The following is a 57671-nucleotide window of genomic DNA, read 5'->3' as shown; positions in this document are numbered from 1 at the left end:
CCACAGACGCAAAGTGTTGGTCGCGTCAGTATCATAACCTGGGATGATTTGGTCGTAAGCCACGGCCAGAATCTCTTCGGTTTCAATCCAGCGCGTTTTCTTACCTTCTTGCTGAATACGGCCGCCAAAACGCACTTTGTAGCGCGTATTGTGGCGTTTAAATTCCCACGGATTGCCGTACTCCAGCCAGTAGTCCGGAGACTCTTTCTGACTGCCGTTAACGATGTTCTGTTTGAACATACCATAGTCATAACGGATGCCGTAACCGCGCCCCGGCAACCCTAACGTCGCCAGCGAATCCAGGAAGCAGGCGGCCAGACGCCCCAGGCCACCGTTACCGAGACCCGGGTCATTTTCTTCATCAATCAACTCTTCGAGATTTAATCCCATCGACTCCAGCGCACCCTGGACATCGTCATAAATACCTAACGACAGCATGGCGTTGGAGAGAGTACGGCCAATCAAAAACTCCATCGACAGGTAGTAAACCTGGCGAGTTTCTTGCGACAGCTGGGCACGATTCGAACGTAACCAGCGTTCCACGAGACGATCGCGCACAGCAAATAACGTTGCGTTCAGCCATTCATGTTTATTGGCGACGACCGGATCCTTTCCAATCGTAAACATCAGCTTGTAAGCGATAGAGTGCTTAAGAGCTTCTACGCTTAGCGTGGGCGATGAATATGTAAACGGAGCATTCATATAGGCGTTTCCTGAAAACTATTTCAAGCGATAGTAAAGCTCACGGTACGACTTCGCCGCGACCTGCCAGCTAAAATCCATTGCCATAGCCTGACGTTGCACAAACCGCCACAGTGAAGGACGAGACCACAGAACAAAAGCGCGTCGAATAGCCCGTAACAGCGACCAGGCATTACTATCTTCAAAGACAAACCCACTGGCGACGCCATCTGCAAGGTTCTCAAGAGAACAGTCAGAAACCGTATCAGCAAGCCCACCGGTACGCCGCACCAGTGGCAGCGTGCCGTACTTCAATCCATAAAGTTGCGTTAAGCCGCACGGTTCAAAACGACTGGGAACCAGAATGACGTCCGCGCCGCCCATAATGCGATGCGAAAATGCTTCGTGATAACCAATCTGTACACCAACCTTGCCGGGATGCTCCGCCGCTGCAGCAAGAAAACCTTCCTGCAATACCGGATCGCCCGCGCCGAGCAGTGCCAGTTGTCCGCCCTGTTCCAGAAGACCCGGTAAGGCTTCCAGCACCAAATCCAGTCCTTTCTGGCTGGTCAGACGGCTCACCACTGCAAAAAGCGGCACTTTATCGTCAACCTTAAGCCCCATTGCGATTTGCAACTGGCGCTTATTCTCCGCTTTATCCTCCAATGAATCGCGGGTGTAACGCGAGGCTAAAAGTAAGTCCGTCTCTGGACTCCATATTTTCTCGTCCACGCCGTTCAGTACGCCGGAAAGTCGTCCTTCACGATGACGCTGCTGGAGTAAACCTTCCATACCGTAGGCAAACTGTGGTTCAGTGATCTCACGAGCGTAGGTCGGACTAACCGCTGTAATGTGGTCGGCGTAATACAATCCGGCCTTCAGGAAAGAGATTTGCCCGTTGAATTCCAGCCCGTGAACATTAAAGAATGACCATGGCAATTGGATGTCATTCATGTGATGTGCATAAAACATGCCTTGATAGGCCAGGTTGTGCACAGTAAACACCGACTTCGCCGGACGCCCGTGTGCCGCCAGATACGCAGGCGCAAGACCCGCATGCCAGTCGTGCGCGTGCACAACATCGGGGCGCCAGAATGGGTCAAGCCCGCTTGCCATCTCCGCTCCAACCCATCCGAGCAGTGCAAAACGCAATACGTTGTCGGTGTAAGCAAATAAGTTGGTATCGTGATACGGGCTTCCGGGACGATCGTAGAGATGCGGTGCATCAATCAGGTAAATGCCAACCCCGTTGTAATGCCCAAACAGCAGCGTGAAATGTCCGGCAAAGGTATCACGGCGAGATACCACCTTTGCATCGGTCACGCCACGGCGAATATCGGGAAATGCAGGCAACAGTACGCGAGCGTCAACGCCGTCTGCGATTTGTGCTGCGGGTAATGCCCCAATAACATCAGCCAGACCGCCGGTTTTAAGCAGCGGGAACATCTCTGAACATACATGTAAAACCTGCATTATCGCTCCTGTTTGTACCCTAACTTCCGTAGCATTTCGCGCGTAACCAGCACAATGCCTTCTTCTGAACGATAGAAACGACGTGCATCCTCTTCTGCATCCTCACCAATCACCATTCCTTCCGGAATGACACAAGCGCGGTCAATGACGCAGCGACGCAGACGGCACGAGCGACCTACCCATACTTCCGGCAGCAATACGGCGGAATCAATGTTGCAGAATGAATTCACGCGAACGCGTGAGAACAGAACGGACTGCACCACCACCGAACCAGAGATCACACAACCGCCGGAAACCAGTGAGTTAAGGGTCATCCCATGGCTACCGGAGCGATCCTGAACGAATTTCGCTGGCGGCAATGATTCATTGTAGGTGCGAATCGGCCAGTTGCGATCGTACATATCCAGTTCCGGCACGACAGAAGCCAGATCCAGGTTCGCTTTCCAGTAAGCCTCCAGTGTCCCAACATCACGCCAGTACGGCTCGGCGTCCGGGTCGGACTGTACACAAGAGAGCGGGAATGGATGCGCATAGGCGAGGCCTGCTTCGGTAATTTTTGGAATCAAATCCTTACCAAAGTCGTGGCTGGAGTTTTCATCACGATCGTCTTCTTCCAGCAATTCATACAGGTACTCTGCATCAAAGACGTAGATCCCCATACTCGCTAAAGATTTGCTCGGATCGTTTGGCATTGACGGCGGGTTAGCCGGTTTTTCAACAAATTCGATAATTTTATCGTTTCCATCAACCGCCATAACGCCAAATGCAGAGGCTTCTTCAATCGGTACAGGCATACAAGCAACGGTGCAACGTGCGCCTTTTTCGACGTGGTCGATAAGCATACGCGAGTAGTCTTGCTTGTAGATATGGTCACCCGCCAGGATCACTACGTACTCCGCTTTATAACGGCGGATAATGTCGAGGTTTTGGGTAACGGCATCTGCCGTACCGCGATACCAGTTCTCCCCTTTCATTCTCTGCTGCGCTGGCAGCAGATCGACAAACTCGTTCATTTCTTCATTGAAGAACGACCAGCCGCGCTGAATATGCTGTACCAGAGTGTGAGACTGGTATTGGGTGATCACGCCCATACGACGGATACCGGAGTTGATACAGTTGGACAGTGCAAAATCGATAATACGGAACTTGCCGCCGAAGTGTACGGCAGGCTTTGCTCGTTTATTGGTTAAATCCTTCAGGCGAGTACCACGTCCCCCCGCCAGAATCAGGGCAACAGACTTCAATGGCAGCTGGCGCGCCAACATTAAGTGATCGTTCTTCTCTAAACTAATCATGACTAACTCCTTTTTTATCATCTCTGGAACACACACAGTCCGTGTGCAGGTCCCGGCCAGACAGCCGTAATCACTGGGTTATCCTCTCCAGCGAATGGGGGAATGGCACGCCACTCCCCAGCAGGTAAAACAATCTCTGTTACCTCAAGCGTGGCGTTTATTGCGATCAAGAAACGATCCGAAAGCAAAATTTGCAGCTGCTTTGGCCCGTTCTGCCACTCATCCGAGCTTAAAGATTGAGCATATCGATTCAGCCAACGGACATTGCCGTCGCCTTCTTCCCACCAGCGATCCTCTGCCAAAGCAGGAATGCGCTTGCGCAGATGGATTAACGCGGCGGTAAACGCGGTTAAGCCACTGCTTGCTTGCGACCAGTCCAACCACGTTAGTTGGTTATCCTGACAGTAAGCATTGTTATTGCCATGCTGGCTGTGACCGTGTTCGTCACCGGCCAGTAACATCGGCGTACCCTGGGAGAGCAACAACGTTGTTAACAGGGCGTGAATGCTGTCGCGCCGCCGTTCAACCAGATCAAGAGTACCGCCTAACCCTTCTTTACCATGATTGTTACTGTAATTGTTGTTGGTTCCGTCGCGATTTTCTTCTCCGTTTGCTTCATTGTGTTTATGGTTAAAACAAACGCAGTCGCGAAGCGTAAAACCGTCATGCGCTGTGACCAGATTAATCGCAGCACTCGGCAGACGGCCATTACGTTTAAAAACATCGCTGGAAGCAGCAAAACGTCCGGCAAACTCCCCCAGCGACAGGTTATAGTGCAGCCAGAAGCGCCGGGCGGCATCGCGGAAATGATCGTTCCACTCGGCAAACAACGGCGGGAAATTCCCCACCTGATAGCCGTCAGGCGCGATATCCCACGGTTCGGCAATCAGCTTCACTTGCGAAAGTACCGGGCAATTCTGAATAGCCGTAAACAGAGGCGCATCCTGACGAAACTCCGGCGTTCGCCCCATGACTGTAGCGAGATCGAAGCGGAAGCCATCAACATGACAAGTTTCCACCCAATAGCGTAGACAGGCGCTGGCGTACTCCACCACAGCTGGATGGCTCAAATTGAGCGTATTGCCGCAACCAGTCCAGTTGTGATAATCGCCGTCTTCTCTTATCCAATAATAGCTACGGTTATCGATCCCGCGCAGGGAGAATAACGGGCCGTCGAGATCCAGTTCCGCACTGTGGTTGAGAACGATGTCGAGAATGACCTCAATGCCCGCTTTGTGCAGGGCTTTGACTGCATCGCGGAACTCATCCAACGCCGTGTCGGGCGAGCATGCATACGCCGGATGCAGTGCAAACAGCGCCACCGGGTTGTAACCCCAGTAGTTACTCAACCCCATTCGTTGCAAGCGCGGCTCACTGGCAAATTGCGCTATCGGCAGCAGTTCCAGTGCGGTAATGCCCAACTGTTTTAAATAGTTGATCATCACCGGATGCCCCAGGGCTTTATAGGTTCCACGGATCTCGACCGGGATCTCCGGGTGCAAGTAGGTTAAGCCTTTGACATGGGCTTCATAAATGATGGTACTGCCCCACGACGTGCGCGGCGGGGCATCATCTTCCCAGTCATAGTGATCCACGACCACTACGCATTTCGGCGCAATAGCAGCGTTGTCGCGATAGTCAGGATCACTATGCCCGGCGTGCAGCAGCGGGTTATCTTTAAATTCCCCGACAATTTGCCGCGCGCAAGGATCAATCAACAACTTCGCCGGGTTAAAGCGATGCCCCATGGTGGGTTGCCATGGGCCATGAACGCGGTAACCATAACGCAAACCCGGGCGCGCATCCGGCAGATAACCGTGCCAGATGTCACCACTTCGTCCTGGCAAATCATACCGATGTTCGATGCCCTGAGCGTCAAACACACACAGCTCTACCCGTTCGGCATGAGCGGAGAAGAGCGTGAAGTTAACGCCCTGGCCGTCGTAATGCGCGCCAAGAGGAGCGGGATTGCCAATGGCAAGTTGTGTCATTATCCCTCCCGAACCAGCCAGATAGTGGCCAGCGGCGGTAGCGTAAGGCTTAATGAATGCTGGCGACCGTGGCTGGCGATCTCATCACTGTGTACTGCGCCGCCATTACCGGTATTGCTACCGTGATAGTGCATGGAATCCGTATTGAGGATTTCACGCCATTTACCCGGCTGATTAATGCCAAAGCGATAATCATGGCGCGGCACCGGCGTAAAGTTACTGGCAACGATAATTTCATTACCCTCTTTATCACGGCGAACAAAAATCAGCACCGAACGTTCATGGTCATCCACCACCAGCCATTCAAAGCCATACGCGTCAAAATCCAGCTCGTGCAATGCTTTGTGATGGCGATAAGTGTGGTTCAGATCGCGCACCAGACGCTGGACACCGTGGTGCCAGTTGTCGCCGCCTTCCAGCAGGTGCCAGTCAAGGCTGGCGTCGTGGTTCCACTCACGCCCTTGAGCAAATTCATTGCCCATGAACAGCAGTTTTTTGCCTGGGAACGCCCACATCCAGGCATAGTAGGCACGCAGATTGGCAAACTTCTGCCACGCATCACCCGGCATTCTGTCGAGAATCGATTTTTTGCCGTGTACCACTTCGTCGTGCGACAACGGCAGGACGAAGTTTTCAGTGTAGTTGTAGAGCATCCCGAAGGTGAGTTTATCGTGATGGTATTGACGATAAACCGGGTCGAGCTTCATGTAGTCCAGGGTGTCGTGCATCCAGCCGAGGTTCCACTTGTACCAGAAGCCGAGGCCGCCGATATCCTGCGGACGAGAAACGCCAGGGAAGTCAGTAGACTCCTCCGCCATCGTTACCGCGCCAGGAACTTGCTCACCGATAATACGGTTGGTATTGCGTAAAAATTCAATCGCTTCCAGATTCTCGCGTCCACCAAACTCGTTGGGGATCCACTCGCCCTCTTTACGGCTGTAGTCGCGATAAATCATCGACGCCACCGCATCGACACGCAGCGCATCAATACCAAAACGTTCAATCCAGTACAGCGCGTTACTGACAAGGAAGTTACTGACTTCACGGCGACCATAGTTGTAGATCAGCGTGTTCCAGTCCTGATGATAGCCTTCGCGCGGATCGCTGTGTTCATACAGATTTGTTCCGTCAAATTCGGCAAGTGCAAAGTCATCAGTCGGGAAGTGCCCCGGCACCCAGTCAAGAATAACGTTCAAACCGGCTGCGTGTGCGGCATCAATGAAATAGCGGAAGTCATCGCGAGTACCAAAACGGCGAGTTGGCGCGTACAGACCCGTCGGTTGATAGCCCCAGCTACCATCGAATGGATGTTCGTTAATTGGCAGCAGTTCGAGATGGGTAAAGCCCATCCATTTAGCGTAAGGCACCAGTTGATCGGCCAGCTCGCGATAACTTAACCAGAAGTTGTTGTCGGTGTGACGACGCCAGGAACCCAGATGAACTTCATAGATAGAGATTGGCGCATCAAACTGATTCGCTTTTTTGCGCTCTTCGGTCTGCACGACCTTTTCAGGCAGTCCGCAAATAAGGGAAGCGGTTTCCGGACGCATCTGTGCTTCAAAGGCATAAGGATCAGACTTCAAACGCAGATTGCCATTGGCATCAATCATTTCGTATTTATAGAGCTGACCGTTGTGCGCGCCAGGGATAAACAGTTCCCAGATGCCGCTCTCTTTACGCAGGCGCATCGGATGACGACGACCATCCCAGTAGTTGAATTGCCCAACAACCGAGACTCGGCGGGCATTGGGTGCCCAGACAGAAAAACGCGTGCCGGTAACGCCATCCATGGTATCTGCGTGTGCGCCTAAGGTTTCATACGGGCGCAGGTGAGTACCTTCAGATAACAGCCAGGCATCCATTTCCTGAATTAAAGGGCCAAAACGGTAAGGGTCATCAATAAGATTCTGCTGACCATGCCAGACAACAGCCAACTGATAGCGGAAAAAATTCTTACGTCGTGGAATGACGCCGCTGAAGAATCCACGAGAGTCGAGACACTCCAGTTTAGCGACTTTGCGTCCGGTTTTTGGTTCAATCACCCACACATCGGTGGCGTCAGGTAAAAGGGCACGGACTTCCAGTCCTGCTGTAGTTTTATGCATTCCCAGTACGGAAAATGGGTCTGCAAAATGGCCTGCAATTAGCGCGTTTATCACGTCTCTATCGATACGAACGGACATGCTTGTCTTCCTGTTTTATTGTGTCACCCCATCCAACTGATTTTTGACATCTGGTTGTGACATTTTTTTGACCTGAACGGCGCAGCACTCTGTGCATCCTCTCTGCGTCGTCCTCCCTTCAGGTAAGGCAGTGAATACTCATGTATTCTGCCACCCTTAAAGAATAGCCAATGCTCTATCTAACTCCCGGTAAATCATGAAACATCTGCGCTTACTCCTGTATTACGCACTAAAAGGGGCGGCATTGCGCCCCAGATTTAATGAATAAAGATTACGCCAGTTGACGAAGCATCCGGCGCAGCGGCTCCGCTGCACCCCACAGCAACTGGTCACCCACGGTAAAGGCTGACAGAAATTCTGGTCCCATATTCAGTTTACGCAGGCGGCCTACAGGCGTGGTCAGCGTGCCAGTAACGGCTGCTGGGGTTAGCTCACGCATAGTGATTTCCCGATCGTTTGGTACGACTTTCGCCCACGGATTGTGAGCCGCCAGCAGTTCTTCCACGGTCGGAATCGATACATCTTTTTTCAATTTGATGGTGAATGCCTGACTATGGCAGCGCAATGCTCCGACACGCACGCATAAACCATCTACCGGAATCACAGAAGATGTGTTGAGGATCTTGTTAGTTTCCGCCTGCCCTTTCCATTCTTCGCGGCTCTGACCGTTATCAAGCTGTTTGTCGATCCACGGAATCAGGCTACCCGCCAGCGGAACACCAAAGTTATCCACCGGCAACTCGCCGCTGCGGGTTAAGGTCGTGACTTTGCGTTCAATATTGAGAATAGCAGAGGACGGGGTTGCGAGTTCATCCGCCACATGACCATACAGTTGGCCCATCTGGGTTAACAACTCCCGCATATGTCGCGCACCACCGCCGGAAGCCGCCTGGTAGGTTGCAACGGAAACCCAATCAACAAGATCATTGGCGAATAAACCGCCTAACGACATCAACATCAGGCTTACGGTACAGTTACCGCCCACAAAAGTCCTGATGCCTTTATTTAATCCGTCAGTAATGACGTCCTGATTGACTGGGTCAAGGATGATGATGGCGTCGTCTTTCATGCGCAGAGACGATGCTGCGTCAATCCAGTAACCTTGCCACCCGTTCTCACGGAGCTTTGGATAGATTTCGTTGGTATAATCGCCGCCCTGACAGGTTACGATGATATCGAGGGCCTGCAGCGCCTCCAGATCAAAGGCATCCTGGAGTGTGCCGGTAGTACCGCCAAAGGACGGTGCAGCCTGACCAGGCTGGGAAGTCGAAAAGAAGACAGGGCGAATGGCGTCGAAGTCGCGCTCTTCAACCATGCGTTGCATGAGAACGGAGCCGACCATACCGCGCCAGCCGATAAAACCAACATTTTTCATAAGCGTTTTTTTCCTGCAAAGATGTGTGCTGTATATATGTGCCGGTGTCCTCGTGGCACATCTTTCACCATACAAAAAGCAGCCAAAGTCGCAAGTGAAATTAATCAATGATAGCGAAGCAATCAGTAATGCGACTTATCCTGCTTTCATAGCACGCAGAAAGTCCAACGCAATTATCAGGGAACTTGAGTTATGAATGAAATCATTTCTGCAGCAGTTTTATTGATCTTGATTATGGATCCGCTCGGAAACCTACCTATTTTTATGTCCGTACTGAAACATACTGAACCGAAAAGACGTCGGGCAATCATGGTGCGAGAGTTGCTTATTGCTCTTCTGGTGATGCTGGTGTTCCTGTTTGCGGGTGAGAAAATTCTGGCATTTCTTAGTCTGCGGGCGGAAACCGTCTCTATTTCTGGCGGCATCATTCTGTTTCTGATTGCCATTAAGATGATTTTCCCCAGCGCATCGGGAAACAGCAGTGGGCTTCCGGCCGGTGAAGAGCCATTTATCGTGCCATTAGCCATTCCGCTGGTCGCCGGGCCGACGATTCTCGCCACGCTGATGTTGCTGTCTCATCAGTACCCCAATCAGATGGGGCATCTGGTGATTGCCCTGCTGCTGGCCTGGGGCGGCACATTTGTCATCCTGCTGCAGTCATCGCTATTTTTACGTCTGCTGGGCGAGAAAGGGGTGAATGCACTGGAACGCCTGATGGGATTGATTCTGGTGATGATGGCAACCCAGATGTTCCTCGACGGCGTTCGGATGTGGATGAAGGGGTGACGGGGATAATTTCTCGAAATGAGCCCGGTAGCGTCAGAACTACCGGGCGAACAAACTTAACTCAACAGCTGGAACGCAATCATCCCGACGATAGCACCGACAGTGCCAAGGATGGTTTCCATCATGGTCCAGGTTTTCAGCGTTTCGGCTTCGGTCGCGCCGGTAAATTTACCGAACAACCAGAAACCAGCGTCGTTAACGTGGCTGACAACAATCGAACCACCGGCGATACAAATCGACAACGCCGCCATTTGCGCACCGGAGTAGTTCAGTTGTTCAATAACCGGCATCACCAGTCCCACCGCCGTTAAGCAGGCAACGGTGGCAGAACCCTGAATGATGCGCACTGCAGCGGCCAGCACGAAGCAAGTGATCGCAATCGGCAGCCCCATCCCGGTTAACGCTTCGCCCAGTGCCGGACCTACGCCAGAATCAACCAGTACCTGTTTGAACACGCCACCTGCACCAATCACCAGCAGAATGATTCCCGCCGGTTGCAGCGCGTGACCGCAAATCTCCATCACTTTGTCTTTCGGCATACCCTGACGCATCGCCAGACCATAAATCGCCACCAGACAAGCAACCAGAATCGCGGTAAACGGATGACCGATAAACTCGAACCATTCATAAGCGGTAGAGCCTTCCGGCACAAAACGCGCGGCAATGGTTTTAAGACCTACCAGCACCAGCGGCAGCAGGATCAGCGACAGGCTGAATCCGAAAGATGGCATTTTTCCTTCGCCGAGATGCGGTTCGCTGATGTCGTCAGGAATATGCAGTTCCACGTAGCGGCTGATGAAATTACCCCACAGCGGCCCGGCAATAATCATTCCCGGAATTGCCGCACACAGGCCAATCAAGATCATCCAGCCAAAGTCGGCGTTCATCTGCGATGCCAGCAGCATTGGCGCTGGCCCCGGCAGTAAGAACGCCGCCGCTGCCGCCACACCGGCGAATAACGGGATAACCAGTTTCACCAGGTTCGTGCCGGTATGGCGCGCCATTGAGAAAGCAACGCTAATCAGCAGAACAATCGCCACTTCAAAGAACAGCGGTAGCGCACAAACCAGCCCAGCAAGGCCAATGGCATAATGAGCGCGGCTGTGGCCGAAGGATTTGAGCATTTTGACGGCAATCTGATCGACTGCGCCGGTTTCATGTAAGATCTTGCCAAACATGGCTCCCAGAGCGACAACCACCGCCAGGAAGCCGAGGGTGCCTCCCATCCCTTTTTCCATCGTCGCTGCGATTTTATCGAGCGGCATACCGGAAAAAAGGCCAGCCCCCATAGACACCACCATCAAAGCCAGGAAAGCGTGCATACGCGCCTTCATGACTAAAAACAGCAGCAGTAAAACAGACCCTACTGCTGTTAAAACAAGCGTTAATGTACTCACTACTTATTTGCCTTTTTTAATAACCTCAATGGTGCTTGCCACAACACCTTCCAGTGGCTGATCGATATCCACCACCAGTACATCGGTTTCGTCCGCACCCGGTTCCTGCAGCGTTTCAAACTGCGTCACCAGCATTTGGGTTTTAAAGAAATGGCCTTTACGCGCTTTCAGGCGGCTTTCAATCACATCAAAATCGCCTTTCAGGTAGATGAAAGAGAGATTCGGATTACCCGCGCGTAGCAGGTCGCGATAGTGCTTTTTCAGTGCAGAACAGACGATCAGCGACACTTTATTGGTGCGCTGCATGGCAAACGCGGCGTCGTTCAGTGCCTGTAACCACGGTTTGCGATCGTCATCATTCAACGGTTCACCGGACGCCATTTTTTCGATATTGCGACGCGGATGGAGGAAATCGCCATCAAGAAACGCGGCATGAAGTTGATGCGCCACTTCACTGGCGACCGCAGATTTGCCGCTGCCCGATACGCCCATCAAGACGTAAATGTGGTGATCATGGTTAGTCGTGCTCAAAGTGGTGCCCCCACAATACAAGAATTAAAAATGTTACGGGTAACTGTTATCGGTAACATTGTCCAGCCGGACAAAATCAGAAGCAATATCCATCCGTGCCTTAAGTGTATAAGTGTGAGCTACTTCAAATTTGTGAGCTTAAATAGATCCGCCCGGTGACAAGGTGAAACCTAAATCTAACATTTTCGGTGTCACTGCTTCGCCACGAATACGCGCCAGCAGGCGTTCAGCGCCAATGCTGCCCATCCGCTCACGCGGTGTCAGCACACTCGCCAGCCGTGGCTCCATCACCTGACCAATATCGTGACCGTGGAAACCGGCAATCGCCATATCGTCAGGAATTTTCAGCCCCAAACGCTGACATTCAAACGCCGCGCCGACAGCCAGGTCATCGTTGGTACAGAATACGCCATCCAACTGCGGATATTCCCGCCGCGCCTGGCGAATCAGTTCAATACCTGAAGAGTAAGAAGAAGATTGTTCAACCATCACGCTATATGGCACCAGGCCTGCATCCAGCATCGCCTGTTCGTATCCCTTCTGTTTGATGATAGTACGTTCGTCGAGACGTGCGCCGAGATAGGCAATGTGACGATGCCCGCGAGCAATAATGGCGGTGGTCATCTGGCGTGCCGCTTCAAAGTTATCAAAACCGACGGCGATATCGAGGCACGGTGATTTACTGTCCATCAGTTCCACCACCGGAATACCTGCCACTTCAATCATCTTTAAGGTGCGCGGCGTGTGGGTACGTTCGGTGAGGATCAGCCCGTCGATATTCCAGGAGAGCATCGATTCGAGACGTTCTTGCTCCATTTCCGGTTTATAACCGTAGTGCGCCAGCATAGTCTGATAACCGTGCGCGTCGGTGACGCTTTCGATGCCGCGTAATACTTCCGCGAAAACCTGGTTGGTGAGAGAAGGTAACAGGACGCCAATTGCCCGGCTGGTAGCATTTGAGAGGATATCGGGCGCGCGGTTGGGAATATAACCCAGTTCATCAAGAGCGGCGGCAATCTTGCCGCGTAAGGCGACGGAGACCTGCTCCGGGTTGCGTAAAAAACGGCTGACCGTCATTTTGGTCACGCCTACACGGTCAGCCACATCCTGAAGTACGGGTCTTTTCTTTTTCATCGTCCTGAAGGGTACAAAAGGGATAGATTCCTTTAGTTTACCACGGACGCATCACAACCTTCCTGATTCCTCAGGAAGGTTTGTGAGATAAATTTAGACTGGCGGTAAATCGAACAGCAGGATTTCACTGTCGCTATCGGCGTGGACGGAGATTGCCTGCTCATCCCAGATTGCCAGACCATCGCTGGTAGAGGCTTTGACACCGTTAATGGTGACATTGCCTTTTACTACCTGGATCCAGACGCGGCGTTCAGCGGCAATCTGATGTATCGACTGCTCATCTTTTACCAGCGCCCAGCGGTAAAGTTCCATATCCTGATACACTTTCAGCGAACCATCACGCGCATCCGGCGAAAGAACCAGCTGTTTGCCCTGCACGGCATCAAAGCGACGCTGTTCATAACGCGGCGTAATCCCATTTTCTTCTGGCATGATCCAGATCTGATACAGATGCAGACGCTCGGTGCTGCTGGGGTTGTACTCTGAGTGACGAATACCCGTACCCGCACTCATTATCTGAAACTCGCCCGCCGGAACATGCTCTTTATTGCCCATGCTGTCCTGATGCTCAACAGTACCTTCCAGCACGTAGGTCAAAATTTCCATATCTTTATGTGGGTGAGTGCCGAAGCCCTGCCCTGCTTCAATCACGTCGTCGTTAATCACGCGCAGCGCGGAGAAGCCCATAAAATTCGGATCGTAATAGTTGGCAAAAGAGAAAGTGTGCCAGGAGTCCAGCCAGCCATGATTTGCATGACCACGTTCATTTGCTTTGCGTAAGTAGATCATTTGTATTCACCCCCTGAATGTTTTCGATGGGCTTAGTGTGGACCCGATCCGCCGGGGATGATAGAGGGTGAAAATTGACCCCTCTTTTCAAAAAAATTGAACTATTCGAGGAGCCATCAAACTTACTTCGCGAGAGTCACTGTGGAGGGAGAGACTTGTTCAAAACCGCGTTCAAGGATTTCCAGATTAGTAAGAACTTCAGATTCCTTGACGTAATTTGGTGCACCGGTGGTGATGGTTTGATGCAGCGCATCGTAGACGCGTCCGTAATCTCCCACCTCCGGCGTCATCTCTTCTCTTACCGTCACGCCCTCGTCATTGACATACTCCAGCACACCGACCGAATCATCCGCTGCGAATCCCGGTTCGCCCGGCATAATATTAGCCTTCAGGCTGGTTTCCTGCTGGTCGATACCGTATTTAATAAATGTACCTTTCTTACCGTGAACGATAAATTTCGGATAATCGATTTTCACCAGATGGCTGGTTTTGACGATGGCTTTCAAATCACCATAAAACAACTGCGCTTCAAAGGTGTCGTCCGGATTGGCTTTATTACGCAGGCTGCGAATGTCGTAAGCCACATGATCCGGGCGACCGAACAGCGAGATAATCTGGTCGAGGGTATGCACGCCAAGGCCATAAAATGCACCATCTTGCGGCAGCCCCGGTTTAGTTTCTGCCACCGGGCGGTAGTAGTCAAAATGGCTTTCCACTTCAACAATCTCCCCCAGCTTGCCGCTTTCAATCGCTTTTTTCGCCGTCAGGAAGCAAGAATCAAAGCGGCGATTCTGATACGGCGTGACGGTCAGCCCTTTGCTTTTTGCCAGCGCAAACAGCTCTTTCGCCTGCGCAAGCGTAGGGGTGAACGGTTTTTCAACTAGCACATTTTTCCCGGCTTCCAGCGCGCGCTTCGCGTACTCGAAGTGGCTATCAGCGTGAGTGCAGACGACAACCAGCTTAACGTCAGGATCGTTTAATACTTCGTCGAGATCGCTGGTGAAATGGATATGCGAGTAGACAGGAGCCTGTTCTTCCGGCTTCGCATGGCGGCGGAAAATATGCGCGACATGCCAGCTATCTTTGCGGTTAAGTACATACGGCAGATGGTAACGGGTGGTGCTTTTGCCGAAGCCAATAAAGGCGCAGTTAATGACCATGATTTCGTCCTTTTATAAGGTGGTTAGTTACACCTTAACGCAAAGCGGACGTGGTTCCTATGCCTGTGCTTCAGTACGTCAGATTGTTGGCAAAGTGCACTTTGATCATGCCGGATGCGGCGTGAACGCCTTATCCGACCTACGGTTCGGGCACAGGATTGTAGGCTGATAAGCGTAGCGCATCAGGCAATTTTGCATTTGTCTCAACACGAGCACTTCCCGTGGGCAAAATAGCAAGTCAGCCTGGCAGGAACGAAAGCAAAAAAAAAGCCAGCACCCGGCTGGCTAAGTAATACTGGAAGCAATGTGAGCAATGTCGTGCTTTCAGGTTCTCCGCGAGGGTCTTCCTGATCGCGAGACAATAATAATCATTCTCATTCGCACTTGTCCAACACTTTTTGCAAAAAAATGCATTTGACTCGCATTTGAAAGTCAATGATGTTGAAAGGGACATTTACCCCAAAGAGGACAGAGGAATGAGTGAGATAGTGATACGCCACGCTGAAACGCGCGATTACGAGGCCATTCGGCAAATCCACGCCCAGCCGGAGGTGTATTACAACACGCTACAGGTGCCTCATCCTTCCGATCATATGTGGCAGGAGCGACTCGCCGATCGTCCCGGCATCAAACAGTTAGTCGCCTGTATTGATGGAACCGTCGTGGGTCATCTCACCATTGACGTGCAGCAACGCCCGCGCCGCAGTCATGTTGCCGATTTTGGTATCTGCGTCGACTCCCGCTGGCACAATCGCGGCGTCGCCAGCGCCCTGATGCGAGAGATGATTGAGATGTGCGACAACTGGCTGCGGGTAGATCGCATTGAACTAACCGTGTTTGTCGATAACGCCCCGGCAATTAAGGTCTACAAAAAATTCGGCTTTGAAATTGAAGGGACTGGTAAGAAGTATGCTTTGCGAAATGGTGAATATGTCGATGCGTATTTTATGGCGCGGGTGAAGTAAAGAATTTGCAATCTAAGTTGGTCATTTAAGCCCTCACCTACCGGGAGAGGGCTTAAGATATTAATACCCCGCCGTTAAATCATCCACTGAGCGCGGGTCGGATGCCCCATACAACTCACCGTCCGGCCCAACCATAATGCTTTGTGTACTGCCCATCGCCTCTTTCAGCGCCACTTTCTGACCTTTTTCTTCCAGCAGCTTGAGCGTATCCGGGCTAAATCCTTTCTCGACGCGCAGCTCGTCCGGTAACCACTGATGGTGGAAACGCGGCGCATTGGTCGCTTCGGCAACGTTCATTCCATAATCGATGCTGTTCACCACCATTTGCAGCACGGTGGTGATAATCCGGCTCCCGCCTGGGCTACCGGTAACCAGCCAGGTTTTACCGTCCTTCACCACAATCGTTGGCGACATTGACGACAGCGGACGTTTGTTCGGCCCGACGGCGTTAGCATCACCGCCCACCAGCCCGTAAACGTTCGGCACGCCCGGTTTGGCGGAGAAATCATCCATCTGGTTATTAAGCAGAATACCGCTCTCGCCCGCGACAATCCCCGTACCGAAGGTGGTGTTCAGCGTATAGGTCACCGCCACCGCGTTACCGTCTTTATCCACCACTGAGTAATGGGTTGTTTGATTGCTCTCATAAGGCGCAAGTTTGCCTGGGCGAATTTCGCTGGACGGTTTCGCTTTGTTGATATCAATTTGATCGGCAATGGATTTGGCATAGGCTTTATTGGTCAGCGCCTGCCACGGCACTTTGACAAAATCCGGGTCGCCAAGATATTCCGAGCGGTCAGCGTAGGCGTATTTCTCAGCTTCAGCCATGATTTGCATCGCGTCGGCACTGCCAAAGCCGTATTTCTTCATATCGAAGTTTTCCAGGATATTGAGGATCTGCACGATATGAATCCCGCCGGAGGATGGCGGTGGCATGGAGTAAACCTGATACCCGCGATAATCGCCGCTTATTGGTGTGCGTTCGACCGCTTTATACGCCGCTAAATCCTCTTTGGTAATTAAGCCGCCGTTTTTCTGCATCTCCTGGGCAATCTGTTCCGCTATCTTGCCTTTGTAGAATTCGTCCGAGCCGTTTTCAGCAATCATCTCCAGACTCTTTGCCAGATTCGCCTGTACCAGCCTGTCGCCCTTTTTCAGCGGTTCACCCTCTTTCCAGAAGATAGCCTTGCTGTTTTCGTGATTCGGCAGCACTTCACTGCCGTAGGTTTTGAGATCGTCGGCCAGCGCGTCGTTAACGATAAAACCATCACGCGCCAGTTTAAACGCCGGTTGCACCACTTTGTTCAGCGGCATAGTGCCGTACTTCTCCAGCGCCAGCGAGAAGCCTGCGACCGTGCCAGGCGTACCGGAGGCCAGATGCGAAGTGAGTGATTTTTTGCTGTCCGGATTGCCCTGGTCATCGAGAAACATATCGCGGGTCGCTTTGGCGGGTGCCATTTCGCGGAAATCGATAGCGGTTGTATTGCCATCCTTAGTGCGGATCAGCATAAAACCGCCGCCGCCCAGATTCCCCGCCTGCGGATGCGTTACCGCCAGCGCATACCCTACTGCCACGGCAGCATCAACGGCATTACCACCTTCTTTAAGGATATCCACCCCCACCTGAGTGGCAGTAGCATCCACAGACGCCACCATCCCCTGCTTCGCGCGCACCGGATGGAAGACATCTTCCTCCACGCCATACGAGACCGGCGGCGGCGCAGGTGGCGCGGCAACAACACTAAAACAACTTCCTGAGAGCAGAGCAGCAATGGCCACCCGGCGTAAAAACGTCGGTTTTATCATCGTTATTCTCCAGTTATGTGTGGGGCAACCCCAGCTAAGCCTGGTATATAACTCTGAATTAATCATCGTTTTGCCGGGAAGCGAGTAAACTTAAAGGATATCTTCAGAGGAGGATACGCGATGAAACGACTTCTGCTTTTGACGGCACTCCTGCCGTTCGTCGGCTTTGCACAGCCCATTAATACTCTGAACAACCCTAACCAGTCGGGGTATCAGATCCCCAGTCAGCAACGGATGCAAACCCAGATGCAGACCCAGCAAATCCAGCAAAAAGGGATGCTGAATCAGCAACTGAAAACGCAGACGCAATTACAGCAGCAACATTTAGAAAATCAGATTAACAGTAACTCGCAGCGGGTATTGCAGTCGCAGCCGGGGGAGCTAAATCCCGCCCGGCAGCAAATGCTGCCCAACACCAACGGCGGGATGTTAAACAGCAACCGTAATCCGGATAACTCGCTGAATCAGCAGCATATGCTGCCGGAGAGGAGAAACGGCGACATGCTGAATCAACCCAGCACGCCGCAGCCTGATATTCCGTTGAAAACTATTGGGCCGTAAAGTTCGGATCAATCACGTCAATCGCATCGGTACAAATGCAATCCACGCCCCAGCGCAGCAACTCTGCCGCGCGCTGGGGTTTGTTGACGGTATACACCAGAATCCGTAATCCGGCGTCTTTCAACTGCCTCACTCGCGTTTTATCGAGCAACTTATGATTGAGATGAATAGAGACGCAGCCCAGCCGCATAGTCAGTTCTCGCCAGTCGTCGCGCCACTCATCAAGCAACAAACCGCGCGGCAGTTCCGGTGCAGCCTGTTGTGCAGCTTCTAAAGCATCAATCTCAAACGATGACAGCAGCGGCGGCGTCATAGCAGTCCAAAGTTCACGCGCCGCCAGCGCCACCATTTTGCCCGTTAATGGCTCAGTGCCCGTGGTGGGTTTGATTTCGATATTCGCCATCATCCCGTGTTCGCGGCAGCGTTCCGCCACCTGCGAAAGCAAGGGCAGCGGCTCGCCTTTAAACGCTTTGCTGTACCAACTGCCTGCATCCACGCGCAGTAAATCCTGCCAGTTTAGTTCGCCTGCTACGCCCCAGCCGTTGCTGGTACGCTCGAGATTATCGTCATGGAGCAAGAAGATCTCGCCATCTTTCGATAACTTCGCGTCAAATTCGATCATCTTATGACCGTATTTTGCCCCCACATCGATTGCCGCCAGGGTGTTTTCTGGAGCCAGTTTACCGCCGCCACGATGGGCGACGATGCGAGGATAAGGCCAGTTACTCATACTCGTTGTCCTGTTTCACCATCAAAAAGATGTAGCTGATTTTCCGACAGATGCAGCCACAGCGTACTGCCTGCCGTCGGGCGCTCCTGATGCGCCAGTCGTACCACCAGCTTCTGTTCGCCCCAGCGTCCGTGCGCCAGGTTATCTGCGCCGAGGATCTCCAGCGTGTCCATCACCAGCGGCACGCCGCCTTCTGCCTGCGAGCTTAACGCAATATGTTCCGGGCGAATACCGAGGGTCATTTTACGTCCGGCATACTGCCGGTAGCCACCGTTTAGCGGCAGCGCGATACCGCCGTCCAGTTCGAAGTACGTGCCTTCGTTATTCACGCGGCCTGTCAGCAGGTTCATCGCTGGACTGCCGATAAAACTCGCCACAAACAGGCTGGCGGGCTTTTCATACACTTCAACCGGCGTGCCAATCTGTTCGGCAACGCCGCCGTTCATCACCATCACCCGCTGAGCGAGCGTCATCGCCTCAACCTGATCGTGAGTAACGTAGAGTGAAGTCGTTTTCAGGCGACGGTGCAATTGCTGCAACTCAAGGCGCATCTGCACGCGCAGCTTGGCATCAAGGTTCGAGAGCGGCTCATCAAACAAAAATACCGCCGGATCGCGCACAATCGCGCGCCCCATTGCCACGCGCTGGCGCTGCCCGCCGGAAAGCTCACGCGGGCGGCGCTTAAGCAGGCCGTCCAGTTCCAGAATGCGTGCCGCTTCTTGAACGCGCTCGGCAATTTGCTGCTTGCCCATGCCGCGAATTTTCAGCCCCCACGCCATGTTTTCTTCGACGCTCATATGCGGATAAAGCGCGTAGTTCTGGAACACCATCGCAATCCCGCGATCTTTCGGCTCCATTTCGGTCACACGCTCATTGTTGATCCAGATATCGCCTTCCGTTACCCGCTCCAGCCCGGCAACCATGCGCAGCAGCGTGGATTTCCCGCAGCCAGACGGCCCGACCATCACGATAAATTCGCCATCCGCCACATCAAGGGTCAGCGGTTTAATGACCTGGGTTTTGCCATCCCAGCTTTTGGTTACTGCCTGTAATTTCAGTCCTGCCATCTTATTTCTCACTATCGACCAGGCCGCGCACGAAGGCACGCTGCATCACTAAAACAATCACTACTGGTGGGATCAGAGTTAACAACATCGCCGCCATCACCGAGTTCCATTCCGTGGTGCCTTCGCCTGTGGCAATCATCCCTTTGATCCCTGCAACGGTAGTGCCGAGATCAACGTCGGTAATAATCAGCAGCGGCCACAGATACTGGTTCCAGCCGTAGATAAAGGTGATCACAAACAGCGCCGCCAGATTGGTTTTCGACAACGGAAAGACAATGTCGCAAAAGAAGCGCATTGGCGACGCGCCGTCGATCCGCGCGGCTTCCACCAGCTCATCCGGTAGGGTCATAAAGAACTGGCGGAACAGAAACGTGGCGGTCGCCGAGGCCATCAGCGGCAGCGTTAAACCTGCATAGCTGTCGAGCATCTTCAGATTGGCGATGACTTCTACCGTCGGGAAGATACGTACTTCAACCGGCAGCATCAGGGTGATAAAAATCATCCAGAAGAAGAGGTTACGCAGCGGAAAGCGAAACCAGACAATAGCGAATGCCGAGAGCATCGAGACAGTAATTTTGCCGAGCGTAATACTGAACGCCATCACGAAGCTGTTAAGCAACATCCGCCAGAACGGCGCACTATTCGTGCCTACCCCGTTCACCCAGATGTTGTGGATGTTTTCCAGCAGATGCGTGCCGGGAATTAGCGTCATCGGCGCGGCATAGACGGCTTGTTTATCCAGCGTTGCCGCGACAAACGCCACGTACAGCGGGAAGAGGATCACCGCGATCCCGAGGATCAGCATGGTATGGCTGAATATCGTCAGCCACGGACGGTTCTCAATCATTGGTAACGCACCTTGCTTTCAACATAGCGGAACTGCACCACCGTCAGCACGATGACGAGGAACATCAACACCACCGACTGCGCGGCAGACGAAGCCAGATCCAGTCCGGTAAAGCCTTCGCGGTAGATCTTATAAATCAGCGTCGTGGTGGCCTGAACCGGCCCGCCGGACGTGGCGGCGTCGATCACCGGGAAGGTGTCGAAGAAGGCGTACACCAGGTTCACCACCAGCAGGAAGAAACTCACCGGAGCGATAAGCGGTAACGCAATCTTAAAGAAGCGGCGAATTGGGCCTGCGCCGTCGATGGCTGCGGCTTCAATCAACGAACGGGGAATGGATTGCAGCGCGGCATAGAAGAACAGAAAGTTATAGCTGATTTGCTTCCACACCGAGGCAAACACCACCAGAAACATTGCCTGACCGCTGTTTTGCGCGTGGTTCCAGTCGTAGCCGAACTCAGCGAGAAAATGGGTGATCAGCCCACGACCGGGGTTAAACAGGAAGATCCACAATACGGCGGCAACGGCGGGTGCCACGGCATACGGCAGCAGCATCAAGGTTTGATAGAAACGACTGCCGCGCACGATGTACTCCACCAGCGCCGCGAAGAACAGCGACACCAGCAAACCGCTGACGGTGACAAAGGTGCTGAATTTTATCGTCGTCCAGAAGGAGTCGAGATAGTAGCTGTCATGGAACAGCGTGACGAAGTTATCCAGGCCGACAAACTGGCTGGAGAAACCAAACGGATCGACGCTTTGTAGCGAATACCACAACGCTTCGCCCGCAGGCCAGATAAAAAAGATAACGGTGATGATGAGCTGCGGCGCGACCAGCAGATAGGGCAGCCAGCGCGAGCGGAACACCGGACGGGATGATGACATAAATAAACTCTTCGTGTTGTGTTCCCCTCACCCCGACCCTCTCCCCAAAGGGGCGAGGGAGAAAGGCGGTGCGGCGTTTTGCCATTGAGTCAACTTCGCTCTACCACGCCGGGTGGTTCCCTTCGCCTTCAGAACGAAGTGACAAACCGACACGGCACTTTCCCACCACGCCGATCGGTTCCCTCTCCCTTAGGGAGAGGGTTAGGGTGAGGGTAAGAGAATTAAGACTTCGTAGACTGCTCAAAGCGGCGCAGTAACTGATTCCCACGCTCAACGGCAGTATCCAGCGCCTGCTGTGGCGTCTTCTTGCCGGTCCACACGCTCTCCAGCTCTTCATCCACAATCACGCGGATCTGCGGCATGTTGCCCAGACGCAGCCCTTTGGTGAACGGCAACGGCGGTTTGTTCAGCATCTGACGCGTCGCGGTATCCGCCCCTGGGTTTTTCTCGTAAAAGCCCTGCTCACGGGTCAGGTCATACGCCGCTTTGGTGATCGGCAGATAACCGGTTTTCTGATGCCATTCAGCAGCGTTTTCTGGCTTCGCGAGGAAGTCGAGGAACTTCGCCACGCCGGTATACGTTTCTTTATCTTTGCCCTGCATCACCCACAGGCTGGCTCCGCCGATAATGGCATTTTGTGGCGCATCTTTCGCATCGGCGTCGTAAGGCATCATGCCTACGCCGTAGTTGAATTTGGCGTACTCGCGAATGTTGGCAAGAGAACCGGAAGAGGCGGTGGTCATCGCGCAATCACCGTTATAGAACTTCTCGGTGGATTCATCCTTACGCCCGACATAGCTGAAGTCGCCCTTCTTGTTCATCTCCTCGAGCATGGCGATGTGTTTCACCTGCTCCGGCTTGTTGAACTCCAGCACCGCATCTGTGCCGTCAAAGCCGTTGTTTTTGCTGGCAAACGGTAGACCGTTCCAGGCGCTAAAATTTTCCAGTTGGATCCAGCCCTGCCAGCCGCTGGCGTAGCCGCACTTCATACCGGAGGCTTTCAGTTTTGCGGCATAGTCCGCCAGATCCTGCCAGGTTTTCGGCGGCTGTTCCGGGTCTAATCCTGCTTTCTTGAAGGCGTCTTTGTTGTAATAGAGTACGGGGGTCGAGCTGTTGAACGGCTGGGAGAGTAAGTGGCCCGTTTTGCTGTCGGAGTAGTAACCGGAAACCGTCGGCACAAACTGCGATTCATCGAATTGAATCCCCGCCTCTTTAAACACGTCATATACCGGTTTAATGGCTTTCGACGCCATCATGGTAGCGGTGCCAACTTCATAAACCTGCAAAATAGCCGGCGCGTTGCCGGTACGAAATGCGGCAATCCCCGCGCTTAAATTCTGTTCGTAGTTGCCTTTGTAGGTCGGTACAATTTTGTAATCCGGATTTTCGGCGTTAAAACGTTGAGCCAGAGAATCCACCTCTTTACCCAGTTCCCCTTCCATAGAATGCCAGAACGGAATGGTCGTCACTGCCTGTGCATTCCCCATTAACGCCAGTCCGAGCGCCAGTGCTGAAGCTGTATAATGTAACGGTTTCATCGTTTATCTCTCTTGTTGTACCGAATGCGCGAATTCACGCGTTTTATGCTCGCGGGGTAACATGACATGCTCGAATTACAGAAAAATAACTTTTTTGTTACATTTGTAAGATAGTAAGGTGTCAGAAAGATGACAAGGCAGTGACGGCGCGGGTGAGGGAAAATGGGAGATGGGACACGGATAAGCGGGAAAATAGAAGGTCTGAATCAAACTCTACAGATTGCTCATCGTTTCATGCCGGATGCAGCGTAAACGCCTTATCTGGCCTACAAGATCGTACAAATTCAATATATTGCAACTCACCCAGTAGGCCTGATAAGCGCAGCGCATCAGGCATTTTTACATTTGTCAGCTGTCTCAAAGGAGTCTTTTGACTCCTTATCAATCAACGTGTTATTACCCGCCTAAATACGCGCTTCTCACCGCTTCGTTCGCCAGCAGCGCGTCGCCGGTATCGGAGAGCACCACATGGCCGTTTTCCAGCACGTAGCCGCGATCCGCCAGCTTTAGCGCCTGGTTGGCGTTCTGCTCGACGAGGAAGATAGTCATCCCCTGCTCGCGCAGCTGCTCGATGGTGTCGAAAATTTGCTGGATGATAATCGGCGCCAGCCCGAGCGATGGCTCATCAAGCAACAACAAACGCGGGTTGCTCATCAGCGCACGACCAATCGCCAGCATCTGCTGTTCACCGCCGGACATGGTGCCCGCTCGCTGAATACGGCGCTCATGCAGACGCGGGAACAGCTCATACACCCACTTTATGCGCTCCTGAAACTGGTCGCGTTCGGCAAAGAAGCCGCCCATTGCCAGGTTCTCTTCCACCGTCATTCGTGAGAAGACACGACGCCCTTCCGGGACAATCGCTACCGCTTCACGCATGATTTTCGCCGTCTGCCAGTCGGTAATGTCTTTATCATCAAACACAATTCGCCCGCTGGTGGCGCGCGGGTCGCCGCATAATGTGCCGAGCAAGGTGGTTTTCCCCGCCCCGTTCGCGCCAATGAGGGTGACAATCTCGCCCTGATTGATATGCAGGCTCACCTCATGCAGCGCCTGGATTTTGCCGTAGTGGGCGCTGACTTTGTCAAAGGACAACATGACTTTTTCCATCTTATGCCTCACCTAAATAGGCACGGATCACGTCCGGGTTATTACGGATCTGCTCCGGCGTACCGTTTGCCAGTGGCGTCCCCTGATTGACCACGTAAATTCTGTCTGAAATCCCCATCACCAGCTTCATATCGTGTTCAATCAACAAGATAGTGGTGTTGTGATGGTTACGCAGTTCGGCAATCAGCTCATCCAGTTCTTTAGTCTCTTTCGGGTTAAGACCTGCCGCAGGTTCGTCAAGCATTAAAATCTCCGGCTGCGTCACCATGCAGCGGGCAATTTCAAGACGGCGTTGGTCACCGTAGGCCAGGTTACTCGCCTGACGGTTAGCGTGTTCCAGCAAACCAATGCGCTCAAGCCAGGTTGCGGCTCGATCGAGCGCCTCACTTTGGGCGCGACGGAAAGAAGGCGTTTTCAACAGGCCAGAGAACAGCCCGGTTTTCAGTTGCTGATGCTGCGCCACCAACAGGTTTTCAATCACCGTCATTTCACGGAACAGACGCACGTGCTGAAAAGTACGCACCACCCCCATACGGGCAATTTGCTGACCAGCCAAACCTTCCAGATGCTGATCGCGCAGTAAAATGGTGCCGCCAGTGGGTTTGTAGAATCCGGTCAGGCAGTTAAAGACCGTGGTTTTTCCGGCACCGTTAGGGCCGATTAACGAGACGATCTCCTGCGGGTACAGTTCGAGATTGACGTTATTCACCGCCAGCAGGCCGCCGAAGCGCATCATCAGGCCGTTAACAGATAATAATGGCTGATTCATACCTGCTCTCCTTTCGTTTCGCTGTTTTTCAGCTTGAGTTGCGGGCGCGTCATGGGCAGCAAGCCCTGCGGACGCCAGATCATCATCAGCACCATCAAACCACCGAGCATTAACATGCTGTATTCGTTGAAATCACGCATCAACTCGCGCGACACCACCAGCAAAATTGCTGCCAGAATCACCGCGAACTGCGATCCCATACCACCAAGCACCACTATCGCCAGCACAAATGCCGATTCGGCAAAGGTGAAGGATTCCGGGCTGACAAAGCCCTGGCGCGCAGCAAACAGCGTTCCGGCAAAACCCGCAAACGCGGCGCTGATGGTAAAGGCGGTCAGCTTGATACGACGTGGGCTTAAGCCCAGCGAACGGCAGGCGATCTCGTCTTCACGCAACGCTTCCCACGCACGCCCCAGCGGCATCCGCAGCAGGCGGTTAATGACGAACAAAGAGAACACTACCAGCAGCAAGGCCACCAGATAGAGGAAGATGACGCGATCGGAGGGATCATATTTCAGGCCAAAGAAATTGCTGAACGTATCCCAGCCGCCTTCACGGGCGGTACGGCTGAACTCAAGGCCGAAGAAAGTGGGTTTCGGGATCTGACTGATGCCGTTCGGACCGCCGGTAATTTCGGTATTATTGAGCAGCAATATGCGCACAATTTCGCCGAAACCGAGGGTAACGATCGCCAGATAATCACCACGCAGACGCAGCACCGGGAAGCCGAGAAGGAAGCCCGCCGCCGCTGCCATTAACCCGGCAATTGGCAGGCAGGTCCAGAAGCCCAGACCGTAATAGTGATTGAGCAGCGCAAAGGTGTAAGCGCCGATGGCGTAAAAACCGCCGTAACCCAGCACCAGCAGGCCAGACAGCCCCACCACCACGTTCAGCCCGAGGCCGAGGATAATGTAGATCATGGTCAGGGTGGCGATATCCACCGTCCCGCGTGAAACCATAAACGGCCACGCCACCGCAAGCACCAGCAGCGCCACGAGGAACAGTTTCTGCTTCACCGTGGAGCCATCAATCGCGGGCAGAATAAACTTCGGCCCGGAAACGCTTTTTAGCCCTTTCTGGAAAGCGGGTCGCACAAGCTGGAAGAAAAAGACCACCGCTGTGCCAATAAACACCCACTGCCAACGGATGTCTGAAGCACTGTCAACCACCAGTTTGGTGCCATCCAGTTCCAGTTGCACGCCCATAAAGATGCCCGCCAGAACAAAGAACATAGCGGCAGAAAGCAGCGCCATTGCAATATGCATCGGTTTCATACTTTCTCTACCTCCGGACGACCCAGAATACCTGTCGGCATCACCAGCAGAACCAGAATCAGTAAGGCAAATGAGACCACATCTTTATATTCCGTACTCAAATAAGCCGAAGAGAGCGCCTCCGCAATCCCCAGAATCAACCCGCCAATCATCGCCCCCGGAATACTGCCAATCCCACCGAGCACCGCTGCGGTAAAGGCTTTCATCCCGGCCATAAAGCCGATATAGGGGTTAATCACGCCGTAGAACTGACCGAGCAGAACGCCCGCCACCGCCGCCATCGCCGCGCCAATCACAAAAGTCAGCGCAATCACCCGGTCGGTGTTGATGCCAAGCAGGCTCGCCATTTTCAGATCTTCCGCGCAGGCACGACACGCGCGCCCCATGCGGGAATAGCGAATGAAAATCGTCAGCGCCAGCATGGCGAGGAAGGTGACAATCCAGATCACCGCCTGCATGGTGGTAATAGAGGCAGAGAAGTTTTCGCTATGACCCACCACCCACTGACCGTTAAACAAGCTGGGCAGCGCCACGTCGCGCGAACCTTCGGTGAGGCTGACGTAGTTTTGCAGGAAGATGGACATACCGATTGCCGAGATGAGCGCAATCAGGCGCTTAGAGTTACGTACCGGGCGATAGGCCACCCGTTCGATACTCCAGCCGTAGGCGCTGGCAATGACGATTGCGCCGACAAACCCCGCCGCTACCAGTAGCCAGCCGGTATCAATGCCCATCATCATCAGTGCAGCGATGATCATAAAGGAGACGTAGCTGCCAATCATGTAAACCTCGCCGTGGGCGAAGTTGATCATGCCGATAATGCCGTAAACCATGGTGTAGCCGATGGCTATCAGCGCGTAGGTACTGCCCAGCGTGACGCCGTTAAACATCTGCTGCAAGAAATACAAAAACTGCTCAGACATAAGGTAACCTTTCTAAACCCGCCCGCATTTCACGGACGGTGGGATGATCACTTGGCTGCCGTGGATGAACCGTCGGCGTGCCACTGGAAGACACCAAAATCAAATCCCTTCAGATCGCCTTTTTCATCCCAGTTCAGCGGCCCAATCACGGTGTTTGCACCGTTAGCTTTTAAATCTTTCACCAGTGTCAGCGGCTCATCGCTGCCGGTACGCTCAAGGGCAGTTGCCAGAGATTGCACCGCCGCGTAGGTGATCCAGACATAAGGCCCGGACGGATCTTTCTTGTCCGCTTTCAGCGCATCAACGATGCCTTTGTTTGCCGGATCCTGGTCATAGCGTTTTGGCATGGTGACCAACATGCCTTCGGCGGCATCGCCGGCAATGTTCGACAGCGACGCATTACCTACACCTTCCGGCCCCATAAACTGAGTATTCAGGCCAACGGAACGCGCCTGGCGCAGCATCTGCCCCATTTCCGGGTAGTAACCACCGTAGTAAACAAAGTCGATGTTTTCTTTTTTCAGGCGGGCGATCAGCGCGGAGAAATCTTTCTCGCCAGCGGTAATGCCGTCGAAGAAGACGACGTTGGCGTTAGCCGCTTTCAGCCCGTCCTGCACCGAACGCGCCAGCCCTTCGCCATACTGTTGTTTGTCGTGAATGATGGCGATACGCTGAGGCTTCACCGTCTCAACAATGTATTTTGCCGCCGTTGGCCCCTGGGAAGAGTCCAGCCCGGCAGTACGCATGATGTGTTGATAACCGCGTTGAGTCAGCTCCGGGTTAGTCGCCCCCGGCGAGATCATCAGGATACCTTCATCTTCATAGATATCTGACGCAGGTTGGGTAGAAGAGGAACACAGATGGCCAATAACGTATTTAATGCCGTCGTTAACGATTTTGTTGGCGACCGCAACGGCTTGTTTTGGGTCGCAGGCGTCGTCATATTCCACGCCAACCAACTTATCGCCCTTAATTCCCCCTTTGGCATTAATGTCTTTAATCGCCTGACGCGCGCCGTTAAATTCCATATCACCCCACTGGGCAATCGGGCCGGACATCGCGCCGACAACGGCAACTTTAATATCGTCGGCTAAAGCAGTGTGTGAAATTGCCAGTGCAATCATCCCTGCGATGATAGTTTTCGCATTCCGTTTCATAGTCAAAAATCCCCACTCGTAATGTTGTGTTGCTTTGTTTTTTATGTGTTAACAAATCAGACTGTTCTTTTTTATACTGCGCTGTTTTTGCCTGTCCGATTAAGGGTTTAGCGCAGTTTTTGTGATGATATCGATTAAAATCTCTATTTTTCAGTCGATTAAGAACAGATAATATTCTGAATTAATTGATAGATAAACAGAAAAAAGCGCCGTTGTCAGCATAAAATAACGGTACAAAGGGCGGAATAATTCACTACCATTCAGGGGATTATGCTGGACAATTTTCATTCTATAATGTTTTTAATTTGTAATTATTGCTGAAAAAAAATTAATCACCTGCCAAAAGAAATAAAAAAGAGAAAGCCTCCGATTAAATTATTTCGCTACACTGGTTCCACTTTTGTGATTTGTACGGGTTCCCCATGAAGCTGACCATCATTCGATTAGAAAACTTTAGCGACCAGGATCGGATTGACCTGCAAAAGATCTGGCCGGAGTATTCTCCTTCCTCTTTACAGGTTGACGATTCCCACCGTATTTACGCCGCGCGTTTTAACGAGCGCCTGCTCGCTGCCGTGCGAGTAACCTTAAGCGGCACCGAGGGAGCGATGGATTCCCTGCGTGTACGGGAAGTCACCCGCCGACGCGGCGTAGGGCAATATCTGCTGGAAGAAGTGTTACGTGATAATCCCGGCGTTTCATCCTGGTGGATGGCGGATGCTGGCGTGGAAGATCGCGGCGTGATGACAGCGTTTATGCAAGCACAGGGGTTTACGGCACAGCAGGGCGGTTGGGAGAAGCGTTAATCGCTCTGTGTAAAAAGCAGTTCTATGGATTTGGTTGGAAAAAATAACGCATTTTCGTTTTCTCCGACCAACGGGATAAAGCCCAGCGACTGATAAAACGTCTGGGCTTTTTCATTCAGCGCCTCGACAAAAAGACCGTGAATACCTACCGCTAAAGAGGCTGACCAGACGACTTTCATGGCATGAGCAACCAGTGTTGCTCCCCATCCCTGCCCCTGTATTGAACGATCAATTGCCAGACGCCCAAGAGTGACGCTGGGAATATTTTTGTAGGGAATTTTTTTCTGTTTCGATTTCGAGGGCAATGCGGCTCGTTCAAAACAACTGCCGGATAATGTGTAATATCCCAGGACCTGGCGTTCTGGCGTGTTGGCACGAAGGATGTACGCTCGCAGAATTTTATTGCGATGCTGACGAACCAGATGTGTCGTCAGAAAGAGATTTAAGGCTTCTTCGCCGCAGTCGAATCGCTGTAGATCATAATCTGCATCATCGGTCAGAATCTCTATCGTCAGATCATCCATAAATTATTACATTCCCTGAAGACGTTTTGCCGCACGTTTTAACTTTTCACCTGGTGACGGCGGATTACTCAGCGCATCCATCACCCGCGTCCAGGACTCCTCATTAAGGATCACTCGCCGATGCTGTTCAATCACTTCTGCAGCCCGCTGCGAGGCACTATTCAACATAAATTGGCTGACGGACTGATTAGATATCGCCGCCGCTTCCTCAATTAGACTTTTGTCATCGTCAGTTAAACGCAGATCGATACGCTGCTTTTTAACAGCAGACATGTAAACTCTCCTGCTACTTATAAATATGTACGGAATTCTACCGTACATTAAGCATATCCTGGATTGTTTAATCTTTCTACAACCATTTCGACAAACACAAAAAAACCCGATGGTGGTTCAGCTCATCGGGCATTTTCATTTATCTATCTGTTACTTCGCATCGGTCGCCGTGCCGTTGGCGTGCCAGTCAAACACACCGAACTCAAAGCCTTTCAGGTCACCTTTCTCATCCCAGGTCAGTGGCCCCATCACCGTATCAACCGAGTTCGCTTTCAGGTATTTGGCGATCTCCGCCGGATCGTCAGACTGATTCAGCCCCGCCTGCAAAGATTGCAGCGCCGCGTAGGTGGTCCAGACGAATGCGCCGCTTGGATCCTGTTTTTTCGCTTTGATCGCGTCAACAATCGGTTTGTTCGCCGGAACCTGATCGTAGTTCTTCGGCTTGGTCACCAGCAGTCCTTCCGCTGACTCGCCCGCGATATTAGACAGCGAGACGTTAGCCACACCTTCCGGCCCCATAAACTGAGTTTTCAGCCCCGCCGCGCGCGCCTGACGCAGGATCTGCCCCATTTCCGGGTGATAACCGCCGTAGTAAACGAAGTCGATATTCTCTTTCTTCAGGCGTGCCACCAGCGTCGAGAAATCTTTTTCCCCGGCGGTGATGCCATCAAAGAACACTACGTTAGCATTGCCTTTCTTCAGGCCGTCCTGCACCGCACGCGCCAGACCTTCGCCGTACTGTTGTTTGTCGTGAACGATAGCAATACGCTGCGGTTTCACTTTCTTAAGAATATATTTTGCCGCCGTCGGCCCCTGGTCGGAGTCCAGACCGGTGGTGCGCAGGATCAGCTGATAGCCACGGGCAGTCAGCTCCGGCGCGGTTGCCGCTGGGGTGATCATTAAAATGCCTTCGTCTTCATAAATGTCAGACGCTGGCTGTGTTGATGAAGAACAGAGGTGACCAATGACATATTTAATGCCGTCGTTAACCACTTTGTTCGCCACCGCGACGGCCTGTTTCGGGTCACAGGCATCGTCATATTTTACGATTTGCAGTTTGTTGCCTTTAACGCCGCCTTTGGCGTTGATATCCGCAACCGCCTGTTCTGCGCCAGTAAACTCCTGGTCACCATACTGTGCCACCGGACCAGACATTGCGCCCACGACCGCGACTTTAATATCTTCTGCCAGAGCCATATTGCTGAATGCCAGCGCGATACATCCTGCCAGTAACGCTTTACCCTTTATGTTCATCCTGAGAATCCCCATTCTTCTGGTTATTACGTGTGTTGTGATGTTGTTGTTCAGCACTTTATTTCGTTTTATGCATGACTACCCGTGCTTTAGCAGCATACTCTGCTAAAACATACCCGATTTTTATGATATTGGAATAGCTATTTTGACAGTTTATTAACAATCTGCGTGGGGATTGGCGTTTTGCCGGAGGGGGGAATTGATTATTGTAGAGGCCCAAAAAACAAAAACCCCGGACTCTCATCCAGGGTTCTCTGCTTAATAGCGGAAATTACGCTTCAATGGCAGCGCGAAGTTTTTTCATCGCGTTCTTTTCCAGCTGACGTACACGTTCAGCGGAAACGCCGTAACGGTCAGCCAGTTCCTGCAACGTAGATTTGTTATCTTCGTCCAGCCAGCGCGCGCGGATGATATCCTGGCTACGCTCGTCCAGACCCTGCATCGCGTCGGTCAGACGGTTTGCCGCCTGCTCTTCCCAGTTATCATCTTCAATGCCGTCGGCAAAGTTAGATGATTTATCCTGCAGATAGAGCACCGGAGCCATCGGCTGGCTGTCGGAATCGTCGTCGGAAGACATGTCAAAAGTCATGTCCTGTGCCGCCATACGCGATTCCATCTCACGGACGTCTTTGCTGGTTACGCCCAGTTCGCGAGCCACCATTTCGACTTCATCCTGGTTAAACCAGCCCAGACGCTGCTTGGTTTTACGCAGATTAAAAAACAGTTTGCGCTGCGCTTTGGTGGTCGCAACTTTGACGATACGCCAGTTACGCAAAACGTATTCGTGGATCTCTGCTTTGATCCAGTGAACGGCGAAGGAGACCAGGCGCACACCCACTTCCGGGTTGAAACGGCGCACTGCTTTCATCAGGCCGATGTTACCTTCCTGAATCAAATCCGCCTGTGGCAGGCCATAGCCCGCATAATTACGAGCAATATGAACAACAAACCGCAGGTGAGACAGGATCAGCGTTTTAGCTGCTTCCAGATCGCCATGGTAATGCAGCTTTTCAGCCAGCGCCCGCTCCTCGTCAGCCGACAACATCGGCCATGCGTTAGCTGCCCGGATGTAAGAATCCAGGTTGCCAACAGGGGCTAAAGCTAAACTTTGCATTTTGTCAGTCATTCAAATCCTCTCAATCGATATCTTCTGGCGCTTCAGTGGTAGCAACAACTGTGCCAGAGCTTAAGAGCAACGAGATTATCATTCACAGTTTTATCAGACCGTGATTTTATCCACAAGTTCAATGCTGTCTTGTGAATAAATTACGCACAAAATGTGACATAGAGATGAAATACCGGGAAGAGACAACGGGGTCTCTTTCCCTGCTACGGAACCCATTGCAGGGAAAGAGTATAACACGATTTTATTATTCCGGCGTAAAGTGCCGTAAATGTTGTACCGTGGCAAGCCATGCCGCCACCCAGCCAATCATCGAACACACCAGCAGCAGCAGCAGGCATTCATCGAACGATAAACCATTGATATCAAACTTCGTTCCGAATACCTGCGCCACTTCCGCAACCGCCGATGACAAACGCAGCACCAGAATTTCTGACAAAATTAATGACAGTAATGCGCCAGAAAATCCCAGCAGCGCGCCACCATACAGGAACGGGCGAAGTATGAAACCATCCGTCGCGCCAATCAGTTTCTGCACGTTGATGGAGTCGCGGCGGGCAAATATGCTCAGACGCACGCTGTTGCCGATAACCAGGAACACTGCCGCCACCATCAGCACGCCGATCATCGCCGAAACACGCCCTACCAGCCCAGTCAGTGCGGTCAGACGGGCAAACCAGCTATCGTCCATTCGTACTTCATCGATGCCGTTAATTTGCGTGATGCGATCACGCAACGTATTCAGCGACTCCGTCCCCTGAAAATCGAGTTTTGGGATCACCACCGCCACAGCCGGAAGTGGGTTTTCCTCCAGCATGTCCAGCGCGCCGCCAAAACCAGACCAGTTACGGAACTCGCCCAACGCGTCCTCACGAGAAAGATAGTTCACTTTCTCCACGCCCTGTTCGGCCTGTAACTGTGCCACCACACCCGCTGCTGCGTCATCGTCCAGCGTTTTTTGCAGATAAACGGTGATTTGCGGTGAGGGATAATACTGCGTCGCCGCCTGGTTAACGTTTTTGTACACCATGTAGCAGACGCTTGGCAGCGTCAGGGAAATGGCGATGACCATCACCGTTAAAAACGTAGCGAACGGTTTGCTTTTGAGATCCTGCAAAGCGCCGTGGAACGCATAACGCACCTGTTCGTTGAAAACGTTAGTTTTGCGATTTACCGGTTTTGGCGAGGATTTCGGGCGTTTCGGCGCGTTACGACCACCGTCGCCTGAGCCGCCGACCGATTTACGGAAGCGATCCAGACGTCCGCCAAACTGCCGGATATGATTGATTGCATCGCGCTTATTCATGGCCCACGCCTCCATGCAAGTGACCATCGCTCAGGGTGAGCATACGATAGGAACGCCGCGAAATCAGGTTGATGTCGTGCGTTGCCATCAATACCGTTACCCCAACGCGGTTAAACTCTTCAAACAGGCGTAAAATTCCTTCCGACAGCGCGTCGTCAAGGTTACCGGTCGGTTCGTCCGCCAGCAGTACCGCTGGTTTGTTAACCACCGCGCGGGCAATGCCAACGCGTTGTTGTTCACCGCCAGAAAGCTGAATCGGAAAGTTCTTCGCTTTGTCCAGTAGCCCGACTTTATCCAGCGCCGCCGATACACGACGACGAATATCGTCACCGCTGGCACCGGCGATAATCAACGGGATCGCCACATTATCGTAGACAGTACGATCCATCAGTAGATGGTGGTCCTGGAAAATCATGCCAATCTGGCGGCGCAGAAACGGAACTTCACGGTTTTTCAGACGCGTGATGTCATGGCCGCTAAACCAGATTTTCCCGGCGCTGGGCCGCTCAATCCCACAGATCAGCTTCAGGAGGGTACTTTTCCCTGCACCGGAATGACCGGTCAGAAACGCCATCTCACCCGGCTGCATATGGAACGTAACGCCCTGCAGCGCCTGTCTCCCACCGAGATAAGCCTTGCTGACATGTTCAAAGCGAATCATTGTTAATCCTCTCGGGCAAAAAGTGCCTCTATAAAGTCGTCCGCCTTAAACGGACGCAAATCCTCAATACGTTCGCCGACACCAATATAGCGAATAGGAATACCAAACTGGTCAGCCACCGAGAAAATTACTCCGCCTTTCGCCGTGCCGTCCAGTTTAGTTAACGTGATGCCGGTTAAGCCGACGGCTTCATGGAACAGTTTGGCCTGGCTTACCGCATTCTGCCCAGTGCTGGCATCGATAGTCAGCATAACTTCATGCGGCGCTTCAACGTCGAGTTTCTTCATCACGCGGACGATTTTCTTCAGCTCTTCCATCAGGTGCGATTTGTTCTGCAAGCGTCCGGCGGTATCGGCAATCAGGACATCAACATTACGCGCCTTAGCGGCTTGAATAGCGTCGAAGATAACTGAGGCGGAATCCGCGCCGGTATGCTGGGCAATCACCGGAATATTGTTGCGCTGACCCCAGACCTGAAGCTGTTCAACCGCTGCTGCACGGAAAGTATCGCCCGCCGCCAGCATGACCGATTTACCTTGTTGTTCAAACTGACGCGCCAGCTTACCGATAGTCGTGGTTTTACCCACGCCATTGACGCCTACCATCAGAATCACGAACGGTGTTTTACCTTCGACATTCAGCGGTTCATCGACCTTCGCCAGAATCTCACCCATCTCTTCTTTCAGCAGACCGTAGAGCGCCTCAGCATCGCGAAGCTGTTTGCGGGTCGCGCCTTCAGTCAGATTGGTGATGATTTTGCGCGTGGTTTCCACGCCCACATCGGCGATGAGCAATTGCTCTTCCAGCTCTTCAAACAGATCATCGTCGATTTTTTTACCACGGAACAGGCTGATAAATCCGGAACCGAGGTTTTCTTTAGTTTTCAGCAGGCTGCGTTTCAGGCGAGCGAAGAAACCTTCTTTGGTTGGTTTTTCCTGCTCCTGGGCTACCTCTTCCACCGGCTGATCTTCTTCTGCCGGAGGAACGACCATCACCGCCTCTTCTGCCGCTTCAGCGGCCAGCGCCTGTGCTTCCAGCTCTTCGTCGGTGATTTCTTCTTTCGCTGCTTGTTCTTCCGCCGCTTCGACAATCTCCACGGTTTCCGCTTCGGCCTGCCACTCTTCTGGCGAAACTTCTTCGACTTTAACGTCTTCTGGCAGCGGCAGCTCTTCACGCTCAATAGCCACTGGCTCTGGCGTAACTTCAGGTTCAACTACCGACGCTGGCGTTTCTTCAACTATCGGCTCCGGTTCTGCAATAACTTCCGGCTCGACAACCGCTTCAGGTTGCGCTTTTTCACTTTCGGCAACGTGTTCAGTGACTTCCACAACGTCGGCAGCAAAAGTTTCCGCCTCAGCTTCAGTATGCGCCTGCGGCTGTTCTTCAACGGGTTGTTCAGCAACTTTCGCAGGCTCTTGCGCCTGGACGATTTCTTCTACAACCGGTTGTTCGTTTTGGGTTTCTGTCTCTTTTTCCGGGGTCTGCTCTTTTTGACCAAAGCCCAGCCAGGAAAAAAAGCCACGTTTTTTTTCTTTCGCCATCTGCGACTACACTCCTCGCTGTTGCTTCATGGCACAGCGTTAACGCTATGTACATAGCAGCTAAAAAAATGATGAAATAGTCTACCACTTAACTTAATCCACATCACCGCCTGCAAGTATGTGTTATCTGGCGGATTGAGCAATTTACCATGAAAAAACCGAATCATTCCGGCAGCGGTCAAATCCGCATTATTGGTGGGCAGTGGCGAGGCCGTAAACTCCCGGTTCCTGATAGCCCAGGTCTACGTCCTACCACCGATCGCGTGCGCGAAACGCTGTTTAACTGGCTGGCGCCAGTCATTGTTGATGCGCAATGCCTGGACTGCTTCGCAGGTAGCGGTGCGCTGGGGCTGGAAGCCTTGTCACGCTACGCTGCGGAAGCTACGCTGGTTGAGATGGATCGCGCGGTATCTCAGCAATTAACCAAGAATCTCGCGACGCTGAAAGCAGGCAATGCGCGAGTCGTGAACACCAATGCGATGTCTTTTCTAATGCAAAAAGGAACGCCGCATAATATTGTGTTTGTTGACCCTCCGTTCCGCCGTGGCTTGTTGGAAGAAACCATTAATTTACTGGAAAACAACGGTTGGCTGGCTGATGAAGCCTGGGTATATGTTGAAAGTGAAGTAGAAAATGGCCTGCCCGCCGTTCCTGCCAACTGGTCGTTATATCGCGAAAAAGTGGCTGGTCAGGTCGCTTATCGGCTGTATCAGCGTGAAACACAAGGAGAAAGTGATGCTGATTAATATTGGACGTTTGTTAATGCTCTGCGTTTGGGGATTTTTGATCCTCAATCTTTTTCAACCATTCCCACGCCCGCTGAATATTTTCGTTAACGTGGCGCTGATTTTTACCGTGCTGATGCATGGTATGCAACTGGCGCTGTTAAAATCGACCTTGCCGAAAGATGGCCCGCAGATGACCACCGCCGAAAAGGTACGTATTTTCCTTTTCGGCGTGTTTGAACTGCTGGTCTGGCAGAAGAAATTTAAAGTTAAAAAATAATCTTATTTGTCGCCAACAAAGCTGACAAAGCGCGTTCCTTTATAGCTCAGTGTACCTTTATCGCCCACTGTCAGGGCATGGTACTGCTGGGCGTCGAGGCGGAACGTCTGCTCCAGTCCGCCGCTTTGCGGTTTGAAGCTCGCCTCATAGCGCATACTGGTGCCTGCCGGAGTCACTTCCTGCTGGCGCGAACGTCGATCGTTAATCGGTTTTTCCCGCTTGTTACTCACCACCACCAGCTTTTGCTGGAGCGGTGCCATATCATTATCAGCTTTTTCCCGCCGCTGTTGCATAAAACGAAACGATGCGGCGACGATAATTAAGCCAATGATAACAATAAAGAAAAGAGGTGGTTTGCTCATCTTTATCCCTCATCGGAAAATGAGGAAATAAGCATACCCTGCCAGTTATGGTGTTGTCATCCGTCCATCCTCGCCACTAAACTGAATAGCAAGACCGTAGGCATTCCGCTTACGAAAAAATAACGAATTCAAGGAACTAAGATGCTTTGGTCGTTTATCGCTGTCTGTCTTTCCGCATGGTTATCTGTGGATGCATCGTACCGTGGGCCAACCTGGCAACGCTGGGTATTTAAACCGTTAACCCTTCTTCTCCTGCTATTGCTGGCGTGGCAAGCGCCGATGTTCGACGCTATTAGCTATCTGGTGCTGGCGGGGCTGTGTGCCTCACTGCTGGGCGATGCGCTAACGCTATTGCCACGTCAGCGTCTGATGTACGCTATCGGCGCATTTTTCCTCTCACACCTGTTGTACACCATCTATTTCGCCAGCCAGATGACGCTCTCTTTCTTCTGGCCTCTACCACTGGTACTGCTGGTTCTGGGCGCGCTATTGCTGGCCATTATCTGGACGCGTCTGGAGGAGTTCCGTTGGCCTGTCTGTACTTTTATCGGTATGACGCTGGTGATGGTGTGGCTGGCAGGTGAACTGTGGTTCTTCCGCCCGACGGCTCCGGCACTCTCGGCCTTTATGGGCGCTTCGTTGCTGTTTATCAGTAACTTTGTCTGGCTGGGTAGCCACTATCGCCGCCGCTTCCGTGCGGATAACGCCATTGCTGCGGCTTGCTACTTTGCAGGACACTTCCTCATCGTCCGCTCGCTGTATCTCTGATAAAACTTGACTCTGGAGTCGACTCCAGAGTGTATCCTTCGGTTAATGAGAAAAACTTAACCGGAGGATGCCATGTCGACTCCCGACAATCACGGCAAAAAAGTCCCTCAATTTGCCGCGTTCAAACCGCTAACCCCGGCACAGAATGCCAACGACTGTTGCTGCGACGGCGCATGTTCCAGCACGCCAACACTCTCTGAAAACGTCTCCGGCACCCGCTATAGCTGGAAAGTCAGCGGCATGGACTGTGCCGCCTGCGCACGCAAAGTGGAAAATGCCGTGCGCCAGCTTGCAGGTGTGAATCAGGTGCAGGTGTTGTTCGCCACCGAAAAACTGGTGGTCGATGCCGACAATGACATCCGTGCCCAGGTTGAATCGGCGGTGCAAAAAGCAGGCTATTCCCTGCGCGATGAACAGGCCACCGACGAACCGCAAGCATCACGCCTGAAAGAGAATCTGCCGCTGATTACGCTTATTGTGATGATGGTAATCAGTTGGGGGCTGGAGCAATTTAATCATCCGTTCGGTCAACTGGCGTTTATCGCGACCACGCTGGTTGGTCTGTACCCGATTGCTCGTCAGGCATTACGGCTGATCAAATCCGGCAGCTACTTCGCCATTGAAACCTTAATGAGCGTAGCCGCCATTGGCGCGCTGTTTATTGGCGCAACGGCAGAAGCTGCGATGGTGTTGCTGCTGTTTTTGATTGGCGAACGACTGGAAGGCTGGGCCGCCAGCCGCGCACGTCAAGGGGTCAGCGCGTTAATGGCGCTGAAGCCAGAAACCGCCACGCGTCTGCGTAACGGTGAGCGGGAAGAGGTGGCGATCAATAGCCTGCGCCCTGGCGATGTGATTGAAGTTGCGGCAGGTGGGCGTTTGCCTGCCGACGGTAAACTGCTCTCACCGTTTGCCAGTTTTGATGAAAGCGCCCTGACCGGCGAATCCATTCCGGTGGAGCGCGCAACGGGCGATAAAGTTCCTGCAGGCGCCACCAGCGTAGACCGTCTGGTGACGCTGGAAGTGCTGTCAGAACCGGGTGCCAGCGCCATTGACCGCATTCTGAAGCTGATCGAAGAGGCTGAAGAACGCCGCGCACCCATTGAGCGATTTATCGACCGTTTTAGCCGTATCTACACACCCGCGATTATGGCCGTCGCCCTGCTGGTAACGCTGGTGCCACCACTGCTATTTGCCGCAAGCTGGCAGGAGTGGATTTATAAAGGCCTGACGCTGCTGCTGATTGGTTGCCCGTGTGCGTTAGTTATCTCCACGCCTGCAGCGATTACCTCCGGACTGGCAGCAGCGGCACGTCGTGGAGCGTTAATTAAAGGTGGTGCGGCGCTGGAGCAGTTAGGTCGTGTCACCCAGGTCGCATTTGATAAAACCGGTACGCTGACCGTCGGCAAACCGCGCGTTACCGCGATTCATCCGGCAACGGGCGTTAGCGAATCTGAACTGCTGGCGCTGGCAGCGGCGGTCGAGCAAGGCGCAACGCATCCACTGGCGCAAGCCATCATTCGTGAAGCACAAGTTGCTGCTCTCGCCATTCCCGCCGCCCAGTCACAGCGGGCGCTGGTCGGCTCTGGCATTGAAGCACTGGTTAACGGTGAACGCGTGTTGATATGCGCTGCCGGGAAACATCCAGCCGAGGCATTTGCCGGTTTGATTAACGAACTGGAAAGCGCCGGGCAAACGGTAGTGCTGGTAGTGCGTAACGATGACGTGCTGGGTGTCATTGCATTGCAGGATACCCTGCGCGCCGATGCCGCCACTGCCATCAGTGAACTGAACGCGCTGGGCGTCAAAGGGGTGATCCTCACCGGCGATAATCCACGCGCAGCGGCAGCGATTGCCGGTGAACTGGGGCTGGAATTTAAAGCCGGATTACTACCGGAAGATAAAGTCAAAGCGGTGACGGAGTTGAACCAACATGCGCCGCTGGCGATGGTCGGCGACGGTATTAACGACGCGCCAGCAATGAAAGCAGCAGCTATTGGGATTGCAATGGGCAGTGGCACAGACGTGGCGCTGGAAACCGCCGACGCGGCATTAACCCATAACCACCTGCGCGGTCTGGTACAAATGATTGAGCTGGCACGCGCCACTCACGCTAATATCCGCCAGAACATCACCATTGCGCTGGGGCTGAAAGGGATCTTCCTTGTCACCACGCTTTTAGGAATAACCGGCCTGTGGCTGGCTGTGCTGGCAGATACGGGAGCAACGGTGCTGGTGACGGCGAATGCGTTAAGATTGTTGCGCAGAAAGTAATGGGGACAGCCTGCAAACCGATCGCAAAATTGGACGCGATCGATCCCCTCGCTCCTCTGGGGAGAGGGTGAGGGGAAAAGGCGGCATCGAAGCCAATCTTCCCCCATTAACCGCCTTTACGAATCAAATAACGATAAGGCAGTCCATCCGTCTCTTTGGCGACCAGTTCATGTTCCATAAAGGTACAAAACCCAGGAATATCGCGGGTCGTGGCCGGATCATCGGCAATAATCAGCAACGTTTCGCCTGGCTGCATATTGCGCACCGTTTTGCGCACCATCATCACCGGTTCCGGGCAGCGCAGGCCAAGCGCGTCGAGTGTGTGGTCAGGGCTGGAAAAGAGATCGGTCATTTTCTTCTCATCACTTAAAAAAACGGCGCTAGTTTACGCCCTGTGAGTCCGTAAGCAAACCAGGTTAACGATTGCGTAAAAATTAACCATTGCATTGTCAACGTAAAGCAGTATCATGCGGCGGCTCGAAAAAAGGGTAAGAACGTTATTTAATCAAGGTAAAATAGCGTGTCGTACGTATTGGGTTCCCTCACCCCAATGGTTAATCAAAAAGGTACAATATGAACGTTTTCTCGCAAACTCAACGCTATAAGGCGTTGTTCTGGTTATCGTTATTTCATCTTCTGGTGATCACCTCCAGTAACTATCTGGTTCAGCTTCCGGTCTCCATTTTTGGTTTTCATACCACCTGGGGCGCGTTTAGCTTTCCGTTTATCTTTCTCGCTACTGACCTGACCGTGCGTATTTTTGGCGCACCGCTGGCTCGTCGCATCATCTTTGCGGTGATGATCCCCGCGTTGCTGATCTCCTACGTCATCTCATCACTGTTTTATATGGGTTCATGGCAGGGATTCGGCGTTCTCGCCCACTTCAACCTGTTTGTCGCCCGTATCGCTACCGCCAGCTTTATGGCCTACGCGCTGGGGCAGATCCTCGACGTGCACGTTTTTAACCGCCTGCGTCAGAGTCGTCGCTGGTGGCTGGCTCCGACGGCTTCCACACTGTTTGGTAACGTCAGCGATACGCTGGCTTTCTTCTTCATTGCTTTCTGGCGCAGCCCGGATGCTTTTATGGCCGAGCACTGGATGGAAATCGCGCTGGTTGATTACTGTTTCAAAGTGTTAATCAGCATGGTTTTCTTCCTGCCAATGTATGGCGTATTACTCAATATGCTATTGAAAAGACTGGCAGATAAATCCGAAATCAACGCTTTGCAGGCCAGTTAAAGGTTCGTTATCAGAGTTGTGATAAGATGGATGAATGAGCCGTTATGGCCGTTTATCGATAAGGAAGAAGTCAATGCGCAATCTGGTTAAATATGTCGGAATTGGCCTGCTGGTTATGGGGCTTGCGGCCTGTGATGATAAAGACACTAACGCTACGGCGGAAGGCACTGTCGCGGAAAGTAACGCTGCCGCAAATCCCGTCAACCTGCTTGATGGCAAGCTAAGTTTCTCGCTGCCAGCAGATATGACCGACCAGAGCGGTAAGCTGGGAACGCAAGCCAATAACATGCACGTCTGGTCCGACGCCACCGGGCAGAAAGCAGTCATCGTCATCATGGGCGATGACCCGAAAGAAGATCTGGCTGTGCTGGCGAAGCGTCTGGAAGATCAGCAACGTAGCCGCGATCCGCAACTGCAAGTGGTGACCAACAAATCTATTGAGCTGAAAGGTCACAAAATGCAGCAGTTAGACAGCATTATCTCCGCGAAAGGCCAGACGGCGTACTCTTCCGTCATTCTGGGTAACGTGGGTAATCAACTGCTGACCATGCAAATCACGCTGCCTGCTAACGATCAGCAAAAAGCGCAGACCACCGCAGAAAACATCATTAATACGCTGGTTATTCAGTAAGTTTTAAGATGATGAGACGGTCTCAGGAACGTGTTCCGGAGGCCGTTTTTTTAATCGCCACGTCAGCAATAACGCGATTGCTACCAACCCCGCCGCAGCCAGATAAATCACCGGCACGCCAGCCCAACTCATTACCAGCCCTGCCAGCGGCCCGGTCACACCCAGCGATAAATCCATAAAAACGGTATAGGTTGCCAGCGCCGCCCCCTGATTCTGCTGCGGCACCGCTTTTACCGCCACCACGCCCAGTGCCGGGAACACCAGCGAAAAACCCGCCCCCGCCAGTAAGACGCCGATTTTCGCCATCCACGGTACGGTGGCTACGCCAACCAATAGCAGGCCGATTATCTCAACGCTAAAGCAGATCATCGCCACGTTTAAGCCGCCGATACGATTAATGCCGTTAGGGAATAACAGTCGCGTACCGACAAACGCACAACTAAACAGCGTCAACGCGAAAGCCGCACCGTCCCAGCCCTTAGCATCATAAAACAGTGTGATAAAGGTGGCGATGACGCCAAATCCGGCAGAAGCCAGTGCCAGCGCCATGCCGTACAGCCAGACGCGCCCAAGCACCGCGCGAAACGGCAGGGGCTTGCCTTTGCTGGCTTTCACCGACGGACGCGGGATCGCCAACAAAATGGCCACCAGCGCCACGGCCATAATGATTAATGCCAGCGTCTGCAACCCGCCCCAGTGATAAAACACGACGCCTAACGGCGCACCCATCGCCATCGCCCCGTAAGTGACAATGCCGTTCCACGAAATCACCCGCCCGATATGCAGCGAGCCAACCACGCCAACGCCCCACAGTGTCGATCCGGTTCCGGCAAAACTTTGTCCAATTCCGAGGATCACGCGCCCCAGGCAAAGTAATAACAGGCTGATGACGGGCAGGCTGGCGGTTAATCCTGCTGTCAGATACCCCAGCCCGCTCAAAAAGCAGCCGCACAACCCGAAGACGACTATCTTTTTGGGTCCCAGCAAATCGGCGTAACGCCCGGCATGTGGACGACTCAGCAAAGTAGCGAGATATTGCAGGCTGATAACTAAACCCGCCCAGAAGGCACTAAATCCCATCACATCATGGACATAGCCCGGCAATACGGCGAGCGGCAACCCGATGGTGAGGTAGCTGGCGAAGTTAAACATGACAATGGAGACAATGCGCAGGTTAAGACGCAATCCGTTTAGCGCGGGTTCGGCAACGGGTTCGGGCATGAGGATCACCACATTTTTACAACAGTGTTTCATTTTTACCACGGGCTGGCGTGAAAATCAGCAGTAAGAATCAGAATATTGCTGGCGTGACTCCCGCTACACTTAATACAAAAAGTCACAAGGAAGCCCCAATGGAAACCCTTCAACCGGATAAAACAGGAATGCATATTCTGCTCAAGCTAGCCTCGCTGGTAGTGATTCTCGCCGGCATTCACGCAGCGGCAGATATCATTGTGCAACTGCTACTGGCGCTCTTTTTCGCCATTGTCCTCAATCCGCTGGTCACCTGGTTTATTCGTCGTGGAGTACAACGCCCCGTTGCCATTACCATTGTGGTGGTGGTGATGCTGATAGCACTTACTGCGCTGGTCGGCGTACTAGCGGCATCGTTTAACGAATTTATCTCTATGCTGCCGAAGTTTAATAAGGAACTGACCCGTAAGCTGTTTAAATTACAAGAGATGTTACCGTTTCTTAATCTGCATATGTCGCCCGAACGAATGCTTCAGCGGATGGATTCGGAAAAAGTTGTCGCCTTCACCACTGCGCTGATGACCGGGCTTTCCGGCGCAATGGCGAGCGTGCTTCTGCTGGTGATGACCGTAGTTTTCATGCTGTTTGAAGTGCGCCACGTGCCTTACAAAATGCGTTTTGCGTTGAATAATCCACAGATTCACATCGCCGGACTACACCGCGCCTTAAAAGGTGTTTCGCACTATCTTGCATTGAAGACGCTGCTCAGTTTATGGACAGGCGTCATCGTCTGGCTGGGATTGGCGCTAATGGGCGTACAGTTTGCGCTGATGTGGGCGGTACTGGCGTTTTTGCTCAACTACGTTCCCAATATTGGCGCGGTGATCTCCGCCGTACCGCCAATGATTCAGGTGTTGCTGTTTAATGGCGTTTACGAATGTATTCTGGTCGGTGCACTGTTTTTAGTTGTCCATATGGTCATCGGCAATATTTTAGAGCCACGGATGATGGGGCATCGACTGGGGATGTCCACCATGGTGGTGTTTCTGTCATTGTTGATCTGGGGGTGGTTACTCGGTCCGGTGGGTATGCTGCTTTCGGTGCCATTAACCAGCGTCTGTAAAATCTGGATGGAAACCACCAAAGGCGGCAGCAAACTGGCGATTTTACTGGGACCGGGACGACCGAAAAGTCGGTTACCGGGATGAGGCGACAAGTGATACGATACGCACTTTCCTTTTCCATTAAACGTTGGCTCTGATATGTATCGGATAGTTCTGGGGAAAGTTTCGACCTTAAGCGCAGTTCCACTGCCACCGGCTTTACGCGATCAAGCACCGCAAGGTCCACGACGCGAACGCTGGCTGGCGGGACGTGCATTGCTTTCACACGTGCTTTCTCCGCTACCGGACATCATCTACGGTGAACAGGGCAAACCCGCATTCGCGCCGGAAATCCCGCTATGGTTTAACTTAAGTCATAGCGGTGACGATATCGCCCTGCTGTTGAGCGATGAAGGCGAAGTCGGCTGCGATATCGAAGTGATTCGCCCGCGCGCCAACTGGCACTGGCTGGCAAACACGGTGTTTAGCCTCGGGGAACATGCCGAAATGGACGCCGTGCATCCTGATCAGCAACTGGAAATGTTCTGGCGCATCTGGACACGCAAAGAAGCCATCGTTAAACAGCGTGGCGGCAGCGCCTGGCAAATCGTCAGCGTAGACAGCACCTATCAGTCCTCGCTGTCTGTCAGCCATTGTCAGCTTGAAAATTTAAGTCTGGCGATCTGCACCCCTACCCCCTTTACGCTCACCACCGACGCGGTGCAATGGGTCGATTCGCTTAACTGATCCGCCCATCCGACTGCCCATCTATTGATCCAGAACAGGTTATCAGTATGACGAATACTTAAAATCGTCATACTTGAAATCGATGACTCAACATGAGCGGGCGCAGTTTTCCCCGTTTTTAGGGAAGGTAGTGGGATTATCACCGTATTTTACCCTCACCCCAACCCTCTCCCTGAAAGGGAGAGGGGGCACACCGTGCAATGAGTGGCGATTGCAGTTGCAGTCACAAAAGCGCACGGACCATCCCCTCGCCCCTTTGGGTAGAGGAGGCACACCGTGCAATGATTGGCGATTGCAGTTGCAGCCACAAAAGCGTACGGCTCGTCCCCTCGCCTCTTCGGGTAGAGGAGGCACACCGTGCAATGATTGGCGATTGCAGTTGCAGTCACAAAAGCGCACGGACCATCCCCTCGCCCCTTCGGGTAGAGGGGGCACACCGTGCAATGATTGGCGATTGCAGTTGCAGTCACAAAAGCGCACGAACCATCCCCTCGCCCCTCTGGGGAGAGGGTTAGGGTGAGGGGAACAGGCCGCACCCAGGCCGCATATGCAGAGTCACTACCAGATTTCAACATAGCGAATCGTCGCCATACTTATTTCGCCAACTATTTATCCATTGGGGCTACTATGTTCTCCACACTCCGCCGCACTCTATTTGCGCTGCTGGCTTGTGCGTCTTTTATCGTCCATGCCGCTGCGCCAGATGAAATCACCACCGCCTGGCCGGTGAATGTCGGGCCACTAAACCCGCACCTTTACACGCCTAACCAGATGTTCGCCCAGAGCATGGTTTATGAACCACTGGTGAAATATCAGGCAGACGGTTCGGTGATCCCGTGGCTGGCAAAAAGCTGGACTCATTCAGAAGATGGTAAAACCTGGACCTTCACCCTGCGTGATGACGTGAAATTCTCCAACGGTGAACCGTTCGATGCCGAGGCGGCGGCAGAAAACTTCCGCGTAGTGCTCGATAACCGTCAACGTCACGCCTGGCTGGAGCTGGCAAACCAGATTGTTGATGTTAAAGCACTCAGTAAAACGGAGCTGCAAATCACCCTGAAAAGCGCCTACTATCCTTTCCTGCAAGAACTGGCCCTGCCCCGTCCTTTCCGTTTTATCGCTCCCTCGCAGTTTAAAAACCATGAAACCATGAACGGAATTAAAGCGCCGATTGGCACCGGACCGTGGATTTTGCAGGAATCGAAACTGAATCAGTACGATGTCTTCGTCCGTAACGAAAACTACTGGGGCGAAAAGCCGGCGATTAAAAAGATCACCTTTAACGTGATCCCGGACCCGACTACCCGCGCGGTGGCGTTTGAAACTGGCGATATCGACCTGCTGTACGGAAACGAAGGGTTATTACCGCTCGATACCTTCGCCCGCTTTAGCCAGAACCCGGCTTACCACACCCAACTGTCACAGCCGATCGAAACCGTGATGCTGGCGCTCAATACCGCCAAAGCCCCCACCAACGAGCTGGCAGTACGTGAAGCTCTTAATTACGCGGTAAACAAAAAATCGCTGATTGATAACGCGTTATATGGCACCCAGCAGGTCGCCGACACCCTGTTTGCCCCTTCTGTGCCCTACGCCAACCTCGGCCTGAAACCGCGCCAGTACGATCCGCAAAAAGCGAAAGCGTTGCTGGAAAAAGCCGGTTGGACGCTGCCTGCGGGCAAAGACATCCGCGAGAAAAATGGTCAGCCGCTGCGCATTGAACTTTCGTTCATCGGCACCGATGCGTTAAGCAAATCGATGGCGGAAATCATTCAGGCTGATATGCGCCAGATTGGCGCAGATGTCTCGCTGATTGGCGAAGAAGAGAGCAGTATCTATGCTCGTCAGCGTGACGGTCGTTTTGGCATGATTTTCCACCGCACCTGGGGCGCGCCATACGATCCACACGCCTTCCTGAGTTCAATGCGCGTACCGTCGCACGCTGACTTCCAGGCACAGCAAGGATTAGCCGACAAGCCGCTGATTGATAAAGAGATCGGCGAAGTGCTGGCGACCCATGACGAAACGCAACGTCAGGCGCTGTATCGCGACATTCTGACCCGTCTGCATGACGAGGCGGTTTATCTGCCTATCAGTTACATCTCAATGATGGTGGTATCAAAACCGGATCTGGGTAACATCCCCTACGCGCCGATCGCCACCGAAATTCCGTTCGAACAGATTAAACCGGTGAAACCTTAATGTTGCGTTACGTATTACGCCGCTTTCTGCTGCTGATCCCGATGGTGCTCGCCGCCTCGGTGATCATTTTTCTGATGTTGCGCCTCGGCACCGGCGACCCGGCGCTCGATTATTTGCGTCTGTCTAACCTGCCGCCGACGCCGGAGATGCTGGCCTCTACCCGCACCATGCTGGGACTGGATCAGCCGCTGTACGTCCAGTACGGCACCTGGTTGTGGAAGGCGCTGCATCTTGACTTTGGTATCTCATTCGCCAGCCAACGCCCGGTGCTGGACGATATGCTGAACTTCCTGCCCGCAACATTGGAACTGGCAGGCGCGGCGCTGGTGTTAATTCTGCTCACTTCCGTGCCGCTCGGTATCTGGGCGGCGCGCCATCGCGACCGCCTGCCGGATTTCGCCGTGCGTTTCATCGCGTTTCTTGGCGTGTCGATGCCTAACTTCTGGCTGGCGTTTTTACTGGTGATGGCGTTTTCGGTGTATCTGCAATGGCTACCCGCGATGGGTTACGGCGGCTGGCAGCACATCATTCTGCCTGCGGTTTCCATTGCCTTTATGTCGCTGGCGATTAACGCGCGACTGCTGCGCGCCAGTATGCTGGACGTCGCAGGTCAGCGTCACGTCACCTGGGCGCGGCTACGCGGCCTGAACGACAAACAGACCGAACGCCGCCATATTCTGCGTAATGCCTCGCTGCCGATGATCACCGCCGTGGGGATGCACATCGGCGAACTGATTGGCGGGACGATGATTATCGAAAACATCTTTGCCTGGCCGGGCGTCGGGCGCTATGCGGTGTCGGCGATTTTTAACCGTGACTATCCGGTGATCCAGTGCTTTACGCTGATGATGGTGGTGGTTTTTGTGGTCTGTAATTTGATTGTCGATTTGCTAAACGCCGCGCTGGACCCGCGCATTCGTCGTCATGAAGGAGCGCACGCGTGAACTTTTTCATCTCTTCCCGCTGGTCGGTACGCCTGGCGCTGATCATTATCGCCCTGCTGGCGCTGATTGCGCTCACCAGCCAGTGGTGGCTGCCGTATGACCCCCAGGCGATTGATTTGCCGTCGCGCCTGCTTTCGCCGGATGCGCAGCACTGGCTGGGCACCGATCACTTAGGGCGCGATATTTTCTCGCGGCTGATGGCAGCGACCCGCGTGTCGCTCGGTTCGGTAATGGCCTGCCTGCTGCTGGTGCTGACATTAGGGCTGGTTATTGGTGGCAGCGCCGGACTGATTGGCGGACGCGTTGATCAGGCCACCATGCGCGTCGCCGATATGTTTATGACCTTCCCGACCTCGATTCTGTCGTTCTTTATGGTTGGCGTGCTCGGCACCGGGCTGACCAACGTAATTATCGCCATCGCCCTGTCGCACTGGGCGTGGTATGCACGCATGGTGCGCAGCCTGGTGATTTCACTGCGCCAGCGCGAGTTTGTGCTGGCATCACGGCTTTCTGGCGCAGGCCATGTGCGGGTGTTTGTTGATCATCTGGCAGGTGCGGTGATCCCCTCGCTGCTGGTGCTGGCAACGCTGGATATCGGCCATATGATGCTGCACGTCGCGGGGATGTCCTTCCTCGGCCTCGGCGTGACCGCGCCGACCGCCGAATGGGGCGTGATGATTAACGACGCGCGTCAGTATATCTGGACTCAGCCGCTGCAAATGTTCTGGCCGGGGCTGGCGCTGTTTATCAGCGTGATGGCCTTTAACCTGGTGGGTGACGCACTGCGCGATCATCTGGACCCTCATCTGGTGACGGAGCACGCACACTAATGCCGCAACAGATTGAACTACGTAATATCGCGCTACAGGCCGCGCAGCCGCTGGTGCACGGCGTATCGTTAACCCTTAAACGCGGGCGTGTGCTGGCGTTAGTCGGCGGTAGCGGCAGCGGGAAATCACTGACCTGCGCCGCGACGCTGGGCATTCTGCCCGCTGGCGTTCGCCAGACGGCGGGGGAAATTTTAGCCGATGGCAAACCGGTTTCGCCTTGCGCGCTACGCGGTATCAAAATTGCCACCATCATGCAGAACCCGCGCAGCGCCTTTAATCCGCTGCACACCATGCACACCCACGCGCGGGAAACCTGCCTGGCACTGGGGAAACCCGCCGATGACGCCACGCTTATCGCTGCCATAGAAGCGGTGGGGCTGGAAAACGCCGCGCGCGTGCTGAAGCTGTACCCGTTCGAGATGAGCGGCGGTATGTTGCAGCGCATGATGATTGCGATGGCGGTGCTGTGCGAATCGCCGTTTATTATCGCCGATGAACCAACCACCGACCTCGACGTGGTAGCACAGGCGCGCATCCTCGATCTGCTGGAAAGCATTATGCAAAAACAAGCGCCGGGAATGCTGCTGGTGACCCATGATATGGGCGTGGTGGCGCGTCTGGCGGACGATGTGGCGGTAATGTCTCACGGCAAGATTGTTGAACAGGGCGATGTAGAAACGCTGTTTAACGCTCCCAAACATACGGTGACGCGCAGCCTGGTTTCCGCTCATCTCGCCCTCTACGGTATGGAGCTGGCATCATGACTTTACTTAACGTCTCCAACCTTTCACATCACTATGCGCACGGTGGATTCAGCGGTAAGCACCAGCATCAGGCGGTACTCAATAACGTTTCTCTGACCCTGAAAAGCGGTGAAACCGTCGCCCTGCTGGGACGCAGTGGCTGCGGAAAGAGTACCCTCGCGCGGCTGCTGGTAGGCTTAGAGTCGCCCTCACAAGGGAATATTAGCTGGCGTGGCGAACCGCTGGCGAAACTCAATCGCGCGCAACGTAAAGCGTTCCGCCGTGATATTCAGATGGTGTTTCAGGACTCCATCAGCGCCGTTAACCCACGCAAAACCGTGCGCGAGATCCTGCGAGAACCGATGCGCCACCTGCTATCGCTGAAAAAAGCCGAACAACTGGCGCGCGCCAGTGAAATGCTGAAGGCGGTAGATCTCGATGACAGCGTGCTCGACAAACGCCCACCGCAATTAAGCGGCGGTCAGCTCCAGCGCGTCTGCCTGGCGCGCGCGCTGGCGGTCGAACCGAAACTGCTGATTCTGGATGAAGCCGTTTCTAACCTTGATCTCGTGTTACAAGCGGGCGTCATTCGTCTACTGAAAAAGCTACAACAACAGTTTGGCACCGCCTGCCTGTTCATCACCCACGACTTACGCCTGGTGGAACGCTTTTGCCAGCGGGTGATGGTGATGGACAACGGACAAATCGTCGAAACCCAGGTGGTGGGAGAGAAATTAACTTTTTCCTCTGACGCCGGACGTGTGCTACAAAACGCGGTATTACCCGCATTCCCCGTGCGCCGTCGCGCCACTGAAAAGGTTTAACGCAAATGCAACGAGTCACCATCACGCTTGATGACGATTTACTGGAGACGCTGGACAGCCTGAGCCAGCGTCGTGGCTATAACAACCGTTCCGAAGCTATCCGCGATATTCTGCGCAGCGCCCTGGCGCAGGAGGCCACCCAGCAGCACGGCACACAAGGTTTCGCAGTACTTTCCTATGTTTATGAGCACGAAAAACGCGACTTAGCCAGCCGTATTGTCTCCACCCAGCATCATCACCACGACCTCTCGGTTGCTACTCTGCATGTGCACATCAACCACGACGACTGTCTGGAAATCGCCGTGCTGAAAGGTGACATGGGTGACGTGCAACATTTTGCCGATGACGTTATCGCCCAGCGCGGCGTGCGACACGGGCATTTACAGTGCTTGCCGAAGGAAGATTGAGTTATTTCTGAAACGCGGAAAGAAAAGATATTAACTGAACTTAATTTATAAAATTAAGTTCAGTTGCATAGATAGATCCTGTAAAGGCAGATGTTCTGCGTAATGAACGCCGCTAAAATTTATAAATGATTCAAACGCTCATTCAGCGTTTCAATAATATAGGTATTAACAGAGACTTGTTGCTGCGCAGCCGCATTATTAAGGCGTTCACTCAGCGATTCTGGATAGCGTAACGTAAAGGTCTTAATCTTTTCTGTACGCGCATAAGGCTCAATACCCGCAGCTTTACAATCCTCAAGATACTCTCGCAGGGAAAGCTCCCCCTCTTTTTGCAGCCCCTGAATGCTGTCAGAGACAAAATCACAATAACCTGACAAGCCCAGGAATTTGCCACGAAATGCATTCAGTTCTGGCACATAGGTAATTACAGCAGGTTGCCCGGCAATCTCCATAGAATTTGGCGTCTTCAGTTTGATCATGGTTTTACCCCTATACTTAGTAACCAGTCACGCACGCTTTCTACAGCGCCTTTATCGGTATCTGGCGACGGATGAGGCCGATGGAAACACGCAACGCTCATATTTAGTATGAACTTACAACGCGAGCCTCTTCCTTCCTTAATTTCTCCGCCTAATGCTTTAACCAGTGACTCTATATCAGACCACTTAATCCCTTGAGGAACAGGAGATTTAAATATTTGATCCAATGTATTTTTTTGTTTCTTCCGTAAAGCCTGTACCTGTGTTCTCATGGCATGTCCTTATGACTTCACTTTATGACATCAATAGTATGACATCACAATATGAAGTCAAGTTTCCCTTCCTTACGCCATTGTTCCAATCGTCTTTCTGAATCGCAGCAGCGCGATGGTGAAAAACGCGCCGCCAATTGCCATCAGCGTCAGGAATTGCGGCCAGACGATTTCGAATCCGGCACCACGGTAGAGAATAGCCTGCGCGAGGCTGACAAAGTGTGTCGTCGGCATGGTCAGCATAATGTCCTGCACCATCTGCGGCATACTTTCGCGCGGCGTGGAACCACCGGAAAGCATTTGCAGCGGCAGCAGCACCAGAATCACCAGCAGCCCCAGTTGCGGCATTGAGCGCGCTATCGTCCCCATGAAAATGCCGATTGACGTGGTGGCAAACAGACTGAGCGCCACGCCAAGCATAAACAGCGGGATCGAGCCTTCTATCGGTACGCCCAGCACGCCTTTTACCATCAGCACCAGCGATAATCCCGATACCACCAGCACCACCAGCCCCATCGACCAGACCTTCGCCATCATGATCTCAAACGGCGTTATCGGCATCACCAGTAAATGTTCCACCGTGCCGTGTTCACGCTCGCGGATCAGCGCCGATCCGGTCAAAACAATCGCCAGCATGGTAATGTTGTTGATGATCGCCATCACCCCGCCAAACCACGCGGGATCGAGGTTCGGGTTAAAGCGCATCCGGGCTTCCAGCGATACCAACGGTTCGCTGTTATCACGGTAGCGCGCGACAAAGCTGTTCACTTCACCGTTGATAATATTCTGGATATACCCGTTGCCAGTGAATGCCTGGCTCATGCGCGTGGCATCGACATTCACCTGAATATCCGGCTGGCGTCCGGCGAGGACATCACGCTGAAAATTAGGCGGAATATTTACCGCAAAGGTATAGCGCCCGGCGTCCAGTCCGGCATCCATCTCATCGGCGGTGATCATCTCCGGCGGCAAAAACCACGGACGGTAGAAGCTGTTAACGATCCGGTTCGACAACTGCGATTGATCCATATCGGCAATGGCGATCGGCGCCAGGTTCAACGATCCTGGCGTAACGGTTGCCGACGAGTACACCGACACCGTAAACGAGAAGATAATCAGCGTCAGCATTGCTTTATCACCAAGCAGGCTGCGCAACTCTTTGATACCCAGATTAAAAATATTGCGTAAATGGCGCATCATCCCTCCTGTTTTTTCAGCAGCAGGATGCTTAAACCCATCACCAGCGGTATGGCTATCAGCAGCGGGATAAAAAGTTGCCACAAGTCCGTCAGATCCAGCGCCTTCGAAAACGTCCCGCGCGCGATAGTCAGAAAATGACTGGTAGGATAAACCTCGCCGATCCAACGCCCCGGCCCTTCCAGCGATGCCACCGGATCTATCATCCCGGAAAACTGCGTCGCCGGAATCAACGTGATAATCGCCGTACCGAAAATGGCGGCAATCTGGCTCTTCATAAAAGTGGAGATCAGCAGCCCCATTCCGGTGGCAATGATGATATACAGCAACGCCGCCAGGGTGAGCGTCAGGAAGCTGCCTTTATGCGGCACGCCAAACACAAACACCGACAAGGCGCAGAGCAGGAAAAAGTTCAGCATCCCCAGCGCGATGTACGGTAGCTGTTTGCCGAGCAAAAATTCGCTACGCGTGGTGGGGGTCACGTAAAGGTTGATAATCGACCCTAACTCTTTTTCCCGCACCACGCTAAGGGCGCTTAGCATTGACGGGATCATCATCAGCAGAAGCGGGATCACCGCCGGAACAATCGCTGGCAGGCTTTTTACGTCCGGGTTATAGCGATAGCGCGTCTCAATATTCATCAGTCCGCTTTGGCTGGCGGGCGTCGATTGCCGGCTCGCCACATCCTGTAACCAACTCTGGTGCATCGCCTGCACGTAACCTTTTACCGTTTCGGCACGGCTGGGCATCGCACCGTCGATCCAGACACCGAGCTCCACAGGCGTACCACGCGCGATATCACGCCCGAAATTGGGCGGGATCTCAATCGCCACCGTGATATCGCCCGCGCGCATCCGGCGGTCAAGCTCGTCATAACTGGTGAGCGGCGGTTGTTCGATAAAGTAACGGGAACCGGAGAGATTGAGCATCCACGCCTGGCTGCTGACGGTCTGGTCGCGGTCGAGCACCGCAAAGCGCAGGTTTTCCACATCCATACTGATGCCATAGCCCATTATCAGCATCAGGATCACCGTTCCCATCAGCGCCAGCGTCGAACGCACCGGATCGCGTCGCAGTTCCAGTGCTTCGCGGCGGCTGTAGCTAAACAGACGGCGCAGGCTAAATCCCTGACGCGGCGCATGGGTAGCGTTGCGCACCACGGGCGGTGCTTCGGCTTCGTTGCTCTGCCCCGCCGCCTCCTGCAAACAGGCGATAAATGCCTCTTCCAGACTGGCGGCTCCGCGTTTCTCAACCAGTTCCTGCGGTGTACCGCTGGCGAGCACTTTTCCGGCGTGCATCAGCGAGATACGGTCGCAGCGTTCCGCTTCGTTCATAAAGTGGGTGGAGATGAAAATGGTCACTTTGTCCTGGCGCGAGAGATCGACCATCAACTGCCAGAACATATCCCTCGCCACCGGATCGACGCCAGAAGTAGGTTCATCGAGGATTAACATCTCCGGGCGATGAATCACCGCCACCGCCAGCGAAAGCCGCTGGCGAATGCCGAGCGGCAATGACTCCGGCAGCACATCTTCAACGTCATTGAGCTTAAAACGCTCGCTCATTTCAGCCACTCGCGCAGGAATTTCCGCTTCCGGGATGTGAAACAAACGAGCATGTAACTCCAGGTTTTGCCGCACGGTGAGTTCGTTATAGAGCGAAAACGCCTGCGACATATAGCCCACCCGACGGCGAGTATCGATATCTTTTGGATCAACCGGTTGCCCAAACAGCCACGCCTCACCTTCGCTGGCGGGCAGCAGCCCAGTAAGCATTTTCATGGTGGTGGATTTACCGCAGCCGTTCGAACCGAGGAAGCCAAAAATCTCCCCGCGTGGAATGCGGAAATTGACGTGATCAACGGCAACGAAGGAACCAAAACGCATGGTCAGATCGCGCGCTTCGATGGCAATCTCTGCGTTTTCAGGTTGATACGGTGGGATCACTACCGCCTGATGCGCCTGGCGTTGCGCTTGCGGTAACAGATTAATAAATGCTTCTTCCAGCGTGGCGCTTTGCGTTTGCTGACGCAGTTCTTCGGCGCTACCGGTCGCCAGCACTTCTCCGGCATTCATCGCCACCAGCCAGTCGAAGCGTTCGGCCTCTTCCATATAGGCGGTGGCGACCAGCACGCTCATATTGCTCTGCCGCTGGCGAATACTGTCGATGAGATCCCAGAACTGAGCGCGAGAGAGCGGGTCAACCCCCGTCGTTGGCTCATCAAGAATCAACAATTCCGGGTCGTGGATTAACGCACAGCATAGTCCAAGTTTTTGCTTCATCCCGCCGGAGAGCTTTCCCGCCGGACGATCGCGAAACGGTGCTAACCCGGTGCTGGTCAGCAGCTCATTAATTCGGACTTCCCGCTCCGCTTTGTCGTGGCCAAACAGGCGGGCGAAAAAATCGACGTTTTCATACACCGACAAGGTGTGGTAGAGATTTTTTCCCAGCCCCTGCGGCATCCAGGCGATGCGCGGGCAGACGTCGCGGCGATGCTTCGGGTCGCGCATATCGCCGCCCAGCACGATCACGTTGCCCTGCTCAATGACGCGGGCACCGGAAATCAGCGATAACAAACTCGACTTCCCGACGCCGTCCGGGCCAATCAGCCCGACCATGCAGCGTGCCGGAATATCGAGAGTGATATTGTTCAGCGCAACGGTTTTTCCATAATGCTGGCTCACGCCCGCCAGTTGCGCGACAGGCGGAACGGGAACCAGTTCCAGATGCGTCATTGCGGCAACCTCACCACCAGGTCTTCAGGCCACGGACGTTCTTCGTTCACCCGCACCCACGCCACGCCCGGCAAACCGGTTTTGACATATTCCAGATGTTGCTGGAGTAATTCCGGTGGGATACGCGCTTTGACGCGGAACATCAGTTTCAGCCGTTCATCGCTGGTTTCGACGGTTTTTGGCGTGAACTGGGCGACGCTGGCGACAAAACTGATGGTCGCAGGAATACGCAGATCTGGCGCGGCATCGAGGATCAGCCGTGCTTCGCCGCCTAGTTTCAGTGTGCCCGCCTGTTCGGTTGGCAGGAAGAAGGTCATATAAACGTCGCTCAGATCGACCATATTCAGCACCCGACCGCCTGCCGCCAGCACTTCGCCTGGCTCAGCAACCCGATACTGCACACGTCCATCGCGCGGGGCTTTTAGTTCACTGTCATCGATATCTGCGGCAATGCGCCGTTCAGTGGCTTGCGCAGCTTCTACACGCGTTTGTGCCTGAATGATATTGGTGCGTGCTGCTTCTATAGCCGCTTTAGAAGCCGATACCTGGGCTTTCGCCGATTCCAGCGCAGCTCGGGCGCTTTCGGCGGCGGCGCGGTCGTCATCCAGTTGTTGCGCAGAAATAGCCCCACGATGGGCGAGCGAGCGGGAACGCGTATGACGTTTGGCAACGGAGTCCAGTTCAGCTTGCCGTTGATTAACCAATGACTGCGCGGCACGAGTTTCACTTTGCCGCTGTTCCAGCAAAGCCTGCGCGGCGGCAACGGCACTTTGCGCCTCTTTGATTTGCGCGATGGCTTCCAGTCGCTGCTCCTGCAACACGCGAGTGTCCATCTTCGCCAGCACTTCACCTTCACGGACAAACTGCCCCTCTTTCACCAGAATGGTGTCAATACGTCCGGCAATTTTACTGGCGATATCCACTTCCGTCGCTTCAATGCGACCATTACTGACGGCAAAACCCTCCGGTACACCTGCCGGGCGCAATAACCACCACGCCAGGACGGCAGCAACCGCCAGTAACCCGACAACCCACCACGCCAGATGGCGCTTAATCTTATCCATAATCGACCCGCCATAATCCCTGTAAGTAAACGACGCGTGTTACAGCAGCCGCGAACGATGTTCAGCGGATTCTTCCATCCGGGATGAGAAGGAAACGGCATATACGACCAGGGCGCCGCAAGATGAGCGCCAACGGGGAAGGCTTAGTGAAAACGGGTAGTAATGTTGTCATCATCAGCATTCCTGGCCGTAAATGAAACACGCATACTCATAATTGAAATCAATTAAATACTAACAGTTATATTCATGTTGTCTATTTGATTACAATCAGCTTGTGATACATCACGATGTTCTACATTTCGATTACGTTTTTAACCCAAAATATCCTTAACAGGAACGGTGACTATCACGCAGTGTTATTATTCTCTTGTGTACAAATATCTTACCGAAAGGTAATAAGGTATTTTTGCGAAAAGAGGGTGGATGAGAAAAAGCAGCGTTTTAAGCAACGATGAAAAATAAGGAAAAGATATTCATTCAGAATTAGCTGTAGGATAAATATTTATTTGCCAGCATTAACTCGCCTATAAAATTCAATACTCAGAACAATAAATCCGGTTATAGTAAAGTTACTTTTTACAATTAGTGGTATCTCATTGTTATATTTAATTGACTAAAAATACTACTTACACGCTTTCTGACATTAGCGGAAACGCATATGGAGGGTGATGCTGCCAACTTACTGATTTAGTGTATGATGGTGTTTTTGAGGTGCTCCAGTGGCTTCTGTTTCTATCAGC

The 57671-nt window shown here is 53.2% G+C and carries 56 protein-coding genes (1 of these 56 running past the window's edge); 18 read left to right on the top strand and 38 right to left on the bottom strand.

Translation table 11 applies throughout. From position 1 onward, the window contains the following. The 6 genes from glgP to asd form a co-directional block, all read right to left on the bottom strand. Positions 1-702, bottom strand: partial view of a glycogen phosphorylase gene (glgP, locus tag FC814_RS02330; RefSeq protein WP_000993435.1) — the 5' end (the start) only. The gene continues 1746 nt to the left of window position 1, outside the view; only the first 702 of its 2448 coding nucleotides appear in the window; the start codon lies at positions 700-702; the stop codon falls past the left edge of the window. Between the two features lie 18 nt (positions 703-720). Next, positions 721-2154 carry a glycogen synthase GlgA gene (gene glgA, locus FC814_RS02325; RefSeq protein ID WP_001197629.1) on the bottom strand — a complete coding sequence of 478 codons (1434 nt, stop codon included), beginning with the start codon at positions 2152-2154 and terminating at the stop codon, positions 721-723. Then, positions 2154-3449, bottom strand: a complete 1296-nt coding sequence (gene glgC / locus FC814_RS02320) for a glucose-1-phosphate adenylyltransferase (protein WP_000624234.1) — start codon at positions 3447-3449, stop codon at positions 2154-2156. The genes glgA and glgC overlap by 1 nt, the downstream gene beginning before the upstream one ends. A 17-nt stretch (positions 3450-3466) precedes the next feature. Beyond that, complete coding sequence (gene glgX, locus FC814_RS02315; protein ID WP_137325452.1) at positions 3467-5440, bottom strand: glycogen debranching protein GlgX; 1974 nt, start codon at positions 5438-5440, stop codon at positions 3467-3469. Beyond that, a complete protein-coding gene (gene glgB / locus FC814_RS02310) occupies positions 5440-7623 on the bottom strand; it encodes a 1,4-alpha-glucan branching enzyme (RefSeq protein WP_137325451.1) in 2184 nt (727 codons plus the stop codon). Before glgB ends, glgX begins: the two co-directional genes overlap by 1 nt. A 271-nt stretch (positions 7624-7894) precedes the next feature. After that, the gene (asd, locus tag FC814_RS02305; protein WP_000799967.1) at positions 7895-8998 is read right to left on the bottom strand and encodes an aspartate-semialdehyde dehydrogenase; all 1104 of its coding nucleotides are present in this window, start codon (positions 8996-8998) and stop codon (positions 7895-7897) included. Positions 8999-9190: 192 nt separating this feature from the next. On the opposite strand from asd, the gene yhgN reads away from it, so the two are divergent. Beyond that, entirely contained in the window at positions 9191-9784 is a 594-nt protein-coding gene (gene yhgN / locus FC814_RS02300) for an NAAT family transporter YhgN (protein WP_001002547.1), read from the top strand. Between the two features lie 56 nt (positions 9785-9840). Here yhgN and gntU read toward each other — a convergent pair whose 3' ends face one another. The 5 genes from gntU to FC814_RS02275 form a co-directional block, all read right to left on the bottom strand. Further along, complete coding sequence (gntU, locus tag FC814_RS02295; RefSeq protein WP_000105942.1) at positions 9841-11181, bottom strand: gluconate transporter; 1341 nt, start codon at positions 11179-11181, stop codon at positions 9841-9843. Positions 11182-11184: 3 nt separating this feature from the next. Further along, positions 11185-11712: a gluconokinase gene (gntK, locus tag FC814_RS02290; protein ID WP_000108328.1), complete on the bottom strand. Its 528-nt coding sequence runs from the start codon at positions 11710-11712 to the stop codon at positions 11185-11187. A 138-nt stretch (positions 11713-11850) separates the two neighbouring features. Beyond that, positions 11851-12846 (bottom strand): gluconate operon transcriptional repressor GntR, encoded by a 996-nt coding sequence (gene gntR / locus FC814_RS02285; RefSeq protein WP_000730250.1) that lies wholly within the window; start codon positions 12844-12846, stop codon positions 11851-11853. 93 nt (positions 12847-12939) lie between these two features. Beyond that, the gene (gene yhhW, locus FC814_RS02280; protein WP_000639800.1) at positions 12940-13635 is read right to left on the bottom strand and encodes a quercetin 2,3-dioxygenase; all 696 of its coding nucleotides are present in this window, start codon (positions 13633-13635) and stop codon (positions 12940-12942) included. Between the two features lie 122 nt (positions 13636-13757). Continuing rightward, positions 13758-14795: an oxidoreductase gene (locus FC814_RS02275; protein WP_000236320.1), complete on the bottom strand. Its 1038-nt coding sequence runs from the start codon at positions 14793-14795 to the stop codon at positions 13758-13760. A 476-nt stretch (positions 14796-15271) separates the two neighbouring features. Between FC814_RS02275 and yhhY the strand changes: the two genes are divergently transcribed. Next, positions 15272-15760: an N-acetyltransferase gene (gene yhhY / locus FC814_RS02270; RefSeq protein WP_137325450.1), complete on the top strand. Its 489-nt coding sequence runs from the start codon at positions 15272-15274 to the stop codon at positions 15758-15760. Positions 15761-15820: 60 nt separating this feature from the next. Here yhhY and ggt read toward each other — a convergent pair whose 3' ends face one another. Beyond that, on the bottom strand, positions 15821-17566 hold the full coding sequence (gene ggt, locus FC814_RS02265; protein WP_085461345.1) for a gamma-glutamyltransferase: 1746 nt from the start codon (positions 17564-17566) through the stop codon (positions 15821-15823). Between the two features lie 120 nt (positions 17567-17686). Here ggt and FC814_RS02260 point away from each other — a divergent pair, with 120 nt between their 5' ends. Beyond that, complete coding sequence (locus FC814_RS02260) at positions 17687-18127, top strand: DUF2756 family protein (protein WP_000826139.1); 441 nt, start codon at positions 17687-17689, stop codon at positions 18125-18127. Here the strand turns inward: FC814_RS02260 and ugpQ are convergent. The 10 genes from ugpQ to livK form a co-directional block, all read right to left on the bottom strand. After that, positions 18114-18857 carry a glycerophosphodiester phosphodiesterase gene (gene ugpQ / locus FC814_RS02255; RefSeq protein ID WP_137325449.1) on the bottom strand — a complete coding sequence of 248 codons (744 nt, stop codon included), beginning with the start codon at positions 18855-18857 and terminating at the stop codon, positions 18114-18116. The two genes, FC814_RS02260 and ugpQ, sit on opposite strands and share 14 nt — an antisense overlap. Continuing rightward, on the bottom strand, positions 18854-19924 hold the full coding sequence (gene ugpC, locus FC814_RS02250; RefSeq protein WP_137325448.1) for a sn-glycerol 3-phosphate ABC transporter ATP binding protein UgpC: 1071 nt from the start codon (positions 19922-19924) through the stop codon (positions 18854-18856). The genes ugpQ and ugpC overlap by 4 nt, the downstream gene beginning before the upstream one ends. 1 nt (position 19925) lies before the next feature. After that, a complete protein-coding gene (gene ugpE / locus FC814_RS02245) occupies positions 19926-20771 on the bottom strand; it encodes a sn-glycerol-3-phosphate ABC transporter permease UgpE (protein WP_000572164.1) in 846 nt (281 codons plus the stop codon). Continuing rightward, positions 20768-21655, bottom strand: a complete 888-nt coding sequence (gene ugpA, locus FC814_RS02240) for a sn-glycerol-3-phosphate ABC transporter permease UgpA (protein ID WP_000099289.1) — start codon at positions 21653-21655, stop codon at positions 20768-20770. The genes ugpE and ugpA overlap by 4 nt, the downstream gene beginning before the upstream one ends. A gap of 221 nt (positions 21656-21876) precedes the next feature. Further along, positions 21877-23193, bottom strand: a complete 1317-nt coding sequence (ugpB, locus tag FC814_RS02235; protein WP_000803191.1) for a sn-glycerol-3-phosphate ABC transporter substrate-binding protein UgpB — start codon at positions 23191-23193, stop codon at positions 21877-21879. A 396-nt stretch (positions 23194-23589) separates the two neighbouring features. Further along, positions 23590-24303 carry a high-affinity branched-chain amino acid ABC transporter ATP-binding protein LivF gene (gene livF / locus FC814_RS02230; RefSeq protein WP_000416891.1) on the bottom strand — a complete coding sequence of 238 codons (714 nt, stop codon included), beginning with the start codon at positions 24301-24303 and terminating at the stop codon, positions 23590-23592. A 1-nt stretch (position 24304) separates the two neighbouring features. Then, positions 24305-25072, bottom strand: coding sequence for a high-affinity branched-chain amino acid ABC transporter ATP-binding protein LivG (gene livG, locus FC814_RS02225; protein WP_001075509.1), 768 nt, complete (start codon positions 25070-25072; stop codon positions 24305-24307). Further along, complete coding sequence (livM, locus tag FC814_RS02220; protein WP_137325447.1) at positions 25069-26346, bottom strand: branched chain amino acid ABC transporter permease LivM; 1278 nt, start codon at positions 26344-26346, stop codon at positions 25069-25071. The genes livG and livM overlap by 4 nt, the downstream gene beginning before the upstream one ends. Then, entirely contained in the window at positions 26343-27269 is a 927-nt protein-coding gene (livH, locus tag FC814_RS02215) for a high-affinity branched-chain amino acid ABC transporter permease LivH (protein ID WP_001295111.1), read from the bottom strand. Before livH ends, livM begins: the two co-directional genes overlap by 4 nt. A gap of 47 nt (positions 27270-27316) precedes the next feature. After that, positions 27317-28426, bottom strand: coding sequence for a high-affinity branched-chain amino acid ABC transporter substrate-binding protein LivK (livK, locus tag FC814_RS02210; RefSeq protein ID WP_000827692.1), 1110 nt, complete (start codon positions 28424-28426; stop codon positions 27317-27319). A 422-nt stretch (positions 28427-28848) separates the two neighbouring features. Here livK and panM point away from each other — a divergent pair, with 422 nt between their 5' ends. Continuing rightward, a complete protein-coding gene (gene panM, locus FC814_RS02205; RefSeq protein ID WP_000778811.1) occupies positions 28849-29232 on the top strand; it encodes an aspartate 1-decarboxylase autocleavage activator PanM in 384 nt (127 codons plus the stop codon). Here panM and ataT read toward each other — a convergent pair. The 7 genes from ataT to ftsY all read right to left on the bottom strand — a co-directional run bounded on the left by ataT (position 29229) and on the right by ftsY (position 35914). Further along, entirely contained in the window at positions 29229-29756 is a 528-nt protein-coding gene (gene ataT / locus FC814_RS02200) for a type II toxin-antitoxin system toxin acetyltransferase AtaT (RefSeq protein ID WP_000342457.1), read from the bottom strand. The two genes, panM and ataT, sit on opposite strands and share 4 nt — an antisense overlap. A gap of 6 nt (positions 29757-29762) precedes the next feature. Further along, entirely contained in the window at positions 29763-30029 is a 267-nt protein-coding gene (gene ataR, locus FC814_RS02195) for a type II toxin-antitoxin system antitoxin AtaR (RefSeq protein WP_001277103.1), read from the bottom strand. A gap of 150 nt (positions 30030-30179) precedes the next feature. Then, positions 30180-31283, bottom strand: a complete 1104-nt coding sequence (gene livJ, locus FC814_RS02190) for a branched chain amino acid ABC transporter substrate-binding protein LivJ (RefSeq protein WP_137325446.1) — start codon at positions 31281-31283, stop codon at positions 30180-30182. Between the two features lie 271 nt (positions 31284-31554). Next, the gene (rpoH, locus tag FC814_RS02185) at positions 31555-32409 is read right to left on the bottom strand and encodes an RNA polymerase sigma factor RpoH (RefSeq protein WP_000130220.1); all 855 of its coding nucleotides are present in this window, start codon (positions 32407-32409) and stop codon (positions 31555-31557) included. A 244-nt stretch (positions 32410-32653) separates the two neighbouring features. Next, positions 32654-33712 (bottom strand): permease-like cell division protein FtsX, encoded by a 1059-nt coding sequence (gene ftsX / locus FC814_RS02180; protein WP_001042014.1) that lies wholly within the window; start codon positions 33710-33712, stop codon positions 32654-32656. Beyond that, positions 33705-34373 (bottom strand): cell division ATP-binding protein FtsE, encoded by a 669-nt coding sequence (gene ftsE / locus FC814_RS02175; protein WP_000617723.1) that lies wholly within the window; start codon positions 34371-34373, stop codon positions 33705-33707. The genes ftsX and ftsE overlap by 8 nt, the downstream gene beginning before the upstream one ends. A 2-nt stretch (positions 34374-34375) precedes the next feature. Further along, positions 34376-35914 (bottom strand): signal recognition particle-docking protein FtsY, encoded by a 1539-nt coding sequence (ftsY, locus tag FC814_RS02170; protein ID WP_137325445.1) that lies wholly within the window; start codon positions 35912-35914, stop codon positions 34376-34378. A 149-nt stretch (positions 35915-36063) separates the two neighbouring features. Here ftsY and rsmD point away from each other — a divergent pair, with 149 nt between their 5' ends. Continuing rightward, positions 36064-36660, top strand: a complete 597-nt coding sequence (rsmD, locus tag FC814_RS02165) for a 16S rRNA (guanine(966)-N(2))-methyltransferase (protein WP_000743185.1) — start codon at positions 36064-36066, stop codon at positions 36658-36660. After that, positions 36650-36919: a DUF1145 family protein gene (locus FC814_RS02160; protein ID WP_001517271.1), complete on the top strand. Its 270-nt coding sequence runs from the start codon at positions 36650-36652 to the stop codon at positions 36917-36919. The genes rsmD and FC814_RS02160 overlap by 11 nt, the downstream gene beginning before the upstream one ends. Positions 36920-36921: 2 nt before the next feature. On the opposite strand, the gene FC814_RS02155 is transcribed toward FC814_RS02160, so the two are convergent. Beyond that, positions 36922-37281, bottom strand: a complete 360-nt coding sequence (locus FC814_RS02155; RefSeq protein WP_000042879.1) for a DUF2500 domain-containing protein — start codon at positions 37279-37281, stop codon at positions 36922-36924. A gap of 141 nt (positions 37282-37422) precedes the next feature. On the opposite strand from FC814_RS02155, the gene FC814_RS02150 reads away from it, so the two are divergent. Together FC814_RS02150 and zntA are read left to right on the top strand one after the other, a co-directional pair. After that, positions 37423-38049, top strand: a complete 627-nt coding sequence (locus tag FC814_RS02150) for a lysoplasmalogenase (protein WP_000964714.1) — start codon at positions 37423-37425, stop codon at positions 38047-38049. A 72-nt stretch (positions 38050-38121) separates the two neighbouring features. Continuing rightward, positions 38122-40320 (top strand): Zn(II)/Cd(II)/Pb(II) translocating P-type ATPase ZntA, encoded by a 2199-nt coding sequence (gene zntA / locus FC814_RS02145; RefSeq protein ID WP_137325444.1) that lies wholly within the window; start codon positions 38122-38124, stop codon positions 40318-40320. Between the two features lie 106 nt (positions 40321-40426). On the opposite strand, the gene tusA is transcribed toward zntA, so the two are convergent. Next, complete coding sequence (gene tusA, locus FC814_RS02140; protein ID WP_000130621.1) at positions 40427-40672, bottom strand: sulfurtransferase TusA; 246 nt, start codon at positions 40670-40672, stop codon at positions 40427-40429. 221 nt (positions 40673-40893) lie between these two features. Here tusA and FC814_RS02135 point away from each other — a divergent pair, with 221 nt between their 5' ends. Both FC814_RS02135 and dcrB read left to right on the top strand, forming a co-directional pair. Beyond that, on the top strand, positions 40894-41559 hold the full coding sequence (locus FC814_RS02135) for a 7-cyano-7-deazaguanine/7-aminomethyl-7-deazaguanine transporter (RefSeq protein ID WP_137325443.1): 666 nt from the start codon (positions 40894-40896) through the stop codon (positions 41557-41559). Between the two features lie 73 nt (positions 41560-41632). After that, complete coding sequence (gene dcrB, locus FC814_RS02130; protein ID WP_137325442.1) at positions 41633-42190, top strand: phage sensitivity protein DcrB; 558 nt, start codon at positions 41633-41635, stop codon at positions 42188-42190. 3 nt (positions 42191-42193) lie between these two features. Here the strand turns inward: dcrB and FC814_RS02125 are convergent, their stop codons facing one another. Continuing rightward, a complete protein-coding gene (locus tag FC814_RS02125) occupies positions 42194-43444 on the bottom strand; it encodes an MFS transporter (RefSeq protein WP_137325441.1) in 1251 nt (416 codons plus the stop codon). A 98-nt stretch (positions 43445-43542) separates the two neighbouring features. On the opposite strand from FC814_RS02125, the gene FC814_RS02120 reads away from it, so the two are divergent. The 8 genes from FC814_RS02120 to nikR all read left to right on the top strand — a co-directional run bounded on the left by FC814_RS02120 (position 43543) and on the right by nikR (position 51184). Further along, the gene (locus FC814_RS02120; RefSeq protein WP_137325440.1) at positions 43543-44592 is read left to right on the top strand and encodes an AI-2E family transporter; all 1050 of its coding nucleotides are present in this window, start codon (positions 43543-43545) and stop codon (positions 44590-44592) included. A 54-nt stretch (positions 44593-44646) separates the two neighbouring features. After that, positions 44647-45234: a 4'-phosphopantetheinyl transferase AcpT gene (acpT, locus tag FC814_RS02115; protein ID WP_137325439.1), complete on the top strand. Its 588-nt coding sequence runs from the start codon at positions 44647-44649 to the stop codon at positions 45232-45234. Positions 45235-45861: 627 nt separating this feature from the next. Continuing rightward, the gene (gene nikA / locus FC814_RS02110) at positions 45862-47436 is read left to right on the top strand and encodes a nickel ABC transporter substrate-binding protein (RefSeq protein WP_137325438.1); all 1575 of its coding nucleotides are present in this window, start codon (positions 45862-45864) and stop codon (positions 47434-47436) included. Then, positions 47436-48380 (top strand): nickel ABC transporter permease subunit NikB, encoded by a 945-nt coding sequence (gene nikB, locus FC814_RS02105; RefSeq protein WP_000947068.1) that lies wholly within the window; start codon positions 47436-47438, stop codon positions 48378-48380. The genes nikA and nikB overlap by 1 nt, the downstream gene beginning before the upstream one ends. Further along, on the top strand, positions 48377-49210 hold the full coding sequence (gene nikC, locus FC814_RS02100; protein WP_023308430.1) for a nickel ABC transporter permease subunit NikC: 834 nt from the start codon (positions 48377-48379) through the stop codon (positions 49208-49210). The genes nikB and nikC overlap by 4 nt, the downstream gene beginning before the upstream one ends. After that, on the top strand, positions 49210-49974 hold the full coding sequence (gene nikD / locus FC814_RS02095; protein WP_032226702.1) for a nickel import ATP-binding protein NikD: 765 nt from the start codon (positions 49210-49212) through the stop codon (positions 49972-49974). The genes nikC and nikD overlap by 1 nt, the downstream gene beginning before the upstream one ends. Next, the gene (gene nikE / locus FC814_RS02090; protein WP_000173713.1) at positions 49971-50777 is read left to right on the top strand and encodes a nickel import ATP-binding protein NikE; all 807 of its coding nucleotides are present in this window, start codon (positions 49971-49973) and stop codon (positions 50775-50777) included. The genes nikD and nikE overlap by 4 nt, the downstream gene beginning before the upstream one ends. Before the next feature lie 5 nt (positions 50778-50782). After that, complete coding sequence (gene nikR / locus FC814_RS02085) at positions 50783-51184, top strand: nickel-responsive transcriptional regulator NikR (RefSeq protein ID WP_001190062.1); 402 nt, start codon at positions 50783-50785, stop codon at positions 51182-51184. Positions 51185-51303: 119 nt separating this feature from the next. Here nikR and FC814_RS02080 read toward each other — a convergent pair whose 3' ends face one another. The 6 genes from FC814_RS02080 to FC814_RS23030 form a co-directional block, all read right to left on the bottom strand. After that, positions 51304-51663 (bottom strand): type II toxin-antitoxin system HicB family antitoxin, encoded by a 360-nt coding sequence (locus FC814_RS02080; RefSeq protein ID WP_000593555.1) that lies wholly within the window; start codon positions 51661-51663, stop codon positions 51304-51306. After that, on the bottom strand, positions 51660-51935 hold the full coding sequence (locus FC814_RS02075; protein WP_001260301.1) for a type II toxin-antitoxin system HicA family toxin: 276 nt from the start codon (positions 51933-51935) through the stop codon (positions 51660-51662). The genes FC814_RS02080 and FC814_RS02075 overlap by 4 nt, the downstream gene beginning before the upstream one ends. Positions 51936-52007: 72 nt before the next feature. Continuing rightward, the gene (locus tag FC814_RS02070) at positions 52008-53132 is read right to left on the bottom strand and encodes an ABC transporter permease (protein WP_137325477.1); all 1125 of its coding nucleotides are present in this window, start codon (positions 53130-53132) and stop codon (positions 52008-52010) included. Next, positions 53132-55867: a ribosome-associated ATPase/putative transporter RbbA gene (rbbA, locus tag FC814_RS02065; RefSeq protein WP_000149103.1), complete on the bottom strand. Its 2736-nt coding sequence runs from the start codon at positions 55865-55867 to the stop codon at positions 53132-53134. The genes FC814_RS02070 and rbbA overlap by 1 nt, the downstream gene beginning before the upstream one ends. Then, complete coding sequence (locus FC814_RS02060; RefSeq protein WP_000357899.1) at positions 55864-56931, bottom strand: HlyD family secretion protein; 1068 nt, start codon at positions 56929-56931, stop codon at positions 55864-55866. Before FC814_RS02060 ends, rbbA begins: the two co-directional genes overlap by 4 nt. A 61-nt stretch (positions 56932-56992) precedes the next feature. Further along, positions 56993-57106: a hypothetical protein gene (locus FC814_RS23030; protein ID WP_212976463.1), complete on the bottom strand. Its 114-nt coding sequence runs from the start codon at positions 57104-57106 to the stop codon at positions 56993-56995. Positions 57107-57671: the final 565 nt, after the last annotated feature.

Source organism: Escherichia sp. MR, from assembly GCF_005280595.1.
Classification (GTDB): domain Bacteria; phylum Pseudomonadota; class Gammaproteobacteria; order Enterobacterales; family Enterobacteriaceae; genus Escherichia; species Escherichia ruysiae.
Note: the sequence above shows the minus strand (reverse complement) of the source record. Positions and strands in the feature narration are given on the sequence as shown.

Bases quoted from the DNA above. Each gene is read 5' to 3' on its own strand.
- ugpC (WP_137325448.1), bottom strand. From the start codon at position 19,924: ATGGCAGGACTGAAATTACAGGCAGTAACCAAAAGCTGGGATGGCAAA.
- zntA (WP_137325444.1), top strand. From the start codon at position 38,122: ATGTCGACTCCCGACAATCACGGCAAAAAAGTCCCTCAATTTGCCGCG.
- ugpQ (WP_137325449.1), bottom strand. From the start codon at position 18,857: ATGAGTAACTGGCCTTATCCTCGCATCGTCGCCCATCGTGGCGGCGGT.
- yhhY (WP_137325450.1), top strand. From the start codon at position 15,272: ATGAGTGAGATAGTGATACGCCACGCTGAAACGCGCGATTACGAGGCC.
- glgC (WP_000624234.1), bottom strand. From the start codon at position 3,449: ATGATTAGTTTAGAGAAGAACGATCACTTAATGTTGGCGCGCCAGCTG.
- FC814_RS02260 (WP_000826139.1), top strand. From the start codon at position 17,687: ATGAAACGACTTCTGCTTTTGACGGCACTCCTGCCGTTCGTCGGCTTT.
- FC814_RS02155 (WP_000042879.1), bottom strand. From the start codon at position 37,281: ATGAGCAAACCACCTCTTTTCTTTATTGTTATCATTGGCTTAATTATC.
- livG (WP_001075509.1), bottom strand. From the start codon at position 25,072: ATGAATCAGCCATTATTATCTGTTAACGGCCTGATGATGCGCTTCGGC.
- livF (WP_000416891.1), bottom strand. From the start codon at position 24,303: ATGGAAAAAGTCATGTTGTCCTTTGACAAAGTCAGCGCCCACTACGGC.
- livM (WP_137325447.1), bottom strand. From the start codon at position 26,346: ATGAAACCGATGCATATTGCAATGGCGCTGCTTTCTGCCGCTATGTTC.
- panM (WP_000778811.1), top strand. From the start codon at position 28,849: ATGAAGCTGACCATCATTCGATTAGAAAACTTTAGCGACCAGGATCGG.
- nikE (WP_000173713.1), top strand. From the start codon at position 49,971: ATGACTTTACTTAACGTCTCCAACCTTTCACATCACTATGCGCACGGT.
- ggt (WP_085461345.1), bottom strand. From the start codon at position 17,566: ATGATAAAACCGACGTTTTTACGCCGGGTGGCCATTGCTGCTCTGCTC.
- FC814_RS02120 (WP_137325440.1), top strand. From the start codon at position 43,543: ATGGAAACCCTTCAACCGGATAAAACAGGAATGCATATTCTGCTCAAG.
- asd (WP_000799967.1), bottom strand. From the start codon at position 8,998: ATGAAAAATGTTGGTTTTATCGGCTGGCGCGGTATGGTCGGCTCCGTT.
- nikB (WP_000947068.1), top strand. From the start codon at position 47,436: ATGTTGCGTTACGTATTACGCCGCTTTCTGCTGCTGATCCCGATGGTG.
- ftsY (WP_137325445.1), bottom strand. From the start codon at position 35,914: ATGGCGAAAGAAAAAAAACGTGGCTTTTTTTCCTGGCTGGGCTTTGGT.
- ugpA (WP_000099289.1), bottom strand. From the start codon at position 21,655: ATGTCATCATCCCGTCCGGTGTTCCGCTCGCGCTGGCTGCCCTATCTG.
- livJ (WP_137325446.1), bottom strand. From the start codon at position 31,283: ATGAACATAAAGGGTAAAGCGTTACTGGCAGGATGTATCGCGCTGGCA.
- ugpE (WP_000572164.1), bottom strand. From the start codon at position 20,771: ATGATTGAGAACCGTCCGTGGCTGACGATATTCAGCCATACCATGCTG.
- FC814_RS02160 (WP_001517271.1), top strand. From the start codon at position 36,650: ATGCTGATTAATATTGGACGTTTGTTAATGCTCTGCGTTTGGGGATTT.
- tusA (WP_000130621.1), bottom strand. From the start codon at position 40,672: ATGACCGATCTCTTTTCCAGCCCTGACCACACACTCGACGCGCTTGGC.
- rsmD (WP_000743185.1), top strand. From the start codon at position 36,064: ATGAAAAAACCGAATCATTCCGGCAGCGGTCAAATCCGCATTATTGGT.
- ataR (WP_001277103.1), bottom strand. From the start codon at position 30,029: ATGTCTGCTGTTAAAAAGCAGCGTATCGATCTGCGTTTAACTGACGAT.
- FC814_RS02275 (WP_000236320.1), bottom strand. From the start codon at position 14,795: ATGGTCATTAACTGCGCCTTTATTGGCTTCGGCAAAAGCACCACCCGT.
- FC814_RS02075 (WP_001260301.1), bottom strand. From the start codon at position 51,935: ATGAGAACACAGGTACAGGCTTTACGGAAGAAACAAAAAAATACATTG.
- acpT (WP_137325439.1), top strand. From the start codon at position 44,647: ATGTATCGGATAGTTCTGGGGAAAGTTTCGACCTTAAGCGCAGTTCCA.
- ftsX (WP_001042014.1), bottom strand. From the start codon at position 33,712: ATGAATAAGCGCGATGCAATCAATCATATCCGGCAGTTTGGCGGACGT.
- FC814_RS02080 (WP_000593555.1), bottom strand. From the start codon at position 51,663: ATGATCAAACTGAAGACGCCAAATTCTATGGAGATTGCCGGGCAACCT.
- FC814_RS02150 (WP_000964714.1), top strand. From the start codon at position 37,423: ATGCTTTGGTCGTTTATCGCTGTCTGTCTTTCCGCATGGTTATCTGTG.
- yhgN (WP_001002547.1), top strand. From the start codon at position 9,191: ATGAATGAAATCATTTCTGCAGCAGTTTTATTGATCTTGATTATGGAT.
- livH (WP_001295111.1), bottom strand. From the start codon at position 27,269: ATGTCTGAGCAGTTTTTGTATTTCTTGCAGCAGATGTTTAACGGCGTC.
- rpoH (WP_000130220.1), bottom strand. From the start codon at position 32,409: ATGACTGACAAAATGCAAAGTTTAGCTTTAGCCCCTGTTGGCAACCTG.
- gntR (WP_000730250.1), bottom strand. From the start codon at position 12,846: ATGAAAAAGAAAAGACCCGTACTTCAGGATGTGGCTGACCGTGTAGGC.
- nikA (WP_137325438.1), top strand. From the start codon at position 45,862: ATGTTCTCCACACTCCGCCGCACTCTATTTGCGCTGCTGGCTTGTGCG.
- FC814_RS02135 (WP_137325443.1), top strand. From the start codon at position 40,894: ATGAACGTTTTCTCGCAAACTCAACGCTATAAGGCGTTGTTCTGGTTA.
- nikR (WP_001190062.1), top strand. From the start codon at position 50,783: ATGCAACGAGTCACCATCACGCTTGATGACGATTTACTGGAGACGCTG.
- ugpB (WP_000803191.1), bottom strand. From the start codon at position 23,193: ATGAAACCGTTACATTATACAGCTTCAGCACTGGCGCTCGGACTGGCG.
- FC814_RS23030 (WP_212976463.1), bottom strand. From the start codon at position 57,106: ATGATGACAACATTACTACCCGTTTTCACTAAGCCTTCCCCGTTGGCG.
- nikD (WP_032226702.1), top strand. From the start codon at position 49,210: ATGCCGCAACAGATTGAACTACGTAATATCGCGCTACAGGCCGCGCAG.
- ataT (WP_000342457.1), bottom strand. From the start codon at position 29,756: ATGGATGATCTGACGATAGAGATTCTGACCGATGATGCAGATTATGAT.
- FC814_RS02125 (WP_137325441.1), bottom strand. From the start codon at position 43,444: ATGAAACACTGTTGTAAAAATGTGGTGATCCTCATGCCCGAACCCGTT.
- FC814_RS02060 (WP_000357899.1), bottom strand. From the start codon at position 56,931: ATGGATAAGATTAAGCGCCATCTGGCGTGGTGGGTTGTCGGGTTACTG.
- ftsE (WP_000617723.1), bottom strand. From the start codon at position 34,373: ATGATTCGCTTTGAACATGTCAGCAAGGCTTATCTCGGTGGGAGACAG.
- glgX (WP_137325452.1), bottom strand. From the start codon at position 5,440: ATGACACAACTTGCCATTGGCAATCCCGCTCCTCTTGGCGCGCATTAC.
- FC814_RS02070 (WP_137325477.1), bottom strand. From the start codon at position 53,132: ATGCGCCATTTACGCAATATTTTTAATCTGGGTATCAAAGAGTTGCGC.
- yhhW (WP_000639800.1), bottom strand. From the start codon at position 13,635: ATGATCTACTTACGCAAAGCAAATGAACGTGGTCATGCAAATCATGGC.
- glgA (WP_001197629.1), bottom strand. From the start codon at position 2,154: ATGCAGGTTTTACATGTATGTTCAGAGATGTTCCCGCTGCTTAAAACC.
- dcrB (WP_137325442.1), top strand. From the start codon at position 41,633: ATGCGCAATCTGGTTAAATATGTCGGAATTGGCCTGCTGGTTATGGGG.
- glgB (WP_137325451.1), bottom strand. From the start codon at position 7,623: ATGTCCGTTCGTATCGATAGAGACGTGATAAACGCGCTAATTGCAGGC.
- rbbA (WP_000149103.1), bottom strand. From the start codon at position 55,867: ATGACGCATCTGGAACTGGTTCCCGTTCCGCCTGTCGCGCAACTGGCG.
- livK (WP_000827692.1), bottom strand. From the start codon at position 28,426: ATGAAACGGAATGCGAAAACTATCATCGCAGGGATGATTGCACTGGCA.